Genomic DNA, 48,693 nt, shown 5'->3' on the forward strand with positions numbered 1-48,693 from the left:
CCCGACCCCCCCGGGTCGGTCGGGCCGGGCGCCGCCGGCCCCGGCGCCCGGCGCCCCGGCCCCCAGCGGGCCCGGGCCGCCGGACGGCGGGACGGGTGCGGGCGTCGTCACCGGCGCGCGTGGTCGCGGAAGCCGCGACCCGTCTTGCGGCCCAGGCAGCCCGCCGCGACCAGGTGCTCCAGCAGCGGCGCCGCCGCCAGGCCCGGCTCGCGGAACTCCTGGTGCAGCACCTTCTCGATGGTCAGCGAGACGTCCAGCCCGACCACGTCCAGCAGCTCGAACGGACCCATCGGGTAGCCGCAGCCGAGCTTCATCGCGGCGTCGATGTCGTCCACCGTCGCGTAGTGCTCCTGGAGCATCCGCACGGCGTCGTTCAGGTACGGGAAGAGCAGTGCGTTCACGATGAAGCCGGCCCGGTCGCCGCACTCCACCGGGTGCTTGCGCACCTTCGCACACAGCTCCAGCACGGTCGCGGTGACGTCCGGCGCGGTCAGCACGGTGGAGACCACCTCGACCAGCCTCATCGCCGGCGCGGGGTTGAAGAAGTGCATGCCGATGACGTCCTGCGGCCGCGAGGTGGCCGAGGCGCAGCTGATCACCGGGAGGGAGGAGGTGGTGGTGGCCAGCACCGCACCGGGCTTGACGATCTTGTCCAGGGCGGCGAACAGCTCCCGCTTGACCGCGAGGTCCTCGGCGACCGCCTCGACCACCAGGTCCACCCCGGCCAGCTCGGCGTACTGTCCGACCGGGGTGACCAGGGCGAGCGCGGCGTCCCGCTGCTCCTCGGTCAGCCGGCCCCGACTCACCGAGCGCTCCAGCGACTTCGCCAGCTGCGCCTTGGCCCGGTCGGCCTTCTCCTGGCTGCGCGCGGCCAGCAGCACCGGGTACCCGGCCTTGGCGAAGACCTCGACGATGCCGGTCGCCATGGTGCCCGAGCCGCAGACGCCGACGGTGCGCACCTCGCGGCCCGGCACCTTCGCGGCCGCCGCCCCGGCGGCCGCGTCGACCGCCTTGGAGGAGCCCGGTGCCTCGTAGGTGTAGAAGCCGCGGCCGGTCTTGCGGCCCAGCAGTCCGGCCGCCACCAGCTGGCCGAGGATCGGCGCGGGGGCGTGCAGGCGGTCCCGGGACTGCTCGTACATGGCCTCCAGGACGGTCCGGGCGGTGTCCACCCCGATCAGGTCGAGGAGCGCCAGCGGGCCCATCGGCAGACCGCAGCCGAGTCGCATCGCGGCGTCGATGTCCTCGCGGGTGGCGTACTTCGACTCGTACATCGCGGCGGCCTGGTTGAGGTACGCGAAGAGCAGGCCGTTGACCACGAAGCCGGCCCGGTCGCCGGCGGCCACCGGCTCCTTGCCCAGGTCGCGGGCGAGGGCGGCGGCGTCCTCGGCCACCTGCGGCGCGGTCAGTACGGTGCGGACCACCTCGACCAGCTTCATGGTGTGCACCGGGTTGAAGAAGTGCAGGCCGAGCACCCGCTCCGGGCGGGCGGTGGCCGCGGCGATCCGGGTCACCGACAGCGCGGTGGTCCCGGTCGCCAGCACGGTCTCCGGCGGGCAGATCCGGTCCAGCTCGGCGAACAGCTCGCGCTTCAGCTCCAGCTGCTCCGGGACCTCCTCGATCACCAGGTCGGCGCCGGCGGCGGCCGCCAGCTCGTGGCCGACCGACAGCCGGGCGAGCAGCCCGGCGCGCTCCTCGGCGGTGATCCGGCCGCGCGTCACCGCGCGCTCGGTCGACTCCTCGATCCGGGCCAGCGCGCGGGCCGCGGAGTCCTCGTTCGCCTCGATGCCGATCACCTTGCGGCCGCTCTTGGCGACCGCCACCGCGACACCGGCACCCATCGTGCCGAGGCCGACCACGGCGACCGTGGGGAAGGGACGCTCCATGGGTCCTGACTCCTTGTCATGAAGGGCCCGCGCGTGCTCCGGGACGCGCCGCCGCGCCCGTGGGACCGGGGGCGGCGCGGGCCGGAGGAGGGTTCACGCGCGGGAGTTTGGGAGATGACGGTTGCGGCGGACACCCGCACGTGCCGGTCCGCTCCGGCCGTGCCGCGGGTGTGCCGTGGTGCTCAGGCGCTCGGGGTGAAGGAAGCGACGCTGATCCGAGGAGACCCGGCCCGCCGCGAACGGCGGCGACGACCGGGGAACGCGCACCCGTCCGCCGTCACCCGCGCCGCGCGATCGCGGGCCGGGGACGACCCCGCCGGTGCGGCTCCCGAAGCCCGGCGGTGGTGCGTGCGGTCACTGTAGCGAAGTTACTGCCAAGTAGGAAGAGTGGCGACGGCCCCGGCCGCAAATTCGTTCGGCGGCGTCGGGGGCCTCCACTACAGTGGGCGCCGCGGGGGCGGCTCCGCGGCGTGCTTCCTTCTCCTTCACTGTAAATGAATCCAGCGCGCCCACTCTCCGCCCCCGCTTTGTCATATCCACGGGGGCCACAGTGAAGAAGAAGCCGAGCACCACCACGCCCGTCGACGACCTCGACGCCTTCCTGCTGCGGCGCGGACTCGTCGTCCTGCCGGACGCGGCCGAGGGGGACGGCCCGGAGCCGTGGAGCGCCCGGGGACTGATCGCGCTGGAGGCCGACCTCGCCGCGCGCGGGTACCTGCTGAGCGGCGAACTGCGCGCGGCGCTCGCCCGCCGCCGCCCGGCCGACCTCGCCCTCGTCGGCGCCGGCCTGCTGCGGCGGATCGACGCGCTGCTCGGCGCCGACCGCCGCCACCGGCCGCTGTTCGCCCGCTTCCCCGAGGGCGTGCCCGACCACGCCCACGCCCACTACTCCGCGCAGGTCCGCGCCTTCCTGCTCAGCCAGCCCCACCAGCCCTGCGCCTGGTGCGGACGCCCCGGCCGCGAGGCCGGCATCGGCGCCCTCGCCCCCTGCGCCCACGTGGTCTGCGCCGAGTGCCACGACAGCGACGTCACCCTGGTCCCGGGCGGCCGCGCCTGCCCACTCTGCGGCACCGCCATCACCGAGCGGCGCTACCTGGACCTGGACGCCAAGTCGGTGCGCAACGCCGCCCGGGAGCGGACCGGTGACGCGTTGCTGCGCCCGCTGCGCCCGGCCGCAGGCACCGGCGAGCGGGCCGCCGCCGACGAGCTGGCCCGGCTGCTGGCCCGCCGCACCCCGCTCGACCCGCAGGACCGCGAGGACCTCGCCCTGCTCCTCGCCCACACCCCCGCCGACCCGGCCGACTGGCTGCCCGACGACATCCCCGTCCGGGAGACCCGCGCCACGGTCCTCGCCGCCCTGCTGCGCCGCGACCCCGCCACCGCCGTCCCGCTGCTCGCCGGGCACCTGACCACCGCCACCGACGTGCTGCGGCTGGTCTGGGCGTGGTCCGGCGCCGAGCCCGACCTGCTGCCCGCCACCGCCAAGGGCCTGCGGCTGCGCAACCTGCCCCGCCCGCTGCGCCGCGAACTGCTGGCCCTGCTGGACGCGCTCCCGGTCGGCACCCTCGCCGAGGACCTCGGCCGCCACCGCGCCGCCTGGCTGCGCGCCGGCGAGCTGCTCCACCCGTACGAGCACGCCACCCGCTTCCCGTACGCCGCCGCCGCGTTCGCGGTGCTCCGGGGGACGCCCCTGGGCCGGCGCGGGCTCGGCCGTGAGCTGCGGGAGGCGCCGGCCCCGCTGGAGGTCCGCACCGCCGCCGACGGCCGCGACCGGCTGGCCGTGGTCACCTTCGCCGCCCGGGTCGAGCGGGCGCTCGCCGGCGGTGACGTCCCCGCGGCCGTCCGGCTGCTGGCCCGCCGTCCCGGCGAGCTGGTCCGCCGGCTGCACCACCTGCTGCGCGTCCACGCCACGGTGAGTCCGGACGAGCCGCTGCCCGCCGTGCTCGCCGAGGCCCTGCCCGGCGCGCTGCGCGGGGTCGCGCCCGGTCCGCTGCTCGGCGCGTACGGACGGCTGCGCGCCCCGCGCGAGATCGGTGAGCGCCGGGTGTACTTCCCCCGCGGGCGCGTCTCGACGGCGCACGCCGAGGACGACTGGGGCACCGAGGTGCCCGCCGCGCTGAGCGATCCGGTGTGCCGGCTGATCGAGGCCGAGCTGCTGCGCCGCGCCGGCGAGCACCCCCGCGTCGACCTCGCGGTGCTGGACGAGGGGCTGGCCGACCTGAGGGTCCCGGCCGCCGAGCGGGCCGCCTCCCGGACCCTGGTCGCGGTGCCGCGCGGCAGCGCCCAGCGGCTGCCCGACGGCGGACGGGTCCGGCTCTTCCTGCACTGGATGCAGACCCCGCACCAGCGCGTCGACCTCGACCTGTCGGTCGCCCTGTACGACACGCAGTGGCGCTTCGTCGGCCTCTGCGACTACACCAACCTGGTGCACGGCCGCCGCTCGGCGGTGCACTCGGGCGACCTCACCTCGGCCCCGCCGCCGCACGGCGCCAGCGAGTTCGTCGACCTCGACCTGGCCGCGCTGGCCGGGGAGGGCGCCCGGTACGCCGTGACGCTGGTGTTCAGCTACAACGACATCCCCTTCGAGGACCTCGCCGAGGCCTTCGCCGGCTTCATGACCGTGGACGAGGCCGCCGGGCGCTCCCGGCGGGCCCCGTTCGACCCGCGGGCCGTGCGCCAGCGGCTCGACCTCAGCGGTGCGGCCAAGGTCAGCGTCCCGATGGTCGTCGACCTGGTGAGCCGCGAGTACACCTGGACCGACGTCAACCTCGGCGCCTCCGGGGACCTCCACAACGTCTGGCGCCACCGGGAGCGCGTCGGCCGGCTGGCCGCCGACCTCCTGGAGTACTACGGCGGGGGCAGCCGGGCCACCCTCTGGGACCTCGCCTGCGCCGGCGCCGCGGCCCGGGCGGACGAGGTGGTGGTGCGCGGCCGGGACGGCACCACCGCCGGGACCTACCGGCGCGGCGAGGGCGAGCCGGTGGCGGAGTTCGCCGGACGGCTGCGCCTGGGCCACGAGCCCGACCACCGCAGCACGGCGCCGGCCGGGGACACCGCCCGCGTGCTCGCCGGCCGGCTTGCCGGCCGCCGGGCGCTCCTCGCGCTGGTCCGGGCCGACCTGCCGGCCCCCGAGGGCGTGTCCGGTACGGCCTACCGGCTCTACCCGGGCCCGCTGGACGCCGCCCCGGACGCCCTGGAGCGGATCACCGCGAGCGATCTGGTGGCGCTGTTCGCCCCCGAAGGCCCATCTGCTCCCTCGAACGGGTGAACGAGCGGATCGATGTCCTCCCGAACCACCCGATAGGGGAATTCCGGCAGGTCAAGCGGCGCGGCAGCATGGAGGCATGAGCATCCGGACCGCCGCCCCCACGGGCCTCGACCAGCACTCCGCCGGTGACCGGCACTCCGCCGGCCCCGGCGCGCAGCAGGCCGCCGCCGTCGCGCTGCCGCCCCGCGCCGAGCGGGCCGAGCGTGCCGAGGCAGCGGCCGGGCGCCTGCGCGCGGCCGCCGTCGAGGCGGTGGCCGTCACCTGGGTGGACAACGCGGGCATCGCCCGGGTCAAGGCGGTGCCGCTCGACGCCCTGGTGCACGCCGCGCAGTGGGGCGTCGGCGCCGCCCCCTGCTTCGACGTCTTCCAGGCCGACGACACCATCACCACCAGCCGGCTGATCGGCGGCCCCACGGGGGACCTGCGGCTCTACCCGGACCTCGAACGGCTGGTCCCGCTGGCCGCCCAGCCCGGCTGGGCCTGGGCACCGGGGGAGCGGTACACCCAGACCGGCGCCCCGCACCCGGGCTGCCAGCGGCTGTTCGCCCGCCGGATGGAGGCCGCCGCCGCCGAACGCGGGCTCACCCTCCAGGCCGGCATCGAGGTCGAGTGGGTGGTCGCGCTCGACGGCCCCCCGGAGCAGCCGCCGCGGTACCCGACGCACGGTCCGGCGTACGGCATGCAGCGGCTGACCGACCTCTCGGCCTACCTGCTCGACGTGCTGCGCGCGCTCGCCGAGCAGGGGCTGCGGGTGCTCCAGGTCCACCCGGAGTACGCGCCGGGCCAGTTCGAGGTGTCGGTCGCCCCGGAGGGCCCGGTCGGGGCGGCGGACACCTCCGTCCTGGTCCGCCACACCGTCCGGGCCGTCTCCGCCCGGCACGGCCTGCGCACCTCCTTCGCCCCGGTGGTCGAGGCCGGCGGCGTCGGCAACGGCGGCCACCTCCACCTCAGCCTCTGGCGGGACGGGCTGAACCTTGGCCGCGGCGGTCCGGGCCCGCACGGCCTGACCGCCGAGTGGGAGGGCTTCCTCGCCGGAGTGCTCGGCGCGCTGCCCGAGCTGCTGGTGCTCGGCATCTCCAGCCCCGCCGGGTACCTCCGGCTGGTCCCCTCGCACTGGGCCGGCGCCTACCGGTGCTGGGGCCTGGAGAACCGCGAGGCGGCGCTGCGGCTGGTCACCGGCTCGACCGGGGAGCGGAGCAGCGCCGCCAACGCCGAGGTCAAGTGTTTCGACGCCACCGCCAACCCCTACCTGGCCGTCGGCGCGGTCATCGCCGCCGGGCTCGCCGGCCTCGACCAGAGGCTCGCCCTCCCGCCCGAGTTCACGGGGGACCCCGCCGACGCCGCCCCCGGCACCGTCCCGCGCCTGCCCTCCTCCCCGGCCGAGGCACTGGCGGCGTACGGGGCCTCGACGCTGCTCCGCGAGGCACTGGGCGAGCCCCTGTACGAGGCGGTGCTGGCGGTGCGCCGCGCCGAGGCCGAGCAGTACGCCGCGACCGGCCCCGAGCAGCTGATCGCGGCCACCCGCTGGAGGTACTGACCGATGCCCTCGCTGGACGTCCCCGCGCTGGTCGACCACCACTGCCACAGCGTGGTCACCGCCGACCTGGCGGACGACGCGCTGGCGGGGCTGCTCACCGAGTCGGACCGTCCGCCCGCGCCCGGCACCTCGCCGTGGGACAGTGCGCTCGGCCTCGCGGTGCGCCGCTGGTGCCCGCCCGCCCTCGGGCTGCCCGCGCACACCCCGGCGGCCGACTACCTGACCCGGCGGCGCGAGCTGGGCGCCGCCGAGGCCACCCGACGGCTGCTCGGGGCGGCCGGCCTCGACACCTGTCTGGTCGACACCGGGCTCACCGCGGCGGCGGGCCACCCGCTGCTGCCGCTCAGCGAGTTCGCCGAGACGGCCGGCGCCCGGGTGCGGGAGGTGGTCCGGCTGGAGGCGGTGGCCGAGAGCCTCACCCCGACGGCCGAGGCCTGGCCGGCCGCGGTCCGCGAGGGCCTGGAGACCGCGGCCACCGGCGCGGTGGCGGTGAAGTCGGTGCTGGCGTACCGGCAGGGTCTGGCCGTACCGCCCGAGCGTCCCGCCGAGGCGGCGGTGGTCGCGGCGGCCGGGGCCCGGCTGCGGGACGGCCACGGCCGGCTGACCGACCCCGTGCTGCTGCACCACCTGCTCTGGACGGCGCTGGACGTCTGCGCCGAGCTCGGGCTGCCGCTCCAGCTGCACACCGGCTTCGGCGACCCGGACCTGACGCTGCACCGGGCCGACCCGTCCCTGCTGGCCGACTTCGTGCGCGCCGCCGAGCCCAGCGGCGTCCCGCTGGTCCTGCTGCACGGGTACCCGTACCACCGCCAGGCCGGCTGGCTGGCGCAGGCGTTCCCGCGGGTGTACGCCGACCTCGGGCTGACCGCCTCCTACACCGGGCCGCAGGTGTCGGCGGTGCTGGGCGAGATGCTGGAGCTGACACCCTTCGGCAAGCTGCTGTTCTCCACCGACGGCTACGGCCTGCCCGAGTTGCACCTGGTCGGCGCGGCCCAGTTCCGGCACGGCCTGGGCACCCTGCTGGACGCCTGGCGGGCGGACGGCGCCTGCTCGGCGTCCGACGCCCAGCTGCTGGCCCGCCGGGTCGCGGCCGACAACGCCCGGCGGCTGTACGGCCTCTGAGGCTGAACCGCTCGACCACCCGTCATCACCCTTTCGGCCGACCGGTATCACCGGTCCGGCCGGTCATCCCCCCGCCGCCACCCCGGTCCGGCCGGCCATCCCCCGCCGTCGTCCCCGCCCGTGCCGTCCGCCACCACCCACCGGCCGCCCGCCACCGTCCCTGCCGTTCGGCGGGGGCCGAATCCGGCGGTTCGGGCAGTGGACCCGTCGTCCGGTGGGGGTCCTCGTAACGCGGTTGTCCGCCCCTTGGAGTGCCTGCCAGACTGGGCCTCCCTCACGCCTTCGCGAAACCGACACGCCCAAAGCCCGTCACCCGGCCGGTCCGGGTGGCTGACTGTGCGTCGAAACCGCGCGACCTGCGGAGTCTTGGCTTCCGGAGGTGGCTGAAGTGTGTCGATTAGATGACTACCTCTTGCGGATTGCAACGCTTGTTCACTAGCGTCCCGATCATTCCAATGCACCTGCCAACCGCAGCTGCATGAAGACTCGGGAGGGCCAACCCCTATGAGAGTTCCTCGGATCAGCCGGACCCGGTATGCGGCGGTGGGCCTCGCCCTCGCCACCGCTGGCGCCCTCGCGCTGCCGACCGGCACCGCCGTCGCGGCCACCGGGAACAGCGCCGAGACGACGACCGGGCCGCTGCTCAGCTACGTCGTCAACACCAAGGCCAACCACGGCCAGGTGCAGAAGGTCGAGAAGGCGGTCACCGCCCTCGGCGGCACCGTGGTCTACTCGTACGAGCAGATCGGCGTCGTGATCGCGCGTTCGACCGACCCCCAGTTCGCGGCCAAGCTGCGGACCGCCAAGGGTGTCGAGTCGGTCGGCGCCAGCCGGACCAAGGGCATCACCGCCGCCGACTCGCAGAAGGCCGAGGTCGCCGCCGAGCCGACCGCCGCGCCCGCGCCCGGTGCGGAGCCGTACGAGGCCAACCAGTGGGACATGCGTCAGATCGGTGCCGACAAGGCGCACAAGCTGTCGCTCGGCAGCAACAAGGTCACCGTCGGCGTCCTGGACTCCGGCATCGAGGCGACCCACGAGGACCTGGCGGCCAACGTCGACGCCTCGCAGTCCGTCTCCTGCATCGACGGTGGCAAGCCGAACACCGACTGGCAGGCCTGGCAGCCGACCACCAGCGACCACGGCACCCACGTCGCCGGCACCATCGCCGCCGCCAGGAACGGCAAGGGCGTCGCGGGCGTGGCCCCGAACGTCAAGCTGGCCGCGGTCAAGGTCGTCGACGACGGTGGCTTCATCTACCCGGAGTACGCCATCTGTGGCTTCGTCTGGGCCGGTGAGCACAAGTTCAAGGTGACCAACAACAGCTACTACGTCGACCCGTGGATGTTCAACTGCAAGAACGACCTCGACCAGGCGGCGATCACCACCGCCGTCCGTCGTGCGGTCGAGTTCTCGCAGCGCAAGGGCGTCCTGAACGTCGCCGCGGCGGGCAACGAGAACATCGACCTCGCCCACAAGACGGTCGACGTCAGCAGCCCGGACGACACCACCCCGGCCGAGCGCCCGATCACCAACGACTGCCTGTCGCTGCCGACCGAGCTGCCGGGTGTCATCGTGACCACCTCCGTGGGTGTGAACGGTGAGAAGGCGTACTACTCCAGCTACGGCAAGGGTGTGGCCACCGTCGCCGCGCCGGGTGGTGACCGCCGTTACCAGATCCCGAACACCCCGGACCAGAACGGCCGCGTGCTGGCCACCATCACGGGCAACAAGTACGGCTACATGCAGGGCACCTCGATGGCCGCCCCGCACACCACCGGTGTGGTGGCGCTGCTCGCCAGCACCCACCCGTGGGCCAACGCCGACGAGCTGACCGAGCTGCTCACCAACCAGGCCGAGTCGCACGGCTGCCCGGCGGGCCCGTTCAACCCGGGTGGCGCGGGCGAGTGGAAGGCCACCTGTGAGGGCGGCGTGAACGACAACGGCTTCTACGGCGCGGGCATCATCAACGCCGAGAAGGCCGTGCAGTGGTGGCTCTGAGCCCCGGGGCCGTCGAGCCGCCGGGCGTCTGAGCGGCTGGGCGTCCGAGCGGCTGGGCATCTGAGCCGCTGAGCTCGTGAGCTGCTGAAACGCCGGAACGGAGTGGGGAGCGGGACTCAGGTCCCGCTCCCCACTCCGTTTTGAGTACCGGTACTCAGGCCCCGGCCCGCAGGTGCCGACACCATGGTGCCCGCACCCCGCAGCACCCCCGCGCACCCGTACGGCGCACCCCCACAGCACCCCCCGCAGCACGAACGAGGAGACCCGGCCATGACGCAGCAGAGCTTCACCGGATGGCAGCCGCAGCAGCCGGTGGCGGAGCGCCGCCGGCCGGGCGGCCCGGTCTGGGCCTGGGCGCTGCTCGGCCTCGCCCTGCTGCTGCCCTCCGTCCTGATGCTGCTGGACTTCTGGGCCATCGCCCTGGTCGGCGGGATCATGTCGCTGGCCGCGGGCAGCGGCGCGGGCCCGGTGCTCGGCGGGGTGCTGCTGCTGGCGGCCGGTCCGCTGGCCGGGCTGGCGGTGGCCGCCTCCGCGCTGCTCTCCCCGCAGGTGCGCCGACTGGAGCGGGCCGCGCTGTTCGCCCTGCTCAGCTTCGGCCTGCTGGTCGGCACCTCGATCGAGTACTTCGGCTGGATCCGCCCCGCCCTGGGCTGAGACCCACCGCCCCGCGTGGACCTGCGCGCCGCCGCCGGGGCGGCCGGCCTCAGGAGGACCCGAAGTGCTGCCCCCACTCGGTCTCCACCGAGGGCTTGCCGTGCAGGTCCGGCACCTCCTGGAGCCAGGCGGGGCGCCCGGCCCGGGTGCGGGCGGCGCGGCGGGCCTCGGCCTCGCGCAGCTGGTCCGGCGTGGCGAAGCCCTCGGGCAGCCACTGCTCCGAGAGCACCACCCGGGCGGCCAGGTGGTCGACGTACGCGCGGCGCAGCGCGTCCACCGAGTCGAAGCCGGGTTCGTCGCGCAGCCACTCGTCGGGGACGAGCGCCAGCACCTCCTCCAGCAGGTCGACGGTGACCCGCGGGCCGAGGTCCTCGTCGGCGAGCCGGACGTCCGGGGTGTAGCCGCCGAGGGCGTGGGCGCTGAAGTCGTAGCGGTTGCCGACCGCGGCCCCGGCGGTGGACCAGCGGTGGTGGAAGATCAGCGCGGCGCCGTTGTCGATCATCCAGAGCCTGCCGTGCCAGACCATCAGATTGGGGTTGTGCACGGTGCGGTCGACGTTGGCGGTGAGCGCGTCCAGCCAGACGATCCGGCCGGCCCGCACCGGGTCGACCGGGATGGCGCCGGGCCTGAAGTCGCGGGCGCCGGGCAGCAGGTCCATGCCGAGGTTGAGGCCGGCGCTGGCCCTGAGGATGTCCTGGACCTCGGCGTCCGGTTCGCCGTCGGCGATCGCCGGGTCGAAGTCGACCAGGCGCAGCTCGGGGACCGGCAGGTCCAGCCGGCGGGCGAGTTCGCCGACGATCACTTCGGCCACCAGCGCCTTGCGCCCCTGGGCGGCGCCGCTGAACTTGACCACATAGGTGCCCAGGTCGTCCGTCTCGACGACGCCGGGTACCGAGCCGCCGGCCCGCAACGGGTCGACGTAGCGCACTGCTGTCACCTGATCGAGCACACCGGCCACCATAGCCCGACACCCCGGTCCGACCGCGAACGGATTTCCGGTGCCCCCGGTACGGCGCCCGCCGGGCCGCCCCCGCCCGTCCCCGCCCGCCCTCCGGCTGTCGCCGCGCGGCTCCTGTGGTTGGCTTGCCGGTGAAACCACGGTCCGTACGAAAGAGAGCAAGGTCATGGGACAGGTGCTGGCCACCACGTCGCGCGAGTACGATGCCACCCCCGAGCGGGTGTACGAGGCGCTCGCCGACTACCAGGTGACCCGTCCGAAGCTGCTGCCCGGGCAGTACAGCGAGTACGAGGTGCGGGCGGGCGGCACCGGCGCCGGCACCCAGGTGCACTGGAAGCTCCAGGCCACCGAGAAGCGGGTCCGGGACTGCCTGTTCACCGTCTCGGCGCCCAGCCCGGACCAGCTGGTGGAGAAGGACGCCAACTCCTCCATGGTCATCACCTGGACGGTCTCGGCGGTCGGCGAGGGCAGGTCCCGGGCCACCGTCTCGGCCACCTGGCAGGGCGCGGGCGGCATCGGCGGCTTCTTCGAGCGCACCTTCGCCCCGAAGGGCCTCAACCGCATCCACGATGAGGTGCTCTCCCGCCTCGCCGACGAGGTCCGCTGACCCCGGCGGCCGCCTGACCCGGCGGTCCGCCGACCCCGACCCCGCCGACCCCGACCCCGGCGACCCCCGGCTCCCCGACCCCGGCGGCCCCCACCCCGCGGTCCCGCCGACCCGCGCCCCCTGAGCGCCCCCGCGGCAGGCGCGGACGTTCGACTCCCCGCACACCCGTACGGCACGCCCGGTGCCGTACGGGTGGACGGCCGCCGCCCGCGGGTGACACGGCCGGTCCGCACCGCGGCGCCACCCTAGGCTCGCCGCCGTGCGTCTGACGATCCTTCACGTTTCCCAGCCCGTCGACGGCGGAGTCGCCCGCGTGGTCGTCGACCTCGTCCGGGGCCAGCGCGAGGCCGGCCACCGGGTGCTGGTCGCCTGCCCGCGGGACGGCCGGCTGGCCGGCGAGGCGACCGCCGCCGGGGCGCTGGTCCGGGACTGGCCTGCCCGCCGGTCGCCCGGCCCGGCCACTGCGGGCGAGGCCTGGCGGTTGCGCCGGATCGTCCGGGAGGCCGCCCCGGACGTGCTCCATCTGCACAGCGCCAAGGCCGGGTTGGCCGGCCGGCTGGCCGTCCGGGGTGCGGTGCCGACCGTCTTCCAGCCGCACGCCTGGTCCTTCGCCGCCGTGGAGGGCGCGCTGGCCGCCGCCACGCTGTGCTGGGAGCGCCACGCCGCCCGCTGGTCGCACCGGCTGCTGTGCGTCAGCGCCCGGGAGCGGGCGGACGGCGAGGCGGCGGGCATCGGCGCCGACTGGGCGGTGGTGCCCAACGGCGTGGACGTGCGCCACCACGCGCCCGCCGAGCGCCGGGCCGCCCGGATCGGGCTCGGCCTGGACCCGGACGCCCCGCTGGCGGTCTGCGTGGGCCGGCTCTGCCGCCAGAAGGGCCAGGACGTGCTGCTCGCCGCCTGGCCCGGGGTGCTGCGCCGGTTGCCCGCGGCCCGGCTGGCCCTGGTGGGCGGCGGTCCGGACGCGGCGGCGCTGGCGCAGGCCGTACGGGGGGCGGCCGAGCCGTCGAGCGTCCGGCTGGCCGGGGACGTGGCGGACCCGCGGCCGTGGCTGGCGGCGGCCGATCTGGTGGTGCTGCCCTCGCGCTGGGAGGGCATGGCGCTGGCGCCGTTGGAGGCGATGGCGGCCGGCCGGTCCGTCCTGCTGACCGATGTGCCGGGTGCGCGGGAATGCCTTCCGCCGGCCGAGCGGACTTCCGCCGTGGTGCCGCCGGAGGACGCGGGTGCGCTGGCCGCCCGGATCTCGGAGGCGTTGTCGGATCCGATCGAGTGCGATCGACGGGGGGCGCGGTGCCGTGAGCACGTCCTGGCGCACCACGATGTGCGATCGGTGGTCGAACGGGTGGACGCGCTGTACCAGGGGCTGGCGGCGGCCCGGCGGCGCGGCACCCGTGTCCCTGAGCCGATCTGATCGTTTCACAGGCCGTGAATGCCTGTCGTTTCCGGCGCTGTCGTATTCGCACACCTCAACCGAATAGGACGAGGCTCAAGTCGGAAATTCCTACTAATGGGTGGCTGGAATGAAAAGGCAAGTCGACTTCCAGCATTCGACCCGGTGCTCGGCATTGTCTGATTTTGCCTGCTTCGATTTGATTTCGCTCCGGGAATTCCGGCGAAAGTCGAACGTCGCCAGTGGTGGCAGGCGCTGTCAGGACCGCGCCCACCGGGCCGGGACGGGCGCTCCGGGAGACCCGGTGCCGGGACGCCGTCACCCCGGGCACGCAGCAGGGGAGTTCGTGCGCTGATGACCATTGACCACGGGAGCGTGCCACGATCGGGCCGGCCCCTGTCCGAGCCCCGCCGGCCCACCACCGGCCTCCTGGACCGCCCCGCCAGGACGGCCAACAGCCGGATCCCGATGCCGATCGGCCGTCACCGCCGCCCGGTCCGGGCCCGCTTCGCCCTCCCGGCCGCCCTCGTCACCGTCGACGTGCTCGCCCTCTGCGCCGCCACCGCGATCGCCAACCGCGTCGCCGACCCGGCGCCCGCACCGGCGCTGGGCCCCGCCCTGCGGCTCACCCCGCTGCTCGGCGTCACCGCCCTGCTCCCGCTGCTGCTCCTGCTCAACCTGGCCGGCGGCCTCTACCGCACCCGGCTCACCCTCTCCGTCCTGGACGAACTGCCCGCCCTCACCGCCCGCGCCGTGGTCGCCGCCGCCTTCGCCGTCACCCTGGCCGGCTGCCTGGCCGGACGCTGGCCGGACTGCGGCCCGGCCACCCCGGCCCGGCTCACCGCCCTGCTGGCCGGCCAGCTGCTGCTGGTGGTCTGCGGCCGCGCGCTGGCGTACCACCTGGTCCGCCGGGTCCGCCGCAGCCGTCCCAGCCCGGTCCTGGTGCTCGGAGCCGGACGCCTCGGCCGCCGGGTCGCCGCCGCCCTCGCCGAACGCCGCGAGTACGGCATGCGCCCGGTCGGCTTCCTGGACGCGGCCCCGCCGCTGCTGATCGGCGACACCGACCTGCCGGTCCTCGGCGGGCGCGAGGTGCTGGAGCGGGAGGTCCGCCGCCACCGGGTCCACCACGTGGTCGCCACCGCCGGCGCCGCCGACGAGTCCGACACCGCCGCCACCCTGCGCGACGCCGCCCGGCTCGGCTGCCAGGTCTGGCTGGTGCCCGCGCTGCGCGAGTTCGGCTCGCTGGACGCCACCCGCCGGGCAGGCGGCGGCGACCACCTGTGGGGGTTCCCCTGCCTGCGGGTCGGCGGCCCCGCGGTGCGCCGCCCGGGCTGGGCCGCCAAGCGCGCCCTGGACGTCACCGCCGCCGGCCTCGGACTGGTCCTGCTCTCCCCGGTGCTCGCGCTGTGCGCGCTCGCCGTCCGCTTCGACACCGGTCCCGGCGTGCTCTTCCGCCAGCAGCGCACCGGGCTGGACGGCCGGGTCTTCACCGTCCTGAAGTTCCGCACCCTGCGCCCCAGCAACGAGCACGAGTCCGCCACCCGCTGGAACATCTCCCAGGACCACCGGATGGGCACCGTCGGCAGGCTGCTGCGCCGCAGCTCCCTGGACGAGCTGCCGCAGCTGTGGAACATCCTGCGCGGCGACATGAGCCTGGTCGGCCCGCGCCCCGAACGCCCCTACTTCGTCATGCGGTTCGGCCAGACCCACCCCGAGTACGCCGACCGCCACCGGGTGCCCGTCGGCCTCACCGGCCTCGCCCAGGTCAACGGCCTGCGCGGGGACACCTCCATCGAGGACCGCGCCCGCTTCGACAACCGCTACATCGAGAGCTGGAGCCTCTGGCAGGACATCAAGATCCTGTTCCGCACCGCGGCCCTGATGCTCCATCCGGACGGGAGCTGACCCAGCGTGGCCCTCACCCACACCGCCCGCCCCGCCCCGCGCACGTCATCCGCGAACGGCCGCCCGGGCACGCCCGTCACCCCCGCCGGCCCCGCCCGGACCGTCCCGGCCACCCCCGCCCGGACCGTCCCGGGCACGCTCCGCGCCCTGGCCGCCCGGCGCAGCACCCTCGCCGCCGCGACCGTCCTGCTGGTCTGCGTGCCCACCGGCGAGAAGGACGTCACCGCCGCCGTCCACGTCACCGCCGCCGACCTCGCCTCGCTCGTCCTGGTCGCGCTCACCGCCCTGGACCTGCTGCGCGGCCGCGCCCCCGCCGTCGGCCGGGCCACCGCGGTGCTGCTCGGCGGGATCGTGACCGCCGCCGCCGTCGCCACGGTCGGCTCGATCGACCCGGCCACCAGCCTCACCGGCTTCGTCCGGCTGAGCCAGGTGTTCGTGCTGGTGCCCGCCGCCGTGCTCTGCGCCCTGCGCGACCGCACCGACCAGCGGCTGGTGCTCGGTTCCTTCGTCGCCGCCGGGCTCGTCCAGGGCGTGGTCGGCACCCACCAGTACCTCACCGGCACCGGCGCCTCCTACCGGGGGGAGCCGATCCGGGCCGTCGGCACCTTCGGCGCGCTGGACGTGATGGCGATGTCCGCCGTGGTCAGCTACGGCCTGCTCGCCGCCCTCGCCCTCGGGCTCGCCGAGCGCCGCCCCGGCGGCTCCCCGCGGCTGCGCCGGGCGATGTTCGCCACCGCCGCCTTCCTCGCCGTCCCGCTCGCGCTCTCCTTCAGCCGCGGCAGCTGGATCGCCACCGGCGCCGCCGCCACCGTCCTGCTGCTGCGCGCCGACGCCCGGCTCGCGGTGCGCGGCGCGGTCCTCGCGCTGGCCGCCGCCGTCGTCCTGGTCGGCGGCCTCGGCCTCGGCGCCTCCGTCGTCGCCGACCGGCTCGGCACGATCGGCTCGGTCTCCGCCGCCCCCGACCAGTCCGTCTCCGACCGCTACGACCTGTGGGCCACCGCCGGTCGCATCTGGCAGGACCACCCGGTCAGCGGCGCCGGCCCCAAGGCCTTCCAGCAACTGCGCGACAGCCACGCCCCGCTGCGGCTCTCCTCCGGCAGCGACGCCGCCGACGCCACCATCGGCTTCCAGCGTGAACCCCTGCTGTCCCCGCACAACATGTACTTCCTGGTGCTCAGCGAGCAGGGCCTGATCGGCATCGTCGCGTACGCCGCGCTCTTCCTCGGCCTGCTGCTGCGCTGCCTGCGCCGCGCGAGCGGCACCGGACCCGCCGCCCTCGCCCTGCTGGTCTGGGTGCTGGTCGACTTCCTGTACGCCGACATCGGCGGCACCACCACGGTGCTCACCTCCGTCGTCCTCGGCCTCGCCGCCCGCACCGCCGCGGGGCGGCCGTGGTGAGCACCGAGCCGGGCACCCTGGCGATCCCCGCCGCCCGTCCCGCCGCGCCCCGGCGCGGCTTCCTCGCCAGGGCCTTCGGCGTCACCGCCGTCCTCAGCGCGGCCGGCTCCGTCCTCGGCCTGCTGCGCGACCTGCTGCTGGCCCGCTACTTCGGCGCCGACCAGGGCACCGACGCCTTCCTGGTCGCCTGGACCGTCCCGGAGACCGCCGCGCCGCTGCTGATCGAGGACGCGATGTCCTTCCTGATGGTGCCGGCCTTCGCCCTGGCCCTGGTGCTGCGCGAGGAGAACCCGCACGGCCCCGACCCGGTCCGCCAGCTGGTCCGCGCCACCCTGCCCTGGCTGCTGCTGGCGCTCAGCACCCTCTCGCTGCTCGCCGCCCTGGGCGCCCCCCGACTGGTCGACCTGCTCGCCCCCGGCCTGGCCGACCCCGCACTCGCCGTCACCTGCACCCGGATCACCGCGATCACCGTGCTCCCGTTCGGCGTGGCCGGCTACCTCGCGGCCGCGCTGCGCGCCCACCACGACTTCACCGCCGCGGCCGGCATCTACGTCGTGTACAACGTCGGCATCCTCGCCGTGCTGCTCAGCTGCCACGCGCTGTGGGGCGTGCGGTCGGCGGCGATCGGGGTGGCCCTCGGCAGCCTGCTGATGGCCGGGCTGCTGGTCGTCCCGTTCACCCGCCGGCTGAGGGCCGGGCGGCCCGCCCGCGGGTGGCGCCCGCGCAGCGCGGACACCCTGGTGCTGATCCCGCTGGCGCTGCTGCCGGTGGCCGCGTTCACCCTCACCCGGCAGGCCCAGGTGTTCGTCGAGCGCTACCTCGGCTCGGGACTGCCCCCCGGTACCATCTCGCACCTCAACTACGCGGCCAAGGTCTCCCAGCTCGCCATGACGGCCGGCATCCTGATCTGCACGGTGACCTTCCCGCTGGTGGCCCGCGCGCTGGCGGCCGGTGACCTCGCGGCCGCCCGCGACCGGGTGGAGAAGGACCTCGGCCAGGCCGCCGCCGTCGTGCTGCTCGGCACCGCCTTCCTGCTGGCCTGCGCCCCCTCGGTGGTCGCGCTGCTCTTCGAGCGCGGCGCCTTCGGCCCCCGCGACACCGCCGCCACCGCCGCCGTCATCCGGGTCTACAGTTTCGGTGTCCCCGCGCAGGCGCTGATCGGCGTGATGATCCGCCCGTACTTCTCGCTGCGCCCGGTGGTCCGCCGCGCGGGCGAGCCGGACTCCGGGGGCGGACGCCGGCTGCTCGACTGGTACCCGGTCGGCGCGATGCTGCTGGGCCTGGCCGTCACCGTCGGCACCGGGGTGCTCGCCACCCCGCGCCTCGGCGCCCTGGGACTCGCCGCCGGCAACGCCGCCGGCATCACCACCACCGCCGCGCTGCTGCTGCGCGGCCTGGTGCTGCGCGGCATCCCGCTGCGCCTGCCCCTGGTGCTCGGCGGCCACGCCCGGCTGCTGGCCGCCGCCGCCGGCGCCGCGCTGCTCGGCGCCCCGGCCGCCGCGCTCTTTGCCGACCCCCTGCTGTCGACCGTGCTCGGAGGTCTCACCGTGACACTGGCCTTCGCCGTCCTGGGCACCGCCGTCGGTGCCCGTGAGGTGCGCGGTCCGGTCCTCGCCGCCCTCCGGGCACTGTCCCCGCCCTCCGCTGCCGATGAAGGGAAGCCTCCCCATGGACGCTGAACGGGTCTCCGTCCGCGCGGTCCTGTCGGGCGTACGCCGCTCCGTCGCCCCGACGGCGGCCGGACCGCACGCCGACGCGCCGCGCGCCACCCGCCATCCCGCCCGCGTGCACCTGCCGCACGGCAGCCCGTCCGGCCGTCCGCTGCCGGGGCCCGGCACGGGCGCCTCGCCGTGGATCCTGATGTACCACTCGGTCGCCGTCGAGGAGTCCGACCCGTACCGGCTGACGGTCAGCCCCGAGCGGTTCGCCGACCAGATGGCCTGGCTGCACCGCCGCGGCCGGCGCGGGGTCTCGGTGCGCGAGCTGATGCGGGCCCGCGCGGCCGGGCGGGACGCCAAGCTGGTCGGCCTGACCTTCGACGACGGGTACGCGGACTTCGCCCGCCACGCCGTGCCGATCCTGCGCGAGTACGGCTTCACCGCCACCACCTACGTGGTCGCCGACCTGCTCGGCCGGTCCAACGACTGGGACCCCGAGGGCCCCCGCAAGCAGCTGCTCACCGTCCAGCAGGTCACCGAACTCGCCGCCGCCGGCTGGGAGATCGGCTCGCACGGGCTCGGCCACCGGGCGCTGCCCGGCCTGCCCGCCGACGTCCTCGCCGCCCAGACCCGGGAGAGCCGCCGCGTGCTGGAGGAGGTGGTCGGCGGACCGGTCACCGGCTTCTGCTACCCGTACGGTGCCGTCGACCTGCCCGCCACCCTGGCCGTGCGCGACGCCGGCTACGACCACGCCTGCGCCATCGCGCACTCCCCGCTCATCGGCCGCTTCGCGCTGCCCCGCTGCTACGTGGGCGAGAGCGACGGCGCCTGGCGGCTGCGCGCCAAGCACGGCCGGCACCGGCTGCGCGACACCGTCACCGAGCTGCGCCTCGCCCGCGAGGAGCACCGCCGGTGAAGGTGCTGCACATCGTCACCGGCCTGGCCTCCGGCGGGGCCGAACGCCAGCTCCAGCTGCTGCTGCGGCACCTGCCGGCCCACCAGCGCTGCGAGGTGGCCGCGCTGACCAACCCCGGCACGGTGGCCGCCGCGCTGCGCGCCGACGGGGTGCCGGTCCACCACCTCGCCATGCGCGGCAACCGCGACCTCGGCGCGCTGCCCCGGCTGACCCGGCTGGTGCGCGCCGGCGGCTACGACCTGGTGCACACCCACCTCTACCGGGCCGGCCTGTACGGACGGCTGGCGGCCCGGCTCGCCGGCGTCCGGGTGGTGGTGGCCACCGAGCACTCGCTGCACCCCGGGGTGATCGAGGGCCGGCCGGTCACCCGCGGCGTCAAGGGCCTCTACCTGGCCGCCGAACGGCTCGGCACCACCACGGTCGCGGTCTCCCGCCAGGTCGCCCAGACCCTGCACTCCTGGGGCGTGCCGCCGGCCCGGGTCGAGCTGATCCCCAACGGCATCGACGCCGCCCGCCACGCCCGGCCGGACGCCGACCGGGCCGCCGTGCGGCGCCGGCTGCGCGCCGAACTCGGCCTGCCGCAGGACGGCTGGGTGATCGGCGGGGTCGGCCGGCTGGTCCCCGGCAAGCGCTTCGAGGTGCTGGTGGAGGCGCTGGCCCGGCTGGACGCCGACGCCCGCCTGGTGCTGGTCGGCGAGGGCCCCGGGCGCGCCGCCCTGGAGCGCCGGGCCGCCGAACTCGGAGTCCGGGGGCGCCTGCTGCTCACCGGCGAGCGCGACGACGTCCCCGACCTGCTCACCGCCCTGGACGTGCTGGCCGCCCCCTCCACCGAGGAGACCTTCGGCCTCGGCGTCCTGGAGGGCCTGGCCGCCGGACTGCCCGTACGGCACAGCGCCTGCCCCGCCCTCGACGAACTGCCGCCCACCGCCGCCCCGCAGGCCCGTCGGATCCCCTCCGACCCGGCCGCCTACGCCTCGGCGCTGCGCGACCTGCGCCGGCTGCCCGAGCTCGGCGCGGCACCGCTGCCCCGGCCCCCCGCGGTCGGCCACTACGACATCGTGCGGGTGGCCGCCGCCCTGGGGGCGCTCTACGACCGGCTGGCACCCGCTTGAGCCCGTCCGCCGGCCCCACCGCCCGACCTCCCACCGCCCGACCCCCCTCCGCTCAGCCCAGTCCAGCCCCGCCGCGCCCGGCCCGGCGCCGTCGTCACGCCCAAGGAGCCCCGCATGTCCGAACTGCGCCGAAGCGCCCGTACGCTGGCCCGCCGCTGGTGGCCGGTGGCCCTGGCGGTACCGCTGGGCGCCGCGGCCGGCGCCGGCTACGCGGCCGTCGCGCCCCCGGTTTACGCCGCCAACTCCTACGTGGTCGTGGTGCCGCAGAACCCGGGGGAGAGCATGACCGCCGTCAACTTCGCCCAGGCGTACGGCCGGCTGGCCGGCCAGCCGCAGGTGCTCGCGGTCGCCGCCGCCGAGACCGGCCGCACCACCGCCGCGCTCGCCGCCCTGGTGCACGGCACCACCTCCCCGGACGCCCCGATGATCGAGATCACCGGCACCGGCCCGCGGCCCGAGGAGGCGGTCGGCTCCGCCGACGCGGTCGCCCGCTCCCTGGTCGCCTTCGCCAACACCAGCAGCCGGGAGACCGGCGTCCGGCTGGTGCCGCTCGCCCCGGCCGCCGAACCCGACCGGCCCGCCACCCCCTCCGCCCAGCTGGACGTCGCGGTCGGCGGCGCGGCCGGCCTGCTGCTCGGCGCGCTGGTGATGATGACCCGCCGCCGCGCCACCGGTCCCGCCGCCGCGGCCGAGGCCCCCGTGACGCCCGCCGGCCCGGCCCCCGACGGGCCCACCGCCCCGCGCCCGCGTGCCGCCGGCACCGCGGCCGGGGAGCGCGCCACCGCCGACGGCGCCACCGCCGACGGCACCCCCACCGAGGGCACCGCCAAGTCCCGGGCGACGGCCGGGAGCCCGCGGTGAGCACCGACCTCGCGGCGCCCGGCCTGCCCGCCCGGTCCGGCGCCGCCCGCTGGACCACCGAGCTGCGCCGCGACGACCGGGCCCTCGACGAGCTCGCCGAGGAGTGGGACGACCTGGCCGCCCGCTGCCGCACCGCCACCTTCTTCCAGGCGGCCGCCTGGCAGCGCTCCTGGTGGCGCCAGTACGGCCGGCCCGGCGGCCTGCTGGTGGTGCTGGTGCGCCGGGACGGCCGGCTGGTCGGGGCCGGCGCGTTCCGGCGCCGGGGCGGTCCGCTGGGCGGGCTGACCGGGCTCGGTGACGGCCTGATCGACTTCACCGACGTCCTGCTGGACGACGAGCACGCCGACCGGGCCGCCGCCGAGTTCGCCGCCGCGCTGCCGCTCGGCCGGCCCTGGCACGCGCTGGAGCTGCGCGAGGTCCACCCGGACGCGGCGGTGCAGCGGGTGTTCGCCTGCTGGCCGGGCAGCCGGCGCCGGTTCACCGACTCGCTCTGCCAGTACCTGCCGGCCGTCCCGGTCGAGGAACTGCTCGGCCGGATGAGCGGCCGGACCGCCCAGCGCAGCCGGGTGAAGCTGCGCCGGATCGCCCGGGCCGGGGTGGAGGTCCGGCGGACCGCGCCCGAGGACGTGCCCGAGGCGGTGGCGGGCCTGCTGCGGCTGCACCTCCTGCAGTGGCAGGAGCGCGGGGTGACCGGTGAGCACGGCACCGAGCGGTTCGCCCGCCATCTGGTCGAGTCCACCACCGGGCTGGTGGCCACCGGGCGGGCCGCCGTCCACGAGTTCCGGCTGGACGGCGAGCTGGTGGCGGTCAACCTGCTGCTGCTCTGCCCGTCCTGGGCCGGCCTCTACCTGTACGGCGCGCACCCCGGGCTGCGGGAGCGGCTGGACATCGCCGGGCTGCTGTTCGGCGCCGCGCTGGACGAGACCATCGGGGCGGGGATCCCGGTGATAAGCCTGCTGCGCGGTCAGGAGCCGTACAAGCAGCGCTGGCGGCCCGACCGGCGGCACAACGAGCGGCTGCTGCTGGGCCCGCGCGGGTTCGCCCCGGCGGCCGGCGTCCTGGCCTGCGCGGTCCGGGCCCGGCGGGCGGCGGCGCACGTGCTGAACAGCCGCCTGCCGAGGGTCAAGGAGGCGCTACTGGCCCGCCGGCGCGCCTGAGCCGGCCGCGGTCGGCGCCGGGGCAGACGGCGCGGGAGCGGACGGCGCCGGGGCAGACGGCGCGGGAGGGGACGGGGAGGGGACGGCGGTGGGCGCCGCCCCCTTGGAACCCGTCATCAGCAGCTTGAACCGGGCGCTGGAGCGCGGGTTGCGGTCGCACTGGAAGAAGCCGTGCGGGCAGTAGTCGGTCACCGTCTGGTACGCGACGTCATGGGTGCGGATCCACTCCACCATCCGCTGCACGAACTCCGGGTTGTCCCCGTTGCGGAACAGCCCCCACTCCGGGTACGAGACCGGCTTGCCGCGCCTGGCCGCGAACTCGACCTGGTCCTGCAGCCCGTACGGCTCGGTGACGTACTGGTCGAAGGTGCCGCCGGCCGGCTGGTCGTAGCTGTCCATGCCGATGATGTCGACCACGTCGTCGCCGGGGTAGCACCGGGTCCAGGGGACGGCGTCCAGGCCCCGGTTGGGGGCGAAGTCGAAGCGGAAGCGCTGCCCCGGCACCGAGCGCATCACCCCGACGATCCGCCGCCAGTAGGCCTTCCACGCGGTCGGGTCGGGCTTGCAGCGGTGGGTGTAGGTGACGCCGTTCATCTCCCAGCCGAGGGTGAGCACGGTGTCGGCGCCGCCCAGCGCGACCAGCCGGCGGGCGAGCTTCAGGAAGTGCCGGTCGAAGTCGCCGCGGGCGCCCTGGGCGAGCAGTTCGGCGACCTGGCCGTCCGGCACGTCCGCCTCGTTGGGCACCAGCATCGGCACGCCCAGCACCAGCGTGCGGCCGGGGTCGGCGAGCCGCCACTGCGACCACAGGCCGAGCACCACCGGGTCGCCCTCGATGTCCGCCCAGCCGTTGCCGGCCAGATAGGTGTGGCCCACCTGGAGGTTGGCGTCGCCGAGCCAGCGGGAGTAGTGGCCGATCTGCGGGATGTAGCGGTCCCAGGAGCCGACGAAGGCGCCGAACGGCGGCTCGTGCCGGGGCCGTTGGACGGCCGGCCGGGGCGCGGCGCCGCGCGGCCGGATGTCGTCGGAGGACGGGGAGTGCCGGTCGGCCCCGTCGAGCGGTGTGCCGGCCGGGGCGCTCGCGGTGGTCAGCAGCAGCAGGGCGGCGGCGGCCAGGGTCAGGCGGCCGAATCGCATGGGTCTCTCCTCGGGGCGTCACCGGCCGGAGCGGGTGGCACCCCGCAGAGGCCGACAGTAGGGCCGGCGGGAGGCGTGAAAGCCGAATGTCACCCTAAAGTGGGCGTCATTCGAACGCCGTCCGGCGGGACGCCCGCGTGTATCACCTCTGTAACAGTCCTCCGGGCCTCGGGAGCCGTACTCCGGACGGCGCACCCGGCGGCCCCCCGGGCCCGACCTCGCAGGTGGGCGGGCAGGTCGCGGCGGGACCTCGGATCGGGCCGGAACGGGCCGGGCCGGGCCCGGCCGCCGAGAACTCCGGCTGACTCGCCGGGCCTGCGAAAGGTACGCTCCGCCCGTGTCCTGGAAGCCGCTGCGTGCCCTCAGCCCCCGATCGATCCTCCCTGCCCTGGCGGTCCTGCTGGTCCTCGTGGCAGGAGCGGCCGCGCACGCCAACAAGCCGGTGCCGTTCGGCGACCGGGTGGAGGGGCCGGGCGGATCGGACGCGACCCCGGTGAACGCGCAGTCCCTGGGCCCCGGCGGGCTGGACCTGCGGGTCGGCCCGGGCCTGGAGGCGTTCAGCGTCGCCAGCGGCGAGCACGTCTGGTCGTACCGCCGGGAGGGCGCCACCGCGCTGTCCCTGTCGATGGCCGGCGAGAACGCCGTGGTGCTCTGGGACGACGGCCTGGTGACCTCGGTGCGCCCGAGCGACCACCAGGTGCGCTGGCACCGCGCCGTACCGGGCCTGGCCGAGTGGCTGGCCGCCGAGGGCGAGCCGGACGCCGACCGGCGCACCGAGGAGCAGCGCAGGCAGCTGGCGACGGAGCGGGCCCGGCAGGCCCTGCACACCGTGCCCAACAACTCGCCCTGGGTGGCCGTGGTCACCCCCGGCCTGACCATGGGCTTCCGCGACGCCGACGGTGATCTGCGTTACAACAACAAGCCGCCGGGCAACTGCCTGTTCGACCCGCAGCGCACGGTCGGCACCGAGTACGCGGTGCTGGTGCCGCGCGCGTGCACCAGCAGCGGAAGCACCGTGCCGGTCTCCGGCGGTCTGACCGGCTACCGGCTGGACTCCACCGGCTGGCAGCTCAACGCCGGCCCGGCCGTGACGCTCAAGGCGCTGGACGGCCGACGGGTGCTGATCACGGACGGCCCGATCGTCAGCCCGAAGGTCTTCGACACCCGGGCCGCCGCCCCCGAGGTGCCCTGCGGCAGCCCCTCCGAGCCCTTCGCCGCCGTCCGCCCGCAGGGCAGCTGCGTGACGGCGGTGCCCACCGGCGGCCTGCGCTAGCGGCACGGGCCGCCGGCGTGCGATAGAGGTCTCACTCGGACGCGGGCACCCGGGCTCCCGCGCGGGGGCCGGTAGACTTGCCGTCATGGCTGTTCTCTCCGGGCAATAGCGGGCGGGCCGCACCGCCGCCGAGCGGTGCGCCGATCGCCGTACGACGCCCCTCCCGCTGTCCCGGCCCTGTGCCATGTCCAGGCGCCCGCCCACGTCCCAGGAGTTTCCCCAGCCATGATTTCCGCCAACGCCCTAGAGCTGCGCGCCGGTGCCCGGATCCTGATCGAGTCCGCGAGCTTCAAGGTCGCCCCCGGCGACCGGATCGGCCTGGTCGGGCGCAACGGCGCCGGCAAGACCACGCTGACCAAGGTGCTGGCCGGCGAGGGCCTGCCGGCCGCCGGTACGGTGGTCCGCTCCGGCGAGGTCGGCTACCTCCCGCAGGACCCGCGCACCGGCGACCTCGACGTCCTCGCCAAGGACCGCATCCTCTCCGCCCGCGGCCTCGACAGCGTGCTGAGGAAGATGCGCGAGAACGAGGACCGGATGGCCAACGGCAAGGGCGCCACCCGGGACAACGCGATGAAGAAGTACGCGCGCCTGGAGACCGAGTTCCTCACCAAGGGCGGGTACGCGGCCGAGGCCGAGGCGGCCACCATCGCCGCCGCGCTGGGCCTGCCGGACCGCATCCTCGCCCAGCCGCTGCACACCCTCTCCGGTGGTCAGCGCCGCCGCGTCGAGCTGGCCCGGATCCTGTTCTCGGACTCCGACGTGCTGCTGCTCGACGAGCCCACCAACCACCTCGACGCCGACTCGATCGCCTGGCTGCGGGACTTCCTGAAGACCTACAAGGGCGGCTTCATCGTCATCTCGCACGACGTCGACCTGGTCGAGACGGTCGTCAACAAGGTCTTCTACCTGGACGCCAACCGCTCCGCCATCGACGTCTACAACATGGGCTGGAAGCAGTACCAGCAGCAGCGCGAGGACGACGAGAAGCGCCGCAAGCGCGAGCGGGCCAACGCCGAGAAGAAGGCCGCGACCCTGAACGCCCAGGCCGACAAGATGCGCGCCAAGGCGACCAAGACGGTGGCCGCGCAGAACATGGCCCGCCGCGCCGAGAAGCTGCTCTCCGGCCTGGAGCAGGTGCGCGTGAACGACAAGGTCGCCAAGCTGCGCTTCCCGGACCCGGCCCCGTGCGGCAAGACCCCGCTGACCGCGGCCGACCTGTCGAAGTCGTACGGCTCGCTGGAGATCTTCGCCGGCGTCGACCTGGCGATCGACCGGGGTTCGCGGGTCGTCGTGCTGGGCCTCAACGGCGCCGGCAAGACCACCCTGCTGCGGATGCTCGCCGGGGTGGAGCAGCCGGACACCGGTGAGGTGATCCCGGGCCACGGCCTGAAGATCGGCTACTACGCCCAGGAGCACGAGACCCTGGACCCGGAGCGCACGGTGCTGGAGAACATGCGCTCCTCGGCGCCCGACACCGACCTGGTGCAGATCCGCAAGATCCTGGGCTCGTTCCTGTTCTCCGGCGACGACGTCGACAAGCCGGCCGGCGTGCTCTCCGGCGGTGAGAAGACCCGGCTGGCCCTGGCCTCGCTGGTGGTCTCCAGCGCCAACGTGCTGCTGCTCGACGAGCCCACCAACAACCTCGACCCGGCCAGCCGCGAGGAGATCCTCGGCGCGCTGCGCGAGTTCGCCGGCGCGGTGGTGCTGGTGACCCACGACGAGGGCGCGGTCGACGCGCTCCAGCCGGAGCGGATCATCCTGCTGCCGGACGGCGTGGAGGACCTCTGGAGCCCGGCGTACGCCGATCTGGTCTCGCTCGCCTGACCGGAATGTCTGCCGCGTCGTAGACGCCGGGTCCCCTTTTCGGCCCAGAAAAACTAGTCCTTACGGCGTGTCCGGGAATCAAGAGGTCCCGCATTCCGTTTGAGGAGCTCCCGTCGGCCCGCCACCTTGTCGTGGTCGGGCCGACTGTGCTGATCAGCCAATTCGCGCCGGCGGGCGCCCCCCTCCCGGGGGCGTGCACTCTCCGTGAGCGCCCTTGTGCGCTCGGATCACCACCGAAGGACCACGCATTCGGGACATCGACCTTGTCGAATGGGTGGCCAGGAGGCTGTGGATGGGTGATCATGGGAATCTGACCGAGCAACGCTACGAGGAGGCACGGGTGGCCGAGACTCTGAAAAAGGGCAGCCGGGTGACCGGTGCCGCGCGTGAGAAGCTCGCGGCCGATCTCAAGAAGAAGTACGACTCCGGGGCGAGCATTCGCGCTCTCGCGGAGGAGACCGGTCGCTCGTACGGCTTCGTGCACCGGATGCTGAGCGAGTCCGGAGTGATCCTCCGGGGTCGCGGCGGTGCCACGCGTGGCAAGAACAAAGTCGCAGCCGGGGCCGGTTCCTGACGGTCCGTCAAGCCGAAGGGCGGATGATTCGGCGGCGAGGCGCCGATCGGTGTGACGACGGTTCGACCGTCCTCCTCCGATCCGGGCGAACCGGCCGCCGATCGTCATGTCGGAGCCCGTTTCGACGTGCACCTGCCAGCGCCGCCAGGTGACCCCTGCCGTCGCCCCGGCAAGTTTGTTACTCTCCGGTAGCCAAGCCCCTCGCCACCGGAGGTTGCTCCATGACCGCCCCCGCCACCGATCCGCAGGCCCCGAGCTGGGAGCAGGACGGCGTCCGCCTCGTCATCGAAGGCGAACTCGCCGTGGTGACTCTCTGTCAGCCCGCCCGGCGCAACGCCCAGTCGCCCGCGATGTGGCGGGCCCTCGCCGCCGCCGGCCGCGAGCTGCCGGGCGACGTCCGGGTCGTCCTGCTGCGCGCGGAGGGCCTCTCCTTCTCCGCCGGCCTGGACCGCGCGATGTTCACCCCCGAGGGCATCCCCGGGGAGCGCAACTTCCTCCAGCTGGCCGCCGCCGAGGACAAGGACCTCGACGACACCATCGCCTCCTACCAGGAGGCCTTCACCTGGTGGCGCCGCCCCGACCTGGTCACCATCGCCGCCGTCCAGGGTCACGCCGTCGGCGCCGGCTTCCAGCTGGCCCTCGGCTGCGACCTGCGCGTGGTCGCCGAGGACGTCCAGTTCTCCATGAAGGAGACCTCGCTCGGCCTCGTCCCCGATCTGGCCGGAACCAAGCCGCTCACCGACCTGGTGGGCTACGCCCGGGCGCTGGAGATCTGCGTGACCGGCCGGTGGGTCGGCGCCGAGGAGGCCGTGGCGAGCGGGCTGGCCAACCTGGCCGTTCCCGGCGACGAGCTGGACGGCGCCGCGCGCGACCTCGCCGCCGCGCTGCTGGCGGCCCCGCGCGGCGCCGTCATCGAGACCAAGGCGCTGCTCCAGGGCGCCGGCGGCCGCTCCTACGAGGAGCAGCGCTCCGCCGAACGGGCGGCGCAGGCCCGCCGCCTGCGCGACCTCGCCGGCATCGGCGACTGACCCGGCGTCCACCGCGCCACCCCGGCGCCGCACCGACGGCCCGGCTCCCCTCCAGTGGGAGCCGGGCCGTCGGCGTTCCCGTGGGCCCCGTCGCCGTTCGGCGCACCTTCCGGGGGCGGGATTCGTGGCGAAATGCCAGAGTTGGATCGATTTGCGATATAGCTTGATCCGCACGACGGGAGATGCGCCCATGACCGACACACCGACGCCCGCCACCCTGCACAAGACCCCCTCCGGAGCCACCGGCGCGAGTGCCGCCGACAGTGGCAGGCCGGCGTCCGAGCGCGGGCGCACCGCACTGGCCGTCAGCGTGGTGGAGAAGATCGCCGGCATGGCGGCCCGGGAGGTCGTCGGCATCCACGCCCTCGGCTCCGGCCTGTCCCGCACCTTCGGCGCCATGCGGGACCGGGTGCCCGGCGGCAAGGGCAGCGTCGGCCGCGGCATCAAGGCCGAGGTCGGCGAGCGGCAGACGGCCATCGACATCGCCCTGGTCGTCGAGTACGGCGTCGTCATCCCCGAACTCGCCCGCCAGGTGCGGGAGAACATCGTCGACGCGGTCGAGCGGATGACCGGTCTGGAGGTCGTCGAGGTCAACATCGCGGTCAACGACGTCCACCTGCCCGACGAGCCGGACGTCATGGAGGAGGAGGCGCCGGCCCCCGGGCAGCGCCCCAAGCTGCAGTGAGTGAGTGACCCAGAGGAGTAGCGGATGAACCTGGCCATCGTCGGCCTGGTGGTGGGAATGGCCCTGGGCTTCGCCGGCTACTTCGGCGGGTTCGCGGCCTTCCTGCTGGTGGCCGTGCTCGGCGTGGTCGGGTTCGTCATCGGTCGCCTGCTGGAGGGCGACATCGAACTCGGCGACATCAGCGACCTGCTGCGCGGCCGGGACCGGCGCAGCTGATGGCGGCCCTGGTCCCCGCGCGCCGGGAGCCCGGCGTGCGCGGCCGGCTGCGCGTCGCCGACCGCGTGTACGTCAAGATCGCGGCCCGGGCCGCCCGCGAGGCGCTCGCCGGGGCCTGGCGCGGCCACGCAGGCCGGGGTGCGGCCCCCCGGGTCTCGGTCTCCACCCCCGGCACCACGGTCGCCGTCCGGGTCGCCGTGGACCTGCCGTTCCCGGCCGATCTGGCCGTGCTCGCCCGGGCCGTCCGCGACCGGGTCACCGCCGACCTCACCGCGTTCACCGGCACCCAGGTCACCGGGGTCGCCGTCACCGTCGACCGCCTGGTGCCGGACATCGCGGGCGGCCATGACTGAGCGGCCGCCGGGCGGCGTGGCGCCCGAGGAGGGGGAGCCGACCGGGAGGGGCCCGGCGGGGGACGTCCCCGTGGCGGGTGTCCCCCTGACGAAGGCCCCCGGGGAGGAGCTCCCGGCGGCGGGCGATCCCGTGGCGGACGGTCCTTTGGCGGACGGTCCTTTGGCGGGCGGTCGGTTGCCGGGCGGTCCCGCGGAGGTGCCCCCCGCGGTGAAGGCGCCCCGGCTGCGGGCGAGCCGCGGCGTCACCGCCGCCGTGGTCGCCACCGTGACCCTGATCCTCTCCGCGGCCCTGCTGGTCGACGTGATCGCCGTCCGCACCGGCCACGCGGCCGCGCAATGGCGGGCCGAGCTCGCCGACGGACTGGCCACCCGCCCCCTCGACGACGTCTGGGTGATGATCGGCGGGTGCGCCGCCGTGGTGATCGGGATCTGGCTGCTCTGGCTGGCCGTCGCCCCCGGCCTGCGCCAGTGGGTCTCACTGCGCCCGCAGGGGTGGACCACCGCGGCCGTCGAACGGATCGGCGTCGCCACCCTGCTGTACGACCGCGCCCGCGACCTGCCCGGCATCGAGCGGATCACCATCAAGGCCGGCCGGCGCCGGGTGGCGGTGCACCTCACCGGCCCGGCCGACCCGGCCGCGGTGGAACGGCAGCTGCGCGAGGAACTGGCCCGGATCCCGCTGGTCGCCCCGCCGCGGCTGGACGTGCGGAGCGCCGGGGTCCGTACGAGGGGAGGGGCCCGGTGAGCCGGACCGTCGTCAACCGTCTGCTGATCGGCCTGGCCGGGCTGGTGGTGCTGGTCGTCGGGCTCCTGGTGGTGGCCGGCGCGTTCGACCTGTACACCCGGCTGGAGGTGGACCCGCCGGACCGGTGGCCGCTGATCTCCCCCGACCAGCCGCTGCTCAGCACGAGGAGCCGGACCCGCTGGGTGGACGAGCCCTGGTGGTGGCCCACCGTCGTCGCCGTCCTGCTGGTGCTGGCGGGCGGATCGCTCGGCTGGCTCGTCGCGCAGCTGCGGCGCCACGGCCCGTCCGCTCTGACCGTCGCGACTCCGGGGGCGCCCGGGCTGCGGCTCCGGCTGCGGGCCGGGGCGCTGGAGGAGGCGGTGGAGACCGGCACGGCCGCGCTGCCCGAGGTCGAGCGGGCGAGCGTACGACTCATCGGGCGCCCGCGCCGCCCCGGTCTGCGGGGGGCCGTCCGGCTGACCCCGGGCGGGGAGCCGGCGGTGCTGCTCACCCACTTCGAGACCGGCCCGCGCACCGACGCCCTGGCCACCCTGGGCCTGCCGGCCCTGCCCGCCGACCTCCGGATCCGGGTGGTGGCGCGCCCCGAGAAGCCGCCGGGCCGCCGGGGCCGGCGCAAGCACACCCGGGTGCGGTAGGCCCGGGCCACGCCCCTGCGGGCCGACCCGGGGCCACCGCACGGCCGCGCGGGTCAGAGGCCGCGCAGGGCGCCGCCGTCGACGGGGAGCATCACACCGGTGAGGTAGGAGGCGGCGGGGGAGAGCAGGAAGGCGGCGGCCCGGCCGAACTCCTCGGGGGTGCCGTAGCGGCCCAGCGGGATCGCGGCGCTGTGGTGGGCGCGGGCGGCCTCGGCGTCGCCGCCGAGCGCGTCGAGCTCGCGCACCCGGTCGGTGTCGATCCGGGCCGGCAGCAGCCCGACCACCCGGATGCCGCGCGGGCCGAGCTCGTCGGCGAGCGCCTTGGCGGCCATCGCGAGGCCGGGGCGCAGGCCGTTGGAGATCCCGAGGCCGGCGATCGGCTCGCGGACCGAGCCGGAGAGCACGAAGCCGATCACCCCGCCCTCGCCGAGGGCCGCGGCGGCCGTGCGGGCGATCCGCAGGGCGCCGAGGAAGACCGAGTCGAAGGCGCCGCGCCAGGCGTCCTCGGCGGTGTCCAGCACCGTGCCGGCCTGCGGGCCGCCGACGCTGATCAGCACGCCGTCGAGGCGGCCGAAGCGTTCCACGGCGGCGGCGACCAGCCGGTCGGCGGTGGCCGGATCGGCGTTGTCGGCGACCAGTCCGTGGGCCCGGTCGGGGCCGCCGAGCGCGGTGACGGTGGCGGCCACCGACTCCTCGTGCCGGCCGCTGACCAGCACCCGGGCGCCGTCGGCGGCCAACTCCCGTGCGGCGGCGAGGCCGAGGCCCCGGGTGGCGCCGGTGATCACGTACACCCTGTCCTGAAGTCCAAGATCCATGGGGCCATCCTGCCGGTCGGCGCCGGCCCCGGGGTAGTGGCCGGGGCGGGTCGGCGGTACGCCCCGGGGCGTGGCCGGAAAGTGATACGTCCTGGCCGAAAGTTGACGAATGAAGTGAACTTAGGGAACCCTACCCTTGCTTAGCCGGCCCTTATCCCCCACCACGGAGCCGTCATGTCCAAGTCCCTGCCGCTCGGCAGACCCCGGATCGTCGCCACCACGCTGGCCGTCAGCCTGATCTGGGCCACCAGCACCTGGACCGCCGGGCAGCTGCACGTCGGCCCGGCCGTGCACACCGTGGCGCTGTTCATCCACCTGGCGGCGCTGGTGGTGGGCTTCGGGGCGGTGCTGACGATCGACTACCTCGGACTGCTGTGGATGCTCGGCCGGCGCACCCTGCGCCAGGTGGTGGATTTCACCGCGCCGCTGCACGTACCGGTCTGGGGCGGCCTCGCCGGCCTGACGCTCAGCGGGGTGATGCTGGAGCCGCAGCTGTCCTCCGGGCTGACCCAGGTCAAGCTGGGCCTCGTCCTGCTGATCGCGCTCAACGGCCTGTACGCCACCACCCTGCACCGCCGGCTGGAGGAGTACGGCGACGAGCGCCCGCCGGCGGCGCTGCTGGCCCGGGGCGGGGCATCGGCGCTGGTCTCGCAGGCCGGCTGGTGGGGCGCGGTGCTGATCGGCTTCTACAACACCCAGCACTGAGGGACGCCCACGGCCGCGGGGGAGCACCCCGCACCCGGCCCCGGCGCCCGGGCATCCTCCGGGGGGAGGAGCAGCCTGCCGCGCTGGCGTTGACGTCGGCGTCAAGGTCTACCGTCGTTCCCGGCGGTGCGACGCGGCGGCACCCGGGAGAGGAGCGGGACGTGCGGATCGGAGAGCTGGCCCGGCGGGCGGGGACGACCACCCGCGCGCTGCGGTACTACGAGCAGCTGGGGCTGCTGCCCGCCCGGCGGGCCGGCAACGGCTACCGGGCGTACGGCGAGGAGGACCTGGCGCTGCTGCGGCAGATCCGCACCCTCCAGGACTTCGGCTTCGGCCTGGAGGAGACCCGGCCCTTCGTGGAATGCCTCCAGGCGGGCCACCCGGCGGGGGACTCCTGCCCGGCCTCGCTCGACGTGTACCGGCGCAAGCTCACCGAACTGGACGCGTGCATCGCGCGCCTCCAGGAGGTCCGCGACCAGGTGGGCGCCCAGCTCACCCGGGCCCAGCACGCCCGGGACGCGCTCGCCGCCGACACCGCCGCCGCGCGGCAGCCGCGCTGCGAACTGGCCGGGGCGCCGGCCGGGCCGGACGAATGAGTGTGGAGGGGACGATGACGCGGATCGCAGGGGTGGCCGAGGTCACCGACGAGAACTTCGCCGCCGAGGTGCTGGCGGCCGAGGGCCCGGTGCTGGTGGAGTTCACCGCCGACTGGTGCCCGCCGTGCCGGATGATGGTGCCGGTGCTGGCCGACATCGCGCGGGAGGAGGCGCACCGCCTGCGGGTGGTGCAGCTGGACGTGGACCGCAATCCGGAGACCCAGAGCGCGTACGGGGTGCTCTCGATGCCGACGATGATGGTCTTCCGGGACGGCCGGCCGGTGAAGTCGGTGGTCGGCGCCCGGGCCAAGGCCCGGCTGCTGCGCGAGTTCGACGACGTGCTGTAGGGCCCGCCCGTACGGGCGCCGCGCGGCCGGCCTGCGTGGTCGGGTCTGCGCGGTCAGGCCTGCGCGGGGACGGTAGCCGGGTCCGCCGGATCGACGTCCGGATCGGGGTCGGTGTCCTGCTCGGCCGCAGCGGCCTCCGCGGCGGCCGCCGCCGCGCGGTCACGGGCCTCGCGGCGGGCCAGGATCACCGCGCCGACCGGGATCAGGGCGGTGAACAGCCACCACTGGATCGCGTACGCCATGTGCGGGCCGATGGCCGAGTGGTCGGGCTCGGGCAGCAGCTCCGGCTGCTCGGCCGGGGCCGGCGTGGTGCCGGTCAGCTCCAGGTAGCCGCCGAGCACGGTGGCGCCGGTCTCCTTGGCCTGCTGCTCGGTGTTGATCAGGTTGTACTGCCGGTCCGGCAGGTTGCCGCGGTCGCGGATGCCGCTGCCCTTGGCGGTCTCGTCGGCCCGCAGCCGGCCGGTCACGGCGACCTCGCCGGCCGGCGGGGCCGGCACCGAGGGGTAGGCGATCGCGGACTCACCGGAGGCCACCCAGCCCCGGTTGACCAGGACCACGCCCCGGCCGTCGGACAGCCTCAGCGGGGTGATCACGAAGTAGCCGATCTTGTCCCCGCTGGAGTCGGTCCGCTTGCGGACCACGAACTCGTGCGCGGCGTCGTACTGCCCGGTCGCGCTCACCGCCCGCCAGGTCAGGTCCTTGGGCACCGCGAAGCCCGGGGCCGCCGACAGGGTGTCGAACGCCACCGGCTCGGCGGTCAGGGCCCGGCCGATCAGCTCGTTGCGGTCGACCCGCGCCTCGTGGCGGTGGTACTGCCAGAACCCCAGCTCGATCGTGGCTGGGATCAGCAGCAGGGCGATCAGCAGGGTGATCAGCCAGCGCCCGGAGAGCAGAAAACGGTACACATGGGCACGGTACGCCCACCTCACGCCCGGCCCGGACACCGGGGTCGCGTGGCGGGGACCGGACAGGGCCTAGGTGCCCGGGTGCGGGGCGACCTCGCGCAGCAGCTGGAGGAAGGCCTCCTCGGTGACCACCGGGGTGCCGACCTCGCGGGCCTTGCGGGCCTTGCCGCTCCAGCTGCCGGCCTCGTTGGTGACCAGCAGGCTGGTGAGCCGGCTCACCGAGGTGGCGATGTGCAGCCCGGCCTCGACCGCGCGGTCCTCCAGCACCTCGCGGTCGGTCGCGGTGTCCCCGGTGAACGCCACCCGCATGCCCTGCAGCAGCGGCTTGCCGTCCTCCCAGCGCCCCGGGTTCGGGTACGGGCAGGGCGGGCGCTTCTTGGCCTGGCGGTATGAGGAGCCGGTCCAGGAGGCGCGGGAGGGGGAGGCGGGCTCCTCCTCGCCGAGGTCGGTGACGGCCACGCAGGTCTGCAGCGGCAGCGGTACGCCCCCCAGCCGGGCCAGGTGCAGGCTGGGCCGGAACGCCTCGGCGAGCACCCGGGCGTCGTCCAGGGCGTTGTGGGCCTGCCGCTGGCGGACCCCGAAGTGGGCGGCGAGCGAGGAGAGCTTGCCGTTGGGCAGCGGCAGCCGGAGGTCCCGGGAGAGCACCATGGTGCACAGCCGCTGCTCCACCGGGGCGCGCAGCCCGGCCCGGGAGAACTCGCGGGAGATCATGTTCCAGTCGAAGAGCGCGTTGTGCGCGACCATCACGCGCCCGGCCAGCCGCTCCGAGAACTCCTCGGCGATCTGCGCGAAGGTCGGCGCGTCCGCCAGCACCTCGTGGGTCAGGCCGTGGATCCAGACCGGGCCGGGGTCACGCTCGGGGTTGACCAGCGTGTACCAGTGGTCGGTGACCTCGCCCTCGTCGTCCAGCTGGTAGACGCCGGCCGAGATGACGCGGTCCGAGCGGCCGAGGCCGGTGGTCTCGACGTCGACCACCGCGAAGCCCCCGGCGGGGTCGGCGGAGCGTGGGGCCGGGACCGGGACGGCCCACGGCGCGCCGGTCGTCGAGGGCGGGGTCGCATGCATGGTCCAACAGCTTAAGGGCCGCGCGGTCCGGCTTCGGCCGGAATGTCGCGAGTGACACCCGGGAATAGAGTGGCCGGTGGTTCGGTCGTACTTCCGGTCGGACCCGACACCCCGTACAGCCCGAAGGACGCCCCATGCGTGCCACCGTCATCCACGGCCCCCAGGACATCCGGATCGAGACCGTCCCGGACCCGGTCGTCCAGCACCCGACGGACGCCGTCGTCCGGGTGCTGAACGCCTGCATCTGCGGCAGCGACCTGTGGGCGTACCGCGGGGTGGCGGCCCGGGTGGCCGGGCAGCGGATCGGGCACGAGTTCCTCGGCGTGGTCGAGGAGACCGGCTCCGAGGTGCGCGGATTCCGCGTCGGCGACCTGGTGGTCGCGCCGTTCGTCTGGTCGGACGGTACCTGCGAGTACTGCCGCGAGGGACTGCAGACCTCCTGCCCGCACGGCGGGTTCTGGGGCCAGGTCGGCTCGGACGGCGGCCAGGGCGAGGCGGTGCGCGTCCCGTACGCGGACGGCACGCTGGTCGCGCTGCCCCGGGAGGCGGCCACCGAGGAGAAGCTGCTGCCCGGGCTGCTGGCGCTGTCGGACGTGATGGCCACCGGCCACCACGCCGCAGTCTCGGCCGGCGTCCGGGCGGGCGCCACGGTGGCCGTGGTCGGCGACGGCGCGGTGGGCCTGTGCGGGGTACTGGCCGCGCACCGGCTCGGCGCGGGCCGGATCATCGCGCTCGGCCGGCACGAGGCGCGCACCGACATCGCCCGCCGCTTCGGCGCCACCGACGTGGTCGCCGAGCGCGGCGACCAGGCGATCGAGGCGGTCAAGGAGCTGACCGGCGGTCAGGGCGCGCACGCCGTGCTGGAGGCGGTCGGCACCGAGGAGTCGATGCGTACGGCCGTCTCGATCGCCCGGGACGGCGGCGCGGTCGGCTACGTCGGCGTCCCGCACGGCGGCAGCGCCGGCGTGGACATCGGCCAGATGTTCGGCCGCAACGTCTCGCTGCGCGGCGGGGTCGCCCCGGCCCGGGCGTACATCCCCGAGCTGCTGCCGGACGTGCTCTCCGGGGCCATCGAGCCCGGCCTGGTCTTCGACCGGACGGTCACCCTGGACGGCGTGCCGGACGGGTACCGGGCGATGGACGACCGTTCGGCGCTGAAGGTGCGCATCACGTTCTGAGCCCGCAGGCCCGGGGCCGGGTGTCGGGCGCTCAGGGCTCCCCGGACGCCCAGGACGTCCAGGACGCCCGGGGAGAAGGGGCGGTGCCCGCGCGGCACCGCCCCTTCGGCGTGCCCGGCGGCGTGCGGCACGGGACGGCACGGAACGGCCCAGGACGGGAGGAAGGCGGTCGGCGGACGGGGCGACGGAAAACGGCCGGGAACGGCCGGATCCGGCCAATGGGGCGAGTGTGACGGGTGGAGTTCTGGCTGATCGCGGTCAAAAGCCCTTCCGGGTCCGCCCGTCCGCTCCTAGCATTGCGCGGCGCGCGTCCGATGTGACGCCGCTCACGTCCGCTCGTTCCCCCTGTACGACCGTACGCCGAAGGAGTGAGGAGACCCGAGTGGAACCGCCGACCGCCACCACCCCGACGGAAGTCCAGCACATCGAGGAGAGTGAGGAGTTCCGCGCGCTGCGGCGCTCCTTCCGGAACTTCGCCTTCCCGGTCACCATCGGCTTCGTCCTCTGGTACCTGCTGTACGTCCTGCTCTCCAGCTACGCCCCCGGCCTGATGGGGACCAAGGTCGCCGGGAACATCAACGTCGCCCTGGTGCTGGGACTGCTCCAGTTCGTCAGCACCTTCGCCATCGCCGCCTGGTACGCGCGCTACGCCGACCGCCGGCTCGACCCGCCCGCCGACGCGATCCGCGAGCGGTACGAGGGTGCCGTCGTCCACGCGCCCCGGGAGGCCGGCGAATGACCCCGATCGCCGACCCGGGTGCGTCCGGCGCGCCCCTCCTGCTCGCCGCCGACTCCGGCGGCCACCGCGGCCTGACCATGGTCCTGTTCGGGCTGTTCGTGCTCGCCACACTGGCCATCACGGTCTGGGCCGGCCGGCGGACCAAGGACGCCGCCGACTTCTACGCCGGCGGCCGCGGGTTCAGCGGCTTCCAGAACGGGCTCGCCATCTCCGGCGACTACATGTCCGCCGCCTCCTTCCTCGGGATCGCCGGCGTCATCGCCCTGGCCGGCTACGACGGTTTCCTCTACTCGATCGGCTTCCTGGTGGCCTGGCTGGTCGCCCTGCTGCTGGTCGCCGAGCCGCTGCGCAACTCCGGCCGCTTCACCATGGCGGACGTGCTGGCCTTCCGGATGCGTCAGCGCCCGGTGCGGACCGCCGCCGGGATCTCCACCATCGTGGTGTCGATCTTCTACCTGCTGGCCCAGATGGTCGGCGCGGGCGCCCTGGTCGCGCTGCTGCTCGGCATCAGCGGCGACGCCGCCAAGCGCTGGACCGTCGTGGCGGTCGGCGCGCTGATGGTGGTCTACGTGGTGATCGGCGGGATGAAGGGCACCACCTGGGTGCAGATCGTCAAGGCGGTGCTGCTGATCGCGGGCGCCGCGCTGATGACCGTCCTGGTGCTGGCCCGCTACGACTTCGACGTCTCCGCGCTGCTCGGAGCCGCCGCCGACGCCAGCGGCAAGGGTTCGGCCTTCCTCGAACCGGGGCTGAAGTACGGCGCCACCGCCACCAGCAAACTCGACTTCCTGAGCCTCGGTCTCGCCCTGGTGCTCGGCACCGCCGGGCTGCCGCACATCCTGGTCCGCTTCTACACCGTGCCCACCGCCAAGGCGGCGCGCACGTCCGTGCTCTGGGCGATCGGCATCATCGGCGGCTTCTACCTGATGACCCTCGCCCTCGGCTTCGGCGCGGCCGCGCTGGTCGGCTCCGGCGCGATCCGCACGAACAGCTCCTCCGGCAACACCGCCGCCCCGCAGCTGGCCGAGGAGCTCGGCGGCGGCGCGGGCACCACCGGCGGGGCGGTCCTGCTCGCGGTGATCTCCGCCATCGCCTTCGCCACCATCCTCGCCGTGGTCGCCGGTCTCACCCTCGCCTCCTCCGCCTCCTTCGCCCACGACCTGTACGCCAACGTGATCAAGCGAGGGAAGGTCAGCGAGAAGCAGGAGGTCGCCTCGGCGAAGTGGGCGGCGGTGGCGATCGGCGCGGTCTCGATCGTGCTCAGCCTCTTCGCCGGCAAGCTCAACACCGCCGCGCTGGTCGCCCTCGCCTTCGCGGTGGCCGCCTCCGCCAACCTGCCGACCCTGCTGTACTCGCTGTTCTGGAAGCGCTTCACCACCACCGGCGCGGTCAGCTCGGTGTACGCGGGCCTGGCCTCCTCGGTGCTGCTGGTGGTGTTCTCCCCGGTGGTCTCCGGCGGCAAGGACCCGCTGGTGACCGGCGTGGACTTCCACTGGTTCCCGCTGGACAACCCGGGCCTGGTCTCCATCCCGATCGGCTTCCTGGCCGGCTGGCTCGGCACGGTCCTGTCCAAGGAACGGGCCGATCCCGCGAAGTACGCTGAACTGGAGGTCCGCTCACTCACCGGACTGGGCGCCCACTGACGATCGGGTGACGCCTAAACTGGCCCGGCCCGCCCGAGCGACGGGGGCCGGGCCAGTCGGCTGCCCTCACCGGCCGGCGTCCACCGGGGAAGGGAACACCGTGCTGCTCGACACCTTCGGCCGACAGGCCGTCGACCTGCGGGTCTCCCTCACCGACCGGTGCAACCTGCGCTGCACCTACTGCATGCCCGAGGAGGGCCTGCGGTGGCTCGCCAAGCCCGAGCTGCTGACCGACGAGGAGATCGTCCGGCTGGTCACCGTCGCGGTGCGCGACCTCGGCGTCACCGAGGTCCGCTTCACCGGCGGCGAGCCGCTGCTGCGTCCCGGCCTGGTCGGCATCGTCGAGGCCTGCGCCGCGCTCGAACCGCGCCCCGAGGTGTCCCTCACCACCAACGGCATCGGCCTCGCCCGGACCGCCACCGCGCTGCGCCGGGCCGGCCTGGACCGGGTCAACGTCTCGCTGGACACCCTCGACCCGGACACCTTCCACACCCTCACCCGCCGCCGGCGCCACCAGGACGTCCTGGACGGGCTGGCCGCCGCCGAGGCCGCCGGGCTGACCCCGGTCAAGCTCAACACCGTCCTGATGCGCGGGGTCAACGACCACGAGGCCGCCGACCTGCTCGGCTGGTGCCTGGAGCACGGGTACGAGCTGCGCTTCATCGAGCAGATGCCGCTGGACGCCCAGCACGGGTGGGACCGCTCGCGGATGGTCACCGCCGAGGAGATCCTGGACCGGCTCCGCGCCCGCTTCGAGCTCACCCCCGAACCCTCGGCCCGGCGCGGGGCCGCGCCCGCCGAGCGCTGGGTGGTGGACGGCGGCCCGGCCCGGGTCGGCGTGATCGCCTCGGTCACCCGGCCGTTCTGCCGGGCCTGCGACCGGACCCGGCTGACCGCCGACGGCCAGGTCCGCAACTGCCTGTTCGCCACCGGGGAGACCGATCTGCGGACGGCGCTGCGTTCCGGCGCCGGCGACGCGGAGATCGGCGAGCTGTGGCGCGCGGCGATGTGGGGCAAGAAGGCCGGGGCCGGGATCGACGACCCGGAGTTCCACCAGCCCGAGCGCCCGATGTCGGCGATCGGCGGCTGAGGCGCCCCTGCGCGCGTCCCTGCGGGGACCGCGCGGGCCTGCCCGGCAGCCGGGCCGCCCGGGCGGTCCCGAGGGTGCCGGGTGTCCGGGTGCCCCGAGGGCGCCGGGTGTCAGGCGTCCTGGGCCGGCTCGGGGGTCCAGTCCTCGATCGCGACGACCTCCTTGAGGAACCCCCGCACGCCGAGGAACTGCGACAGGTGCTCGCGGTGCTCCTCGCAGGACGCCCAGGTCTTGCGGCGGTCCGGGGTGTGCAGCTTGGGGTTGTTCCACACCAGCACCCAGCGGGCGTCCGCCCGGCAGCCCTTGGCGGAGCAGACCGGCGTCTGCGGGGTGTTCATCTCGGCCGTCCTCGGTGCTCGGCGGGTGTGTCTGCACCGTCAGTCTGTCACGCGCCGCCACCCCGCCCGGTTTCGGGCATGGCGACGCCGGGCAGCCACGGGGGGAGCCGCCCGGCGTCGGTCCGTCGCTCCGACGGGGGATGCGGAGCGCGTACGCAGTATGTCACGGTTGGAGCAATGTTTGGGGAGGTCTTGCATGATTAATCTGAGCTTCTTTTGAGCTTTCTAGCGCCCAGAGCCCAGCGAACCCCCGCAAAACGGACCCTCAGTCAGATCCCTGTGAAGAATTGGTGCCCGCCTCGCCCGTCCCGGAGGCCGCACGGGCCGCACCGGCCCCGCCCGTACCACCGGGGCCCAGCATCAGCGGGGTGTCGGCCGGGATGGCGAAGGTGCTCGGCAGCCCCGGCGCCCGCTCCCGGCCCGCGTTGGCGATCAGCACCGCGAAGTACGGCAGCAGCACGCCGCCCGCCAGGGCCGCGAAGGCCACCACCCGCTGGACGTCCCACATGACCACCGCCAGCAGCACGCAGAGCGTGCGGACCAGCATCGAGATCACGTAGCGGCGCTGCCGCCCCCGGACGTCCTCGGAGAGGCTGCTGCGAGCCCCCGTGATCCGGAAGACCTGACCGTCACCGGAGCCCTTGCCCATGTCCTACCGCCCTCGTCCGCTCCCGCCCGCCTCTGCCGTGCGCGCGGCCTCCTCACGGTACGCCGGGCCGCGCGCCCGTGGCAGTGCGGGGCTCAGCCGTCGGAGTGGCGGGCCAGGAAGTGCGGCGGGACGGCGTCGGTGAGCCAGACGCCGTTCTCGCTGATCCGGAACTCGTGGCCGGCCGCCGTCATCGCGGCCGCGTCCACGGTCAGCACCACCGGACGGCCGTGCCGGGAGCCGACCCGGACGGCGGTCTCCCGGTCGGCCGAGAGGTGGACGTCCCGTCTGGCCATCGGACGCAGCCCCTCGTGGAAGATCGCGTCCAGGTGGTGGGTGGCGGTGCCGTGGAACAGCACCGCCGGGGGCTCGGCGGCGGCCAACCCGAGGTCGACCGCCACCGTGTGCCCCTGACTGGCCCGGATCGAGAGGCCGTCCGAGGAGTAGGCGAAGCGACGCTTGTTGTTGGTCGCCACCACGTGGTCCAGCTCGGCCCGGCTCAGCCGCCGGCCGTGCGCCGCCAGCGCCGCCAGCAAGGCGTCCACCCGGACCCAGCCGGCCGCGTCCAGCGTGATCCCGACGCTGCCGGGGTCGTGCCGCAGGATGCGCGACAACGACTTGCTGGTCTTGACCGTGCGCTTCTCGTCCACTCTCCCGATCCTCCCTCTCGGATGGCCCGCCGGGCCCGGGTCGCTCCCCGGGCCGTGCCTCAGGAGGCCTGGCTGACCGAACTCATGTTGAAGTCCGCGACGCGCACCGGCGGCATCGCGGCCCGGGTGAACCAGTCGCTCCACTCCCGGGGCAGGCAGCGCTCGGTGCGGCCGACCTCGGTGATCCGGCCGAGCAGCTCGACCGGGGACTCGTTGAAGCGGAAGTTGTTGACCTGCCCGACGACCTCGCCGTTCTCCACCAGGTACACGCCGTCCCGGGTGAGACCGGTGAGCAGCAGCGTCGCCGGGTCCACCTCGCGGATGTACCAGAGGCAGGTGAGCAGCAGGCCGCGCCCGGTGCGGGCGATCATCTCGTCCAGGGTCGGCGCGGAGGCGGCGTCCGCCGTCTCCAGGACCAGGCTGTCGATGGCCGGCCGCAGCGGCAGGCCGGTCAGGCCCGCCGCGTGACGGGTGGTGACCAGGTTGGTCAGCACGCCGTCGCGGATCCAGTCGGTCGCGCCCAGGGCGGCGCCGTTGTCGAACACCGAGGAGGTGTCACCGGTGGAGTGCGCCAGCACGAACGGCGAGGTCTCCAGGCCGGGCTCGGCCGGGTCCGAGCGCAGGGTCAGCGGCAGCCCGCTCAGCTTGTCGCCGATCCGGGTGCCCCCGCCGGGCTTCGAGAAGACCGTCCGCCCCTCGAAGGCGTCCCGCCCGCCCGCCGACCAGCTCAGGTACACCATCAGGTCGGCCACCGCCGAGGGCGGCAGCAGCGTCTCGTACCGGCCGGCCGGCAGGTCGACCTTCCGGGCGCCCCAGGCCAGCCGCCTGGTCAGCTGGGCGTGCAGGTCGGTGACGTCCACGTCGGTGAAGTCCCGGGTGGCGGCGCCCGCCCAGGCCGAGCCGGACAGGTCGGCCGTCTTGGCGTTCACCTCGACCATGCCGGTCGGCTGGTCGTGGCGCAGCCGCAGGCCGGTGGAGGTGCCCAGGTAGCTGGAGACCAGCTCGTGCCGGGCGAAGCCGTACAGCAGCTCGCCCTGCGCGGTGGCGCGGGCGAAGGCCTCGCCGAGGGCGGGCGCGAAGGCCGCGAACACCTCGATGGAGGTCTCGGCGGGCGGCGCGGTGAAGTCCGGCGAGGACGGCCGGTCGGCGATCAGCGGCTGGGCGTCCTCCGCCGGGCCGGCCGAGCGGGCGGCCTCCTCGGCGGCCCGGACCAGGCCCTCCACCTCCTCCGGGGTGACGGCCTCGCGGGAGACCACGCCGGAGGCGGTGCCCTCGGCGCCGTCCACCGTGGCGATCACGGTCAGCCGGCGGCCGCGGGTGACGCCGTTGGTGGTCAGCGCGTTGCCGGCCCAGCGCAGGTTGGCGGTCGACTCCTCGTCGGCGATCACCACGCAGCCGTCGGCGCGGGAGAGGCCGAGCGCCAGCTCGACCAGTTCGTGGGGCTGAATCGAGGCCATCAGTGACCCGCCTCCTGCTGGGTGTTGAGCACGTTGACGTCACGGAACAGCGCCGACGGGCAGCCGTGGCTGACCGCCGCGACCTGGCCGGGCTGCGCCTTGCCGCAGTTGAAGGCGCCGCCGAGCACGTAGGTCTGCGGGCCGCCGACGGCCGCCATCGAGCCCCAGAAGTCGGTGGTGGTCGCCTGGTACGCGAAGTCCTTGACCTGGCCGGCGAGTTCGCCGTTCTTGATGGCGTAGGCGCGCTGGCCGGTGAACTGGAAGTTGTAGCGCTGCATGTCGATCGACCAGGAGCGGTCGCCGACGATGTACAGGCCGTTCTCCACCCCGGCGAACAGGCCCTCGGTGTCCGGCCCGTCCGCGGCCGGCTGCAGGGAGACGTTCGCCATCCGCTGCACCGGCACGTGCGCGGGGGAGTCGGCGAAGGCGCAGCCGTTGGAGCGCTCGAAGCCCTTCAGCTTCGCCATGCCCCGGTCCAGCTGGTAGCCCACCAGGACGCCGTCCTTGACCAGGTCCCAGGACTGGGTGGCCACGCCCTCGTCGTCGTAGCCGATGGTGGACAGGCCGTGCTCGGCGGTGCGGTCCCCGGTGACGTGCATCAGCCCGGAGCCGTACTCCAGCGAGCCCAGCTTGTCGAAGGTGGCGAAGGAGGTGCCGGCGTACGCGGCCTCGTAGCCGAGCGCGCGGTCCAGCTCGGTGGCGTGGCCGATCGACTCGTGGATGGTCAGCCACAGGTTCGACGGGTCGATCACCAGGTCGTAGCGGCCGGCCTCGACGCTCGGGGCCTTCATCTTCTCGGCCAGCAGGGAGGGGAGTTCCGCCAGCTCGGCGTCCCAGTCCCAGCCGGTGCCGCGCAGGTACTCGAAGCCCCGGCCGACCGGCGGCGCCAGGGTGCGCATCGAGTCGAAGGCCCCGGTGCGCTCGTCGACCGAGGTGGCCTCCACCGTCGGGTGCAGCCGGATCCGCTGCTGGGTGGTCATGGTGCCGGCGGTGTCGGCGTAGAACTTGTTCTCCTGCACCGTCAGCAGCGAGGCCAGCACGTGCGAGACGCCCTCGGCGGCCAGCAGCCGCGAGCTCCACCCGGCCAGCAGCGCGGTCTTCTCCGCGTCCGGCACCTCGAAGGGGTTCACCTCGTACGACGACACCCAGGTGACGTCCCGGTGGACCGGCTCGTCCGCCAGCTCGACGCGCTCCGTGGAGCCGGCCGCCCGGCTGATCCCGCCGGACAGGCGGGCCACCGACACGGCCTGCTCGGCGACCCGGGCCGCCGCGTCCGTGGTGAGGTCCACCCCGGCGGCGAAGCCCCAGGCGCCGTCCAGCAGCACCCGGACGGCGAAGCCGAGCTGGACGCTGTCGGAGGTGCCCGCCGGACGGGCGTCGCGCAGCCGCCAGGACGCGCTGCGCACCCGCTCCAGACGGAAGTCGGCGTGGCTCGCGCCCAGTTCCCGCGCCCGGGTGAGCGCCGCGTCGGCCAGCGTGCGCAGGGGGTAGGCGAGGAACAGCGGGTCGACGGCGCGCCCGGAGGGGGCGGCCGTGCTGTTGGTCGGAGGCAATCGGGCTCCCTGGGTCGGGGGATGGCTGGGAGGTCGGGCGCGCCCCCGGTCAGGGGTGCCCGAGCGAATCATTTCCCTTCCACCTGCTTTCGGCCAGCAGATTTCGCCGTGCCGCGGGTGCCGGATCGTGACCGTCGTGGCCGCTCCGCCCCGTCAAGGCGCTTCCGGGGGCACCGGTTTGACGCCGACGGTGAGGCCGGTGGTGCGCACGGGGTGGGAGGGGCCCGGGAACGGCGCCGGGGGGCGCGGTGAGCCGCGCCCCCCGGCGGTGACCGGTGCTGTGGTGATCTTCCTATGGTGATCTTCCTGAGGTGACCGGCCGTCGGTCAGGCCACGCCCTCCCACCAGCCGTCGAGCTCCGGCGGGTTGTCCACGTCCACCCGCTCGCCCGGCCGGGGGACCGCCAGCGGTACGGCCTGCGCCTTGGCCTCGGCCAGCACCCGCTCGACCGGCTCGGCCCACGGGTGCAGCCCCAGGTTGAAGGTGCACCAGTGGACCGGGACCAGCAGCCCGCCGTTCAGCTCCCGGTGGGCGAGGACGGCGTCCTCCGGGGTCATGTGGATGTCCGCCCACGCCGGGTCGTACGCGCCGATCTGCACCAGCGCGGCGTCGAACGGCCCGTGCCGCTCGCCGATCCGCGCGTAGCCCTCGAAGTAGCCGGAGTCCCCGGTGTAGAAGACCTTGCGGGTCGGACCGGCGATCACCCAGGAGCCCCACAGGGTGGTGTTGCGGGTCAGGCCGCGGCCGGAGAAGTGGTGCGCCGAGGTCAGGGTGAGCACCAGGTCGCCGAGCGTGCAGGTCTCGTCCCAGTCCAGCTCGATGATCCGGTGCTCCGGCACGCCCCAGCGGCGCAGGTGGGCGCCGATGCCCAGCGGCACCGCGAAGGGCGCGGACTGGCTGCGCACCAGCCGCCGCACGGTCGCCATGTCCAGGTGGTCGTAGTGGTCGTGCGAGATCAGCACGGCGTCGACCTGCGGCAGCTCCTCCAGCTCCACCGGCACCGGGTGCAGCCGCTTCGGGCCGACGTGCGCGGCGGGGGAGCAGCGCTCGCTCCAGACCGGGTCGAGCAGCACCCGGGCGCCCTCGATCTCCACCAGCGCCGAGGCGTGCCCGTACCAGGTGACCGCGACGCCCTCGGCGGCCGGACCGGGCGCCTCGGCCGGGCGGACGGTCGGCACCGGGCGGCCGGGGACGCGGCCCTCGCGCTGGAACAGCATCCGGCGCACGGTGTCCCGGTCGAGGTCCGGGGTGCTCTTGTCCCGGGCCAGCGTGGAGGGCGCGTTGTGGAAGACCCCGTCGCGGAACTGCGGGGAGTTGCGGACCCGGTCCTCGCGCCCGGCGTCCGGGCGCCGCCCGAACGCGGCCGGGAGGTCCCGCAGCGACCAGGCGGCCGCCCCCGCGCCCACCGCCAGCGCCGCCAGTGCCAGCAGCCGTCCGCGCCGGCCGGTGCTCCCGGGCTGTCCCTTGCTCATCCGCGCTCTGCCTTCGTTCGCCGGCACCGCTGGGCCGGGTGCCGCTCGTCGCTACCGGTCGGCCGGTACCACCGGGGGCAACGGGCGCGGCGGCCGCGGTTGTTCCCGGCGGCGGGTGCCGGATCCGGCGGAGTCCGGCGGTCCGGTGTCCCGGCGGCCCATTGTCGGAACGCGACAGATCCTCCGGTACGGCGCTGTGGGAGACCGATTCGTCGCCGCGCGCGGACGACCGATAGCGTCACACTGCGTACGCGTTCCGCCGTACGCGTATTCGGACAACCACGGAGAGAGGTGGATCGGTGAGCCGCTCGGTTCTCGTCACCGGAGGAAACCGGGGCATCGGCCTCGCGATCGCCCAGGCCTTCGCCGAGGCGGGCGACAAGGTCGCCATCACCAGCCGCTCGGGCGAGGTGCCCGAGGCCCTGGCGAAGTACGACGTCCTCGCGGTGCGCTGCGACATCACCGACGCCGCCCAGGTGGACGCCGCCTTCACCGAGATCGAGGCCAAGCACGGCGGGGTGGAGGTGCTGGTCGCCAACGCCGGCATCACCCACGACACCCTGCTGCTGCGCATGTCGGAGGAGGACTTCACCTCCGTCCTGGACACCAACCTGACCGGCACCTTCCGGGTGGTCAAGCGCGCCTCGAAGCTGATGATGCGCGCCCGCAAGGGCCGCGTCGTGCTGATCTCCTCGGTGGTCGGCCTGTCCGGCTCGCCGGGCCAGGCCAACTACGCCGCGTCCAAGGCCGGCCTGGTGGGCTTCGCCCGCTCGCTGGCGCGCGAGCTCGGCCCGCGCAACATCACCGTCAACGTGGTCGCCCCCGGCTTCGTGGACACCGACATGACCGCCGTGCTCAGCGACGAGCGCCGCGCGGAGATCGTCGCGGGCGTCCCGCTGGGCCGCTACGCGGCGCCGGCGGAGGTCGCCTCCACCGTGCGGTTCCTCGGTTCGGACGAGGCCGCGTACATCACCGGAGCCGTCATTCCCGTCGACGGCGGATTGGGCATGGGTCACTGAACATGAGTGGAATCCTCGAGGGCAAGCGCATCCTCATCACGGGTGTGCTGATGGAGTCCTCCATCGCCTTCCACACCGCGAAGCTGGCCCAGGAGCAGGGCGCCGAGATCATCCTGACCGCGTTCCCGCGGCCCAGCCTGACCGAGCGCATCGCCAAGAAGCTGCCCCACCCGGTCAAGGTCCTGGAGCTGGACGTCTCCAGCGAGGAGCAGCTGGCCGGCATCGCCGACCAGGTCCGCGAGCACCTGCCGACCCTGGACGGCATCGTCCACTCGATCGGCTTCGCCCCGCAGGACGCCCTCGGCGGCAACTTCCTGAACACGCCGTGGGAGTCCGTGGCCACCGCCATGCAGGTCTCGGCGTTCTCGCTGAAGTCGCTCACCACGGCGCTGCTGCCGCTGATGCAGGACGGCGGCGCGGTGGTCGGCCTGACCTTCGACGCGCAGTTCGCGTGGCCGCAGTACGACTGGATGGGCCCGGCCAAGGCCGCCCTGGAGGCGACCAACCGCTACCTGGCCCGCGACCTGGGCGAGCGCAACATCCGCTGCAACCTGATCTCGGCGGGCCCGATCGGCTCGATGGCCGCCAAGTCCATCCCGGGCTTCGGCGAGCTGGCCGACACCTGGAACCAGCGCTCCCCGCTGAAGTGGGACCTCTCCGACCCGGAGCCGGCCGGCCGCGGCGTCGTCGCCCTGCTGTCCGACTGGTTCCCGAAGACCACCGGCGAGATCATCCACGTCGACGGCGGCCTCCACGCCATCGGCGCCTGACCGCCCCGCACCACCACCCCGCCGCCCGGCGCGCCCTCCCCACCGGAGAGGCCCGCCGGGCGCCGGCGTTCCCGGCCCCGGTGGAACCGCCGCCCCGGTTCGCACGTCAGTCCCTTCCGGTACGTTCGGCGAAACGACTGTGACGAGGAGTGACGATGGACCGTGCCGGGATGGGGGAGGAACCCCTGGGAGCGGCGGACTGCCCGGAGGCGCTCACGGCCGGGCCGGGCGCCGTTCCGGCGACGGAGTCGTGACCGGGGGGATGCGGCGGGGGGTGGCGGTTGCCGCAGTGCTGGCGCTGGGGCTCCTCCCCGGGTGCGGGGCCGGGGAGGAGGCCGTCGAGGCGGTGTCCGACACGGCGGTGACCGCCCAGTTCGCCGCGGCCGGGGGCGGCGAGCGGTCCCTGACGGCACCCCCGGGGGTCGACTGGGACACGGCCTACGTCTTCGACACGCTCACCGGGAGCGGCAGGATCTCCGAGGTGGTGGGGGACCCGGTCGAGTGGCGCCGGCAGGACCCCGACCGGTCGGCGCCGCAGTTGCTGGTCCTCGTGCTCAAGGGCGAGGTCGCCGGCGCGTACGAGATCGGGTCCGTCTTCGCCGACGGGGACCGCGGTCGGCCGCTCCACCGCGAGGTGCGGTTCACCAGGGCGGCCCCCGCCGCGCCGGTCACGATCGTCGGCCAGTAGGCCCCGGCCCGGTGGCCGTGGCCCCCGGGGCCGGGCCCCCGGGGGGGGGGGGGGGCGGGCGGGGGGGACCCGCCGGTGGGGGAGCGGAGGGGGGGGGGTGGGGAGAGAGGGTATTGATGGGGGGGGTTT

Annotated in this window: 45 protein-coding genes; 33 read left to right on the top strand and 12 right to left on the bottom strand. The window is 74.9% G+C overall.

Features of this window, described 5'->3' with window-relative positions:
- Positions 1-107: 107 nt before the first annotated feature.
- Positions 108-1,883 (bottom strand): 3-hydroxyacyl-CoA dehydrogenase family protein, encoded by a 1,776-nt coding sequence (locus tag ACWEQL_RS16210; RefSeq protein WP_452150895.1) that lies wholly within the window; start codon positions 1,881-1,883, stop codon positions 108-110.
- A gap of 550 nt (positions 1,884-2,433) precedes the next feature.
- Here ACWEQL_RS16210 and ACWEQL_RS16215 point away from each other — a divergent pair.
- From ACWEQL_RS16215 to ACWEQL_RS16235, 5 genes are all read left to right on the top strand, one after another.
- Entirely contained in the window at positions 2,434-5,151 is a 2,718-nt protein-coding gene (locus ACWEQL_RS16215) for an MXAN_6230/SCO0854 family RING domain-containing protein (protein WP_452150896.1), read from the top strand.
- Between the two features lie 76 nt (positions 5,152-5,227).
- Positions 5,228-6,688 carry a glutamine synthetase gene (locus tag ACWEQL_RS16220; RefSeq protein ID WP_452150897.1) on the top strand — a complete coding sequence of 487 codons (1,461 nt, stop codon included), beginning with the start codon at positions 5,228-5,230 and terminating at the stop codon, positions 6,686-6,688.
- A gap of 3 nt (positions 6,689-6,691) precedes the next feature.
- Positions 6,692-7,810, top strand: coding sequence for an amidohydrolase family protein (locus tag ACWEQL_RS16225; RefSeq protein WP_452150898.1), 1,119 nt, complete (start codon positions 6,692-6,694; stop codon positions 7,808-7,810).
- 504 nt (positions 7,811-8,314) lie between these two features.
- Complete coding sequence (locus ACWEQL_RS16230; protein ID WP_452150899.1) at positions 8,315-9,808, top strand: S8 family peptidase; 1,494 nt, start codon at positions 8,315-8,317, stop codon at positions 9,806-9,808.
- Between the two features lie 270 nt (positions 9,809-10,078).
- Positions 10,079-10,462, top strand: a complete 384-nt coding sequence (locus tag ACWEQL_RS16235) for a hypothetical protein (protein WP_452150900.1) — start codon at positions 10,079-10,081, stop codon at positions 10,460-10,462.
- A gap of 49 nt (positions 10,463-10,511) precedes the next feature.
- Here the strand turns inward: ACWEQL_RS16235 and ACWEQL_RS16240 are convergent, their stop codons facing one another.
- On the bottom strand, positions 10,512-11,411 hold the full coding sequence (locus tag ACWEQL_RS16240) for a HipA family kinase (RefSeq protein WP_452150901.1): 900 nt from the start codon (positions 11,409-11,411) through the stop codon (positions 10,512-10,514).
- Positions 11,412-11,586: 175 nt separating this feature from the next.
- On the opposite strand from ACWEQL_RS16240, the gene ACWEQL_RS16245 reads away from it, so the two are divergent.
- The 9 genes from ACWEQL_RS16245 to ACWEQL_RS16285 all read left to right on the top strand — a co-directional run bounded on the left by ACWEQL_RS16245 (position 11,587) and on the right by ACWEQL_RS16285 (position 22,421).
- A complete protein-coding gene (locus ACWEQL_RS16245) occupies positions 11,587-12,027 on the top strand; it encodes an SRPBCC family protein (protein WP_452150902.1) in 441 nt (146 codons plus the stop codon).
- Between the two features lie 259 nt (positions 12,028-12,286).
- Positions 12,287-13,435 (top strand): glycosyltransferase, encoded by a 1,149-nt coding sequence (locus ACWEQL_RS16250; RefSeq protein WP_452150903.1) that lies wholly within the window; start codon positions 12,287-12,289, stop codon positions 13,433-13,435.
- 333 nt (positions 13,436-13,768) lie between these two features.
- Positions 13,769-15,319 carry a sugar transferase gene (locus ACWEQL_RS16255; RefSeq protein ID WP_452150904.1) on the top strand — a complete coding sequence of 517 codons (1,551 nt, stop codon included), beginning with the start codon at positions 13,769-13,771 and terminating at the stop codon, positions 15,317-15,319.
- A 6-nt stretch (positions 15,320-15,325) separates the two neighbouring features.
- A complete protein-coding gene (locus tag ACWEQL_RS16260; RefSeq protein WP_452150905.1) occupies positions 15,326-16,717 on the top strand; it encodes an O-antigen ligase family protein in 1,392 nt (463 codons plus the stop codon).
- Positions 16,714-18,396, top strand: coding sequence for a lipid II flippase MurJ (locus ACWEQL_RS16265; RefSeq protein WP_452150906.1), 1,683 nt, complete (start codon positions 16,714-16,716; stop codon positions 18,394-18,396). The genes ACWEQL_RS16260 and ACWEQL_RS16265 overlap by 4 nt, the downstream gene beginning before the upstream one ends.
- Entirely contained in the window at positions 18,386-19,291 is a 906-nt protein-coding gene (locus tag ACWEQL_RS16270; RefSeq protein ID WP_452150907.1) for a polysaccharide deacetylase family protein, read from the top strand. The genes ACWEQL_RS16265 and ACWEQL_RS16270 overlap by 11 nt, the downstream gene beginning before the upstream one ends.
- Positions 19,288-20,403: a glycosyltransferase gene (locus tag ACWEQL_RS16275; RefSeq protein WP_452150908.1), complete on the top strand. Its 1,116-nt coding sequence runs from the start codon at positions 19,288-19,290 to the stop codon at positions 20,401-20,403. Before ACWEQL_RS16270 ends, ACWEQL_RS16275 begins: the two co-directional genes overlap by 4 nt.
- A 114-nt stretch (positions 20,404-20,517) precedes the next feature.
- On the top strand, positions 20,518-21,264 hold the full coding sequence (locus ACWEQL_RS16280; protein ID WP_452150909.1) for a Wzz/FepE/Etk N-terminal domain-containing protein: 747 nt from the start codon (positions 20,518-20,520) through the stop codon (positions 21,262-21,264).
- The gene (locus tag ACWEQL_RS16285; protein WP_452150910.1) at positions 21,261-22,421 is read left to right on the top strand and encodes a GNAT family N-acetyltransferase; all 1,161 of its coding nucleotides are present in this window, start codon (positions 21,261-21,263) and stop codon (positions 22,419-22,421) included. The genes ACWEQL_RS16280 and ACWEQL_RS16285 overlap by 4 nt, the downstream gene beginning before the upstream one ends.
- Here the strand turns inward: ACWEQL_RS16285 and ACWEQL_RS16290 are convergent.
- Entirely contained in the window at positions 22,398-23,555 is a 1,158-nt protein-coding gene (locus tag ACWEQL_RS16290; protein ID WP_452150911.1) for a glycoside hydrolase family 26 protein, read from the bottom strand. The genes ACWEQL_RS16285 and ACWEQL_RS16290 overlap by 24 nt on opposite strands.
- Positions 23,556-23,892: 337 nt before the next feature.
- Here ACWEQL_RS16290 and ACWEQL_RS16295 point away from each other — a divergent pair, with 337 nt between their 5' ends.
- The 9 genes from ACWEQL_RS16295 to ACWEQL_RS16335 all read left to right on the top strand — a co-directional run bounded on the left by ACWEQL_RS16295 (position 23,893) and on the right by ACWEQL_RS16335 (position 30,888).
- On the top strand, positions 23,893-24,828 hold the full coding sequence (locus ACWEQL_RS16295; protein ID WP_452150912.1) for a hypothetical protein: 936 nt from the start codon (positions 23,893-23,895) through the stop codon (positions 24,826-24,828).
- Between the two features lie 225 nt (positions 24,829-25,053).
- A complete protein-coding gene (locus tag ACWEQL_RS16300; RefSeq protein ID WP_452150913.1) occupies positions 25,054-26,652 on the top strand; it encodes an ABC-F family ATP-binding cassette domain-containing protein in 1,599 nt (532 codons plus the stop codon).
- A gap of 340 nt (positions 26,653-26,992) precedes the next feature.
- On the top strand, positions 26,993-27,226 hold the full coding sequence (locus ACWEQL_RS16305; RefSeq protein WP_452150939.1) for a helix-turn-helix domain-containing protein: 234 nt from the start codon (positions 26,993-26,995) through the stop codon (positions 27,224-27,226).
- 221 nt (positions 27,227-27,447) lie between these two features.
- Positions 27,448-28,254 carry an enoyl-CoA hydratase/isomerase family protein gene (locus ACWEQL_RS16310; protein ID WP_452150914.1) on the top strand — a complete coding sequence of 269 codons (807 nt, stop codon included), beginning with the start codon at positions 27,448-27,450 and terminating at the stop codon, positions 28,252-28,254.
- Positions 28,255-28,444: 190 nt separating this feature from the next.
- Complete coding sequence (locus ACWEQL_RS16315) at positions 28,445-28,939, top strand: Asp23/Gls24 family envelope stress response protein (RefSeq protein WP_452150915.1); 495 nt, start codon at positions 28,445-28,447, stop codon at positions 28,937-28,939.
- A 24-nt stretch (positions 28,940-28,963) separates the two neighbouring features.
- Positions 28,964-29,155: a hypothetical protein gene (locus ACWEQL_RS16320; protein WP_452150916.1), complete on the top strand. Its 192-nt coding sequence runs from the start codon at positions 28,964-28,966 to the stop codon at positions 29,153-29,155.
- The gene (locus ACWEQL_RS16325) at positions 29,155-29,508 is read left to right on the top strand and encodes a hypothetical protein (protein WP_452150917.1); all 354 of its coding nucleotides are present in this window, start codon (positions 29,155-29,157) and stop codon (positions 29,506-29,508) included. Before ACWEQL_RS16320 ends, ACWEQL_RS16325 begins: the two co-directional genes overlap by 1 nt.
- 208 nt (positions 29,509-29,716) lie before the next feature.
- Positions 29,717-30,253: a DUF6286 domain-containing protein gene (locus ACWEQL_RS16330; RefSeq protein WP_452150918.1), complete on the top strand. Its 537-nt coding sequence runs from the start codon at positions 29,717-29,719 to the stop codon at positions 30,251-30,253.
- Positions 30,250-30,888 (top strand): alkaline shock response membrane anchor protein AmaP, encoded by a 639-nt coding sequence (locus ACWEQL_RS16335; RefSeq protein ID WP_452150919.1) that lies wholly within the window; start codon positions 30,250-30,252, stop codon positions 30,886-30,888. Before ACWEQL_RS16330 ends, ACWEQL_RS16335 begins: the two co-directional genes overlap by 4 nt.
- Positions 30,889-30,941: 53 nt before the next feature.
- On the opposite strand, the gene ACWEQL_RS16340 is transcribed toward ACWEQL_RS16335, so the two are convergent.
- Positions 30,942-31,703, bottom strand: coding sequence for an SDR family oxidoreductase (locus tag ACWEQL_RS16340; protein WP_452150920.1), 762 nt, complete (start codon positions 31,701-31,703; stop codon positions 30,942-30,944).
- 174 nt (positions 31,704-31,877) lie between these two features.
- Between ACWEQL_RS16340 and ACWEQL_RS16345 the strand changes: the two genes are divergently transcribed.
- The 3 genes from ACWEQL_RS16345 (at position 31,878) to trxA (ending at position 33,351) form a co-directional block, all read left to right on the top strand.
- On the top strand, positions 31,878-32,408 hold the full coding sequence (locus ACWEQL_RS16345; RefSeq protein WP_452150921.1) for a hypothetical protein: 531 nt from the start codon (positions 31,878-31,880) through the stop codon (positions 32,406-32,408).
- 161 nt (positions 32,409-32,569) lie between these two features.
- Positions 32,570-33,004 carry a MerR family transcriptional regulator gene (locus ACWEQL_RS16350; RefSeq protein ID WP_452150922.1) on the top strand — a complete coding sequence of 145 codons (435 nt, stop codon included), beginning with the start codon at positions 32,570-32,572 and terminating at the stop codon, positions 33,002-33,004.
- Positions 33,005-33,018: 14 nt separating this feature from the next.
- Entirely contained in the window at positions 33,019-33,351 is a 333-nt protein-coding gene (gene trxA / locus ACWEQL_RS16355) for a thioredoxin (protein WP_452150923.1), read from the top strand.
- 53 nt (positions 33,352-33,404) lie between these two features.
- Here trxA and ACWEQL_RS16360 read toward each other — a convergent pair whose 3' ends face one another.
- Together ACWEQL_RS16360 and ACWEQL_RS16365 are read right to left on the bottom strand one after the other, a co-directional pair.
- Complete coding sequence (locus ACWEQL_RS16360; protein WP_452150924.1) at positions 33,405-34,256, bottom strand: SURF1 family cytochrome oxidase biogenesis protein; 852 nt, start codon at positions 34,254-34,256, stop codon at positions 33,405-33,407.
- Between the two features lie 69 nt (positions 34,257-34,325).
- Positions 34,326-35,321, bottom strand: coding sequence for a DEDDh family exonuclease (locus ACWEQL_RS16365; RefSeq protein ID WP_452150925.1), 996 nt, complete (start codon positions 35,319-35,321; stop codon positions 34,326-34,328).
- A 134-nt stretch (positions 35,322-35,455) separates the two neighbouring features.
- Between ACWEQL_RS16365 and ACWEQL_RS16370 the strand changes: the two genes are divergently transcribed.
- From ACWEQL_RS16370 to moaA, 4 genes are all read left to right on the top strand, one after another.
- Positions 35,456-36,499, top strand: coding sequence for a zinc-dependent alcohol dehydrogenase family protein (locus ACWEQL_RS16370; protein WP_452150926.1), 1,044 nt, complete (start codon positions 35,456-35,458; stop codon positions 36,497-36,499).
- Positions 36,500-36,881: 382 nt separating this feature from the next.
- Complete coding sequence (locus tag ACWEQL_RS16375) at positions 36,882-37,238, top strand: DUF485 domain-containing protein (RefSeq protein ID WP_452150927.1); 357 nt, start codon at positions 36,882-36,884, stop codon at positions 37,236-37,238.
- Entirely contained in the window at positions 37,235-38,881 is a 1,647-nt protein-coding gene (locus ACWEQL_RS16380) for a solute symporter family protein (RefSeq protein ID WP_452150928.1), read from the top strand. Before ACWEQL_RS16375 ends, ACWEQL_RS16380 begins: the two co-directional genes overlap by 4 nt.
- Before the next feature lie 100 nt (positions 38,882-38,981).
- Complete coding sequence (gene moaA, locus ACWEQL_RS16385) at positions 38,982-39,971, top strand: GTP 3',8-cyclase MoaA (protein ID WP_452150929.1); 990 nt, start codon at positions 38,982-38,984, stop codon at positions 39,969-39,971.
- 110 nt (positions 39,972-40,081) lie between these two features.
- On the opposite strand, the gene ACWEQL_RS16390 is transcribed toward moaA, so the two are convergent.
- The 6 genes from ACWEQL_RS16390 to ACWEQL_RS16415 all read right to left on the bottom strand — a co-directional run bounded on the left by ACWEQL_RS16390 (position 40,082) and on the right by ACWEQL_RS16415 (position 46,087).
- Positions 40,082-40,309 (bottom strand): hypothetical protein, encoded by a 228-nt coding sequence (locus ACWEQL_RS16390; protein WP_452150930.1) that lies wholly within the window; start codon positions 40,307-40,309, stop codon positions 40,082-40,084.
- A gap of 265 nt (positions 40,310-40,574) precedes the next feature.
- A complete protein-coding gene (locus ACWEQL_RS16395; RefSeq protein ID WP_452150931.1) occupies positions 40,575-40,958 on the bottom strand; it encodes a DUF3099 domain-containing protein in 384 nt (127 codons plus the stop codon).
- A 92-nt stretch (positions 40,959-41,050) separates the two neighbouring features.
- Positions 41,051-41,605 (bottom strand): RNA 2'-phosphotransferase, encoded by a 555-nt coding sequence (locus tag ACWEQL_RS16400; RefSeq protein ID WP_452150932.1) that lies wholly within the window; start codon positions 41,603-41,605, stop codon positions 41,051-41,053.
- Between the two features lie 59 nt (positions 41,606-41,664).
- A complete protein-coding gene (locus tag ACWEQL_RS16405; RefSeq protein ID WP_452150933.1) occupies positions 41,665-43,062 on the bottom strand; it encodes a metallopeptidase TldD-related protein in 1,398 nt (465 codons plus the stop codon).
- Positions 43,062-44,615 (bottom strand): TldD/PmbA family protein, encoded by a 1,554-nt coding sequence (locus ACWEQL_RS16410; RefSeq protein WP_452150934.1) that lies wholly within the window; start codon positions 44,613-44,615, stop codon positions 43,062-43,064. Before ACWEQL_RS16410 ends, ACWEQL_RS16405 begins: the two co-directional genes overlap by 1 nt.
- Positions 44,616-44,941: 326 nt before the next feature.
- Positions 44,942-46,087: an MBL fold metallo-hydrolase gene (locus tag ACWEQL_RS16415; RefSeq protein WP_452150935.1), complete on the bottom strand. Its 1,146-nt coding sequence runs from the start codon at positions 46,085-46,087 to the stop codon at positions 44,942-44,944.
- A 299-nt stretch (positions 46,088-46,386) separates the two neighbouring features.
- Here ACWEQL_RS16415 and fabG point away from each other — a divergent pair, with 299 nt between their 5' ends.
- From fabG to ACWEQL_RS16430, 3 genes are all read left to right on the top strand, one after another.
- The gene (gene fabG, locus ACWEQL_RS16420) at positions 46,387-47,106 is read left to right on the top strand and encodes a 3-oxoacyl-[acyl-carrier-protein] reductase (RefSeq protein ID WP_452150936.1); all 720 of its coding nucleotides are present in this window, start codon (positions 46,387-46,389) and stop codon (positions 47,104-47,106) included.
- A gap of 2 nt (positions 47,107-47,108) precedes the next feature.
- Entirely contained in the window at positions 47,109-47,876 is a 768-nt protein-coding gene (gene fabI, locus ACWEQL_RS16425; protein ID WP_452150937.1) for an enoyl-ACP reductase FabI, read from the top strand.
- 274 nt (positions 47,877-48,150) lie between these two features.
- Positions 48,151-48,564, top strand: coding sequence for a hypothetical protein (locus ACWEQL_RS16430; RefSeq protein ID WP_452150938.1), 414 nt, complete (start codon positions 48,151-48,153; stop codon positions 48,562-48,564).
- The last annotated feature ends 129 nt before the right edge of the window (positions 48,565-48,693 follow it).

The organism is Kitasatospora sp. NPDC004240 (assembly GCF_053603215.1).

Coding starts and splice junctions, on each gene's coding strand:
- ACWEQL_RS16210 (WP_452150895.1), bottom strand. CDS start 1,883: ATGGAGCGTCCCTTCCCCACGGTCGCCGTGGTCGGCCTCGGCACGATG.
- ACWEQL_RS16220 (WP_452150897.1), top strand. CDS start 5,228: ATGAGCATCCGGACCGCCGCCCCCACGGGCCTCGACCAGCACTCCGCC.
- ACWEQL_RS16225 (WP_452150898.1), top strand. CDS start 6,692: ATGCCCTCGCTGGACGTCCCCGCGCTGGTCGACCACCACTGCCACAGC.
- ACWEQL_RS16230 (WP_452150899.1), top strand. CDS start 8,315: ATGAGAGTTCCTCGGATCAGCCGGACCCGGTATGCGGCGGTGGGCCTC.
- ACWEQL_RS16235 (WP_452150900.1), top strand. CDS start 10,079: ATGACGCAGCAGAGCTTCACCGGATGGCAGCCGCAGCAGCCGGTGGCG.
- ACWEQL_RS16245 (WP_452150902.1), top strand. CDS start 11,587: ATGGGACAGGTGCTGGCCACCACGTCGCGCGAGTACGATGCCACCCCC.
- ACWEQL_RS16255 (WP_452150904.1), top strand. CDS start 13,769: ATGACCATTGACCACGGGAGCGTGCCACGATCGGGCCGGCCCCTGTCC.
- ACWEQL_RS16270 (WP_452150907.1), top strand. CDS start 18,386: ATGGACGCTGAACGGGTCTCCGTCCGCGCGGTCCTGTCGGGCGTACGC.
- ACWEQL_RS16280 (WP_452150909.1), top strand. CDS start 20,518: ATGTCCGAACTGCGCCGAAGCGCCCGTACGCTGGCCCGCCGCTGGTGG.
- ACWEQL_RS16290 (WP_452150911.1), bottom strand. CDS start 23,555: ATGCGATTCGGCCGCCTGACCCTGGCCGCCGCCGCCCTGCTGCTGCTG.
- ACWEQL_RS16300 (WP_452150913.1), top strand. CDS start 25,054: ATGATTTCCGCCAACGCCCTAGAGCTGCGCGCCGGTGCCCGGATCCTG.
- ACWEQL_RS16310 (WP_452150914.1), top strand. CDS start 27,448: ATGACCGCCCCCGCCACCGATCCGCAGGCCCCGAGCTGGGAGCAGGAC.
- ACWEQL_RS16315 (WP_452150915.1), top strand. CDS start 28,445: ATGACCGACACACCGACGCCCGCCACCCTGCACAAGACCCCCTCCGGA.
- ACWEQL_RS16320 (WP_452150916.1), top strand. CDS start 28,964: ATGAACCTGGCCATCGTCGGCCTGGTGGTGGGAATGGCCCTGGGCTTC.
- ACWEQL_RS16325 (WP_452150917.1), top strand. CDS start 29,155: ATGGCGGCCCTGGTCCCCGCGCGCCGGGAGCCCGGCGTGCGCGGCCGG.
- ACWEQL_RS16340 (WP_452150920.1), bottom strand. CDS start 31,703: ATGGATCTTGGACTTCAGGACAGGGTGTACGTGATCACCGGCGCCACC.
- ACWEQL_RS16345 (WP_452150921.1), top strand. CDS start 31,878: ATGTCCAAGTCCCTGCCGCTCGGCAGACCCCGGATCGTCGCCACCACG.
- trxA (WP_452150923.1), top strand. CDS start 33,019: ATGACGCGGATCGCAGGGGTGGCCGAGGTCACCGACGAGAACTTCGCC.
- ACWEQL_RS16365 (WP_452150925.1), bottom strand. CDS start 35,321: ATGCATGCGACCCCGCCCTCGACGACCGGCGCGCCGTGGGCCGTCCCG.
- ACWEQL_RS16370 (WP_452150926.1), top strand. CDS start 35,456: ATGCGTGCCACCGTCATCCACGGCCCCCAGGACATCCGGATCGAGACC.
- ACWEQL_RS16380 (WP_452150928.1), top strand. CDS start 37,235: ATGACCCCGATCGCCGACCCGGGTGCGTCCGGCGCGCCCCTCCTGCTC.
- ACWEQL_RS16390 (WP_452150930.1), bottom strand. CDS start 40,309: ATGAACACCCCGCAGACGCCGGTCTGCTCCGCCAAGGGCTGCCGGGCG.
- ACWEQL_RS16395 (WP_452150931.1), bottom strand. CDS start 40,958: ATGGGCAAGGGCTCCGGTGACGGTCAGGTCTTCCGGATCACGGGGGCT.
- ACWEQL_RS16405 (WP_452150933.1), bottom strand. CDS start 43,062: ATGGCCTCGATTCAGCCCCACGAACTGGTCGAGCTGGCGCTCGGCCTC.
- ACWEQL_RS16415 (WP_452150935.1), bottom strand. CDS start 46,087: ATGAGCAAGGGACAGCCCGGGAGCACCGGCCGGCGCGGACGGCTGCTG.
- fabI (WP_452150937.1), top strand. CDS start 47,109: ATGAGTGGAATCCTCGAGGGCAAGCGCATCCTCATCACGGGTGTGCTG.